Source organism: Streptomyces sp. NPDC006872 (genome assembly GCF_040635845.1).
GTDB lineage: Bacteria > Actinomycetota > Actinomycetes > Streptomycetales > Streptomycetaceae > Streptomyces.
This window is the reverse complement of sequence record NZ_JBEYIL010000012.1, coordinates 113669-170396: the sequence shown is the minus strand read 5'-3', so window position 1 is coordinate 170396 and position 56728 is coordinate 113669. Positions and strand designations below refer to the sequence as shown.

Below are 56728 nucleotides of genomic sequence, written 5' to 3'. Positions count from 1 at the left end.
GCCGAGGTCGACCTCGGCCACACCGACGGCGCCTACTACCAGCTGGTGAACCGCAAGACCGACCAGGTGATCGGCACCGGGAACAAGACCAACGACGCCAACATCGGCAACGCAGACGTTCCCGACGTCCGGCTGGAGGCCCCCGGGTCGGCGGCGAACGCGGACACCCAGTACTGGCACGTGACGACCGAGCCGAACGGCGGCGTGAGCCTGCTGAACAAGTCGGGCGGCCGCGCGGCGGCGATCTGGACGGGCAACGCCACGGCCGGCCAGAAGATCGGCCAGTGGGTCGACAACAGCGCCACCGGCAGCTGGAACCTCGTCAAGACCAGCGACGGTTTCTACAAACTGCAGTCGGTCAAGAACACCAGCCTGTACCTGACCGGCGCGACCGCCGGGGCACAGCTGACCCTGCAGACCGCGCTCACGGACGGCTCACAGGACTGGGAACTCGTCCAGTAGGCCCCACCTTCCGGGAACTCTTGACGTGTCGAGTGTGACTGCGTAGACATGACTGCGCAGTCACGCTTGCGGACCCACCGCCAAGGGACCGCTGGAATCAGCGGGAGCGACTGACGCTCACCCCGCCCACGCGTCGCCCAAATGCCTGGTACCACCGCATCCTCCCCATCCCTCATTCGTAGTACCGAACGTCGGCCGACATCACGGACCTGGACTTCGTGGTACGCCCGCCAGAACCATCTCTCAGCAGAAAGACGGCCCGTTGTGAACACACAGCACGATGACCGCGCGAGCCTCGAACCCTGCGTCGTCGGAGTCGACTTCGGAACCCTGTCCGGACGGGCCGTGGTGGTCCGCGTCCGCGACGGGGCGGAGTTGGGGACGGCGGAGCACGCGTACGCACACGCGGTCCTGGACCGCGCGCTGCCCGACGGGACAGGGCTGCCGCCGGACTGGGCCCTGCAAGTGCCCTCCGACTACATCGACGTCCTGCGCCACGCGGTGCCGGAAGCACTGAGCCGTTCCGGAGTACGGCCCGAGCAGGTGATCGGCGTCGGTACGGACTTCACCGCATGCACGGTCCTTCCGGTGCTCGCCGACGGCACCCCGCTGTGTGAACTACCGGAACTCGCCGGCCGCCCGCACGCCTACGCCAAGCTCTGGCGCCACCACGCCGCCCAGAGCCACGCGGACCGGATCAACGCGCTGGCCGCCGAACACAAGGAGGCCTGGCTGGAGCGGTACGGCGGACGGATCTCCTCGGAGTGGGAGTTCGCGAAGGCGCTTCAGATGCTTGAGGAGGACCCGGAGGTCTACCGCCGGACGGAGCGCTGGGTGGAGGCCGCCGACTGGATCGTGTGGCAGCTGTGCGGGACGTACGTCCGCAACGCCTGCACCGCCGGGTACAAGGGCCAGTACCAGGACGGCGCCTACCCGTCCACCGACTACCTCACGGCACTGAACCCGGACTTCGCCGACTTCGTGACCGCCAAACTGGACCAGCCGATCGGCGAACTGGGCACTCCGGCCGGGACACTCACGGCCGAGGCCGCCGCCTGGACGGGGCTGCCCGAGGGCATCACGGTGTGCGTCGGCAACGTCGACGCCCATGTGACGGCACCCGCGGCGGGGGCCGTGGAGCCGGGACAGATGGTCGCCATCATGGGCACCTCCACCTGCCATGTGATGAGCTCCGACCGACAAGCCTCGGTACCGGGCATGTGCGGCGTCGTCGACGGCGGCATCCTGCCGGGCCTATGGGGTTACGAGGCCGGGCAGAGCGGCGTCGGCGACATCTTCGGCTGGTTCGTCCGCACCGGGTTCCCCGCCTCGTACGCCGAGGACGCCGCCGCGCTCGGCCGCGACCCGCACGAACACCTCACCGCCCTCGCCGCCGAACAGCGGGTGGGCGAGCACGGGCTGATCGCCCTGGACTGGCAGAGCGGCAACCGTTCCGTCCTCGTCGACCACGACCTCAGCGGCGTCCTGGTGGGCCTGACACTGTCCACCCGCCCGGAGGACGTCTACCGGGCGCTGCTGGAAGCCACCGCCTTCGGTACCCGCACCATCATCGAGGCGTTCGAAACCGCCGGAGTGCCGGTGGAGGAGCTCGTCATCGCGGGCGGTCTGACCAAGAACGCCCTGCTCATGCAGATCTACGCCGACGTCACCCGCCGTCCGCTGAGCCTCATCGGCTCCGCCCAGGGCCCGGCACTCGGCGCCGCCATGCACGCCGCTGTCGCCGCCGGCGCGCACCCGGACATCCGGGCCGCGGCCCACGCCATGGGCAAGGTCCACCGCGGGGCCTACCTGCCCGACCCCGAGCGGGCCGCGGCCTACGACCGTCTGTACGCCGAATACCGGCTCCTGCACGACTACTTCGGCCGCGGGGTCAACAAGGTCATGCACCGACTGCGCCACCTCCGCGCCGAAGCATCCGCCGCCTCCTGAACAGGGAAACCCTCATGGAAACCGACACCATCTCCTACCCCGACCACGAGATCTGGTTTCTCACCGGAAGCCAGGGCCTGTACGGCGACGACATACTGCACCAGGTCGCCGAACAGTCCCGCAGCATCTCCGAGACCCTGGGCCGGCCCGGGAAGATCCCGGTCAAGATCGTGTGGAAGCCGGTCCTCACCGACGCCGACTCGATCCGGCGGCTGTGCCAGGAGGCGAGCTCCTCCGACGTCTGCGTGGGCGTGATCGTGTGGATGCACACCTTCTCCCCGGCCAAGATGTGGATCGCCGGACTCAGCGCCCTGGACCGCCCGCTGCTGCACCTGCACACCCAGTACAACCTGTCGCTGCCCTGGCCGAGCATCGACATGGACTTCATGAACCTCAACCAGGCGGCCCACGGCGACCGCGAGTTCGGGCACATCGAGTCCCGGGTCGGCGTGGACCGCAAGATCGTCGCCGGTCACGCCACCGATCCCAGGGTCGTCCGGCGCGTGGCGGCCTGGGCGCGGGCCGCCGTCGGCCGGCAGACCTCGCGCGGCCTGCGCCTCGCGCGCTTCGGCGACAACATGCGCGACGTGGCCGTCACCGAGGGCGACAAGGTGGAGGCCCAGCTGCGGTTCGGCTTCTCCGTGAACACCTACGCCGTCAACGACCTGGTCGCCGTCGTCGACGCGGTCGAGGGCAAAGCCGCCGCCGAACTCGCCGAAGAGTACGTCGAGTCGTACGACGTCGTGGCCGCCCTGCGTCCCGGCAACATCCGCCACGACTCCCTGCTGTACGCCGCCCGTCTCGAACTCGGTCTGCGCGCCTTCCTCACCGAGGGCGGATTCACCGCCTTCACCACCAACTTCGAGGATCTCGGCGGGCTGCGTCAGCTGCCCGGCATCGCCGTGCAGCGGCTGATGGCCGACGGCTACGGCTTCGGCGGCGAGGGCGACTGGAAGACCTCGGCCCTGCTGCGCACGATGAAGGTCATGGGCACCGGACTCCCCGGCGGCACCTCCTTCATGGAGGACTACACCTACCACCTCGGCCCCGGAACCCCGCGAGTGCTGGGCGCCCACATGCTGGAGGTCTGTCCCTCGGTCGCCGCCGCCCGCCCCCGCTGCGAGATCCATCCCCTGTCCATCGGCGGCCGCGAGGACCCCGTCCGCCTGGTCTTCGACGCGGCCCCCGGCCCCGCCGTGGTCGTCGGCCTCTCCGACCTCGGCGACCGTTTCCGGCTCACCGCCAACGCCGTCGACGTCATCGCGCCCAGCGAACCCCTGCGCCGTCTGCCCGTGGCCAGGGCCGTGTGGACACCACGCCCCTCACTCGCCGAATCCGCCGAGAGCTGGCTACTGGCCGGCGCCCCGCACCACACCGTCCTCAGCTCGGCCGTCGACCTGGAGACCCTGACCGACTACGCCGCCATGACCGGCGTCGAACTGCTCACCATCGACGAGAACACCGCCACCGAGCAGTTCGCCAAGGAAGTCCGCTGGAACGCCGCGTACCACCGCCTCGCCCAGGCCCTGTGACGTCCATGTCGACACCCAAGGAGAACCCCCGATGACCGCACGAGTCCGCGACGGCCTGCGGCAAGAGGTACTGGACGCCAACCTGGCCATCCCCCAGGTCGGACTGGCGACGCTGACCTGGGGCAACGTGAGCGGCGTCGACCGCGAGGCCGGGGTCTTCGTGATCAAGCCCTCCGGAGTCCCCTACGAGGACCTCACCCTCGACCACCTGGTGACCGTCCGTCTCTCCGACGGCGCTGTCGTCGACGGAAACCTCCGCCCTTCCACCGACACCGAGACCCACCGCTGCCTGTACCTGGCGTTCCCGTCCATCGGAGGGGTCACCCACACCCACTCCACCCACGCGGTGGCCTTCGCCCAGGCCCGACGCGACGTGCCCGTCCTGGGCACCACCCACGCCGATACCTTCAACGGCCCCATCCCCTGCACCCCCGACCTCACCGCCGAGCAGTGCGCGAAGGACTACGAGTACAACACCGGCCGCATCATCGTGGACACGCTGCACGAAGACGACCGGAAAGCGGTCGAGGTCCCCGCCGCACTGGTTGCCAACCATGGCCCGTTCACCTGGGGCTCCAACGCCCGCAAGTCCCTCGAACACGCCATCATCTGCGAGGCCGTCGCCGACATCGCCATCCACACGCTGGCCCTGTCTCCGTCGGCCCCGCCGCCCCCACATCTCCTGAACCGCCACTACACCCGTAAACACGGCCCCGACGCCTACTACGGGAACCCGGAGATGGCGGCCTCCACGTGACAAGCCCTGTCCGTCACAAACGGGCCGGCTCCAACCGACCAGCTACGGTCGGCTGGAGCCGCTTCGTTCAACCCGGTGAGAACCGGACCACACCAAGCAGGGCTTAATTCTCGACCCCACCCGCTATTCCCGCTTCACCGCATAACCAGATACAGACGGCCATCGAACCGTCAACAATACGGATTCCTCCTCCGCAAACCAAGAGTGGTCGACTCCACGACCCCAGACAACGTAATCTCCCTGCCGCTCCAGAAGAACGCTCCGCCCCGGGAAATCCACGCGAAATCGGCCGCTGATGAGGACCAGGAGCGCCGTTCGCTCTTCACCCCTCACCCACTGCAGCCGTTCGTCACCACGTGGATGAACACCCCATTTGACCTCCACTGCCCGGGTGTGACGAGGATCATCGACTTCCTTGAAATGCCCAAGCAGCCATCCCCGGTCCAACGGTGCATCCTTGCCCGCATTTCCCACATAAACGCCGTCATTCATAACCCGGACCATATCAGCCGAATTGGAAATCGAAGTACCGCGCTCCGATTCCGAAGCGGCGCCGCTCATGGTGAACTCGACAATTCGTACCGCGCCATGCGCAAGTGCAGCGGCTTGCCCTGGCCTGCCCGGCAGCCCGCCGCGTCCCCGGTGCCGCCGAGTAAGTTCTCCGCGGCCGGAGAGGACTCGATGATCGACACGAGGGCGGGCATACGTCAATTGTCCTCATCACGTGTGGCGTGAGCGGCGAGTCTCACGCGTCGTGTGCCCGATGCCCTTGCGTGGCGGCGCCTCTAGCGTGAAAAGAGCGGATGACTTTCCAGGTGCGCCGCTGTGATCCGACCGAGGCGACGGAGTCCGACGAGGTGAGGCGCCGTCCGATGCGGTCGACGAAAGGTGGTTCTCGTGTGTGCGATGACGATCCAGGCCGGCCGACCGGCCACGGCACACCTTCTGGACGGGAGGGGCACTGCTCGGTCGATCAGGGCGGAGCTCAAGGAACGCGTCTCACATTTGACCGAGCGCGGCGTCAGGCCAGGGCTGGCAACCGTGCTGGTCGGCAGCGACCCCGCAAGCGCGGCCTATGTGGCCGGCAAGCACCGTGACTGCGAGGAGATCGGCATCCGGTCCCTGCGGGTCGAACTGCCGGATTCCGCGACCGAAGATGACGTCGTTTCAGCGGTGACCGAACTGAACGCGGATCCCCATTGCACCGGCCTGATCGTGCAGTTGCCGCTCCCGGCGGCGATCGACCGAGGAGCCGTACTGGAGAGCGTGGCTCCTGAGAAGGACGTCGACGGTCTGCATCCGACGAATCTCGGGCGACTCCTCATCGGCACGCCGGCGCCGCTGCCCTGTACACCCCGCGGCATCGTCGAGCTGCTGCGCCGGTATTGCGTTCCGCTGACCGGCGCCGATGTCGTCATCATCGGCTGCGGAGTAACCGTAGGCCGGCCCTTGGCCCTGCTGTTGACCCGGCACACGGAGAGCGCGACGGTGACGATGTGCCACGCGGAGACACGTGATGTGTCGGCCCATACCCGGCGTGCCGACATCGTCGTCGCCGCCGCCGGTGCGGCGGCGCTGGTTCAGGCCGACGACATCAGGCCCGGTGCCGTCGTCCTCGACGTCGGCATCACCCGGACCGAGGCCGGGATCGTCGGTGACGTCTCCGCGGACGTGGGCAACACCGCGCACATGCTCGCACCGATGCCCGGCGGCGTGGGCCCCATGACCCGGGCCATGCTCATGACCAACGTGGTCGAGGCTGCGGAACGATCGCTGACCGTTCGCTGAGATGCCCACGCGAACATCTGCACCAGGACGTTCGAGGTCTGCCACTCGTGCGCCCCCCATCACCCACCACCGCACACTCGCCCGGCCTGCGGCAGCCGTACGTCATTTGTCGCGTCGTGCGTCGGGCAAACGCCAGGCCAAGTGGAGCCATAGGAGCGATTCGGAGTACCCGGCCATGGGCCTAGCGTCGGTCAGTGCCGACCGTCCTGGTCGGTTCGTGAGTCGATTCGTGAAATGAGGACGACATGAACTACACCGTCAGCGGTATGCGTCAGCCCCCGGAGGGATACGCCTGGAGCCGCTTCGGCCAGCCGGAATACACCGACTGGCTCGACGAGAGCCTCTCGTGGAAGGAAGCCTGCTACATCGGGGACTGGTCGTTCCTGTGGCAGCATCGCATCACGGGCCCGGACGCCCTCGCCCTCCTCGGTGACATCACCGTGAACAGCCTGGCCTCGTTCGCGATGGGGCAGTCGAAGCATGCCATCCACACCAACAAGGACGGCAAGGTCATACACGAGGGAATCCTGACCCGCTTCGGCGACGAGGAATTCGTGCTGCACGGACGTGGCGGTTTCTGGGTCGACCACTACCGGTCGCAGACCGACTACGACGTCAAGATCGAGCGCGAGGACTGGTTCATCCTCCAGGTCTCAGGCCCCAAGTCGATCAACGTCCTGGAGAAGGTGGCGGGGAACTCGAACCTGCGGGACACCGGCTTCATGCGGGTCAACACGATCACGGTCGCCGGACACGAGATCTGGGCCCTGCGCCAGGGCATGGCCGGAGAGATCGGTTTCGAACTTCAGGGGCCGATGGAATTCAAGCAGGACGTCTACGACCGCATCGTCGAGGCCGGTCAGGAGTTCGGGATCCGGAAGCTCGGGGCCCGGACCACCATGATCAACCATCTGGAGGCGTGTTTCCCGACGATCGCCACGGACTACATCCCGGCCATCTTCGACGAGGACATGGCGGACTACCGCAAGGTCTTCACAGCCTCCATGCCGGCGTTCGCCCAGCCCGCCTACATCGCCGGCTCCTACGACGGGACCGACATCAGCGACTACTACCGAAGCCCCGTCGAGCTGGGCTGGGGCCGCAACATCAAGTTCGACCACGACTTCCTCGGCCGTGAGGCGCTGGAGGCGGAGAAGGCCGATCCGCGCCGCGTCATACGGACCCTCGTGTGGAACAGTGACGACGTCGTGGACGTCTTCGCCTCGCTCTTCGGCAAGGGCGAGCACTACTCGTTCATGGACATGCCGCGCGACCAGCGCGGTTACATGTGGGCGGACAAAGTCACGCGTGGCGACGACCTCGTGGGCGTCGCCACATCCCGCGGGTACAGCTACTACTACCGGCAGATGCTGTCCCTGTGCACCATCGACGTCGCGCACAGCGAGCCGGGCACCGAGGTCGTCGTGCACTGGGGAACGCCTGACGGGCCGCAGAAGGCGGTTCGCGCAACTGTTGCTCCCGCCCCCTACAAGCCCGACAAGCGCCACGCGGACCTCCACCAGGCGTGATCATCCGAAAGACGAGAGCCGACACCATGCCCAACTCGTTCACTCTGACGTTCGCCTGCCAGGACCGCCCAGGAGTCGTCAGCCGCGTCACCACGGGTCTCCTGGCCATCGGCGGCAACATCCAGGACGCCCATCACTTCAATGACGGGATCTCCGACCGCTTCTTCTGCCGCATCGCGTTCGAGGTGCCGGCCGGAGTGCCCAAGACCTCTGTCGAGGAGAACGTCTCCGCGAGTCTCACCCCCCTGGACGCCATATGGTCGGTGCGGGGCAGGAACGAACGCATGCGGGTTCTGATCATGGCTTCGAAACTTGATCACTGCCTGACCGACCTGTTGTACCGGTGGCGCATCGGTGAACTGCCGATGGACATCGTCGGTGTGGTGTCCAACCACCCACAGGCTGTCTATCAGCACGTCGATTTCGGGGACATTCCCTTCCACCATCTGCCGGTGACGAAGGAGAGCAAGCCGGAGCAGGAGGCCAAGCTGCTCGCGCTGGTGGACGAGTACCGCGTCGAACTCGTGGTGCTGGCGCGGTACATGCAGATTCTGTCGGACGAGCTCGCGGGCCGTCTCGAGGGCAGGTGCATCAACATCCACCACTCGTTCCTGCCGGGGTTCAAGGGGGCCAAGCCCTACCACCAAGCCCACCAGCGTGGTGTGAAACTGATCGGCGCCACGGCCCACTACGTGACCGGCGACCTCGACGAGGGACCGATCATCGCCCAGGACGTGGAACCGGTCAGCCATCGGGACACCCCGGAGCAGCTGGTCCGCAAGGGCCGCGACATCGAACGGCGGGTACTGGCCCGGGCGGTGCTCCACCACGTCGAAGGGCGTGTGCTTCGCAACGGACGGACCAGCGTGGTGTTCTCGGACTGACCCGGTCCGGGTGATGTGACAGTCCGTCTCACGCGCCGCCCCTCCCGGTGCGCCGGCCTCCCGGATCTCTAGGGAGCCACCAGCCCTTCCCGGACAGCCACCAGCGCAGCTTGGGTGCGCGAGCTGAGACCCAGCTTGGCCAGCAGCTTGCTGACATGGGTACGTGCGGTTCGCTCGCTGATCGCCAACCGGTCGGCGATCGCACGGTTCGACAAGCCGCCGCCGACGAGGCGGAGGACCTCGCGTTCCCGGGCGCTGAGGGATCCCAGACCGGCGGACGGGGTGACAAGCCGCTGGGTGAGCCTGCGCGCGATGGCCGTGTCCAGGAAGACCTCGTCCCTCTGCGAGGCCCTGATCGCCGCCTCCACCTCGTCGGACGAGGCGTCTTTGAGTACGTACCCGGACACACCATGAGCCAGCGCGGCGTGGACGCGTTCCATCTCCGTGAAGCTGGTCAGGACGACCGTTCGGACCGCAGGATGGCGCTCGGCCAGCACAGCCGCCGTCTGGACCCCGTCCAGCCGCGGCATGTGCAGGTCGAGGAGTACGACATCGGGAAGTTCACCGTAAGCGCTCATCGCGTCAAGCTTCTCCAGCGCCTCCTGTCCGTCCGCTGCCTCACCGATCAAGGTGATGTCGTCAACGAACTCCAGGAAGCTCGCGATCCCCCGGCGGACCACCGCGTGGTCGTCGACGACGAAAACGGTGATGTCCTTCGTCCGCTCACTCATGCGCTGTCCTCCCGCTCCTTGTCCGTCCGGCCGGACGCCGTCGGCAACTCGACCCGTACTCGCGTACCCGATCCCGCGTGCGCCGCTGTCAGGAAGACTCCGCCGCCCCATCTGCTCGCTCTGTCGCGCATGGAGACCAGGCCGAATCCGTTGCTCCCGACGGCCCCGACGGCCGACACCCCTCGCCCGTCGTCGCTCACGTCGATCCGTACGACGCCCCGCTCGCGGTCGACCTCCGCGACCACTCGGACGATCGTGGGCGCCGCGTGTTTGACCGCATTGTGCAGGGCCTCGCTGACAATCCGGTACATGTCTTCGCGCAGGTCGGCGTCCCCCACGCCCTCGTCCAGCAAGGCCTCGATGTCCAGATCGACCGTCACGTCGTACCGGCGTTCGATGCCTTCGGCGAGGGCGTTGAGTGCCGGCAGCAGACCGAGCTTCGCCGACACCGGCGGCTGAAGGGCCAGAATGACGCCGCGAAGATCACGCTGCACGGAGTCGACGAGATCGGTCAGCTCCATGGCCACGGTCGCGAGGCGTTCTTCGTACGGACCGGAGAGGCGACGCGCGATGCCCTGGAGGGCCTTGGCCTGCATCCCGATGGAGAAGACGTGCTGCACGACCGAGTCATGGAGTTCCCGAGCCAGCCGTGCGCGCTCCTCACTGCGTGCGGACAGACGACCTTGATGAATGAGGGTGGCGTAGTCCACGGCCAGTGCCGCCTGTTCGGCCATGGAATGCAGGAAGTCCAGCATGACGGGAGTCGCCTGGAAGCCCGACGCAACGTAGACGTTGAGCGCTCCGAGTGCCTTTCCCCGTGACAGCAGCGGAGTGCTGACGAAGTCGTCCCAGTCCAGTTGGGACACGTACGCGTGCAGTGGCTCCCAGGCGGGGTCGGCGAGCATCTGGGCCCGGCGCCCCGGCACCACATATTGCTTGCGCTCGCTCATGCTCCGGTGGGTGGCCAGATCGGCGCCCCGGTCACGTGATGCCATGAGTAGATCGAAGAAACGTTCCACGTCGGCAAAGCCGGCAGCACCCATGAGGCGCAGCCCGTCCCCCTGCGGGGCGAAGGTCATGATCTGTGTACCCGCGACCCCGTGCGAGCGTTGGACCTCGACAGCCATGGCCTCGAGCACCTTCTCCAGCGAGCTGTCCGACGCCACGGTTGCGGCGGTGCGCGCGAGGGCCGATACCCGCCGATGCTGGTGCTGCTGTTCTGTGACGTCGCGGAAGCTGACGGCGGTGACGATGCCGTCGCGGCACATGTCGATGCGGACGCCCTCGGTGTAGGCCAGCCGGCGGGGGCCCCGGGCGCCGGCCGACCACACGCACACGGCTTCGGCTGGTTCCTCGCGCCGTTCGGAGCCCACACCGACCGGGTTCCGCAGCTGGAAGGGGGCGGGCAGCCCGGTCAGATCGTGTTGCGGCCGGTGCATGATGCAGGCTCCGCTCCGGTTGACCCATCGGATCGAACCGTCGGTGCCCACGAGCGCGATGCCGGTCGAGATCCCATCGAACAGGGACTCCCAGTCGTTCGGGCGCAAGTGTGACCGCGGAGAAACGGAGCCGACCATGAGCATGTTCCCTTCCGCTGCGCAGCGGGAAACCGTTGTCATTTCTGAGTGATCGGCAGGTGCAGAGCGCCGAAAGCTCCCTCGGGAACCGCTGGAGTGTTCGGCCGGACGGGGCGGATACGGCGATAACCGTTCCCCTGGGCAGGGCGAGGATCTGTGTCCCCGACGTTGGGCCAGAAGGACATGGCACGCTCGGCCTGGGCGGTAATGGTGAGGGACGGGTTCACACCGAGGTTCGCCGAGACGGCCGAGCCGTCGACGACGTGGATGCCCGGGTACCCGTAGAGGCGGTGGTAGGGATCGATGACTCCGTGGTCGGCGTCCTCACCGATCGCGCAGCCCCCGAGGAAGTGGGCTGTCATCGGCATTCCCGTCAGTTCTCCGATGTTGCTCGCGGCGAATCCGTTGATCTCCTCGGCCAGCAGCGCAGCGATCTCGGTCGCTTCGGCGATCTGCGTCGGATTGGGGGTCCCTTCGCCCTGTCGGGCTTTGAGAGTCCCTTTGCCGATGCCCGAGGGCTTCACGAAGGTGGTCAGTGAGTTGTCGAACGTCTGCATGACCAAACCCAGGATGCTGAGTTCGGACCAACGGCGGACGGACAGGGAGCGCACGGCATCCACGGGGTGCCGGGCGCAGTGCGCGGCCCAGGCCAGGGTGCGCGGTAGGCGCGGGTTGTAGGGGACTTGCAGGACGGACATCCCGGCCAGGGCATTCGAGCCGCGTCCGTATCGCACGACTTCGACATGGGTGGTTTCGTTCGGGTGCACCGAGGAGGTGATGGCGACACCGCGGGTGAAGTCCGGGGCGTGCCCATGGCGCCTGCGGTAGCGTCCGGGCGAGGTCTGCGCGCTGACCAGGGCTTCGGAGTTCGTCCGCGTAAGGACGCCCAGCCGGTCGGACATGCGCGGCAGTCGCCCGGTCGACCGCATGGTGTGCAGCAGTGTCTGCGTGCCGTATGTGCCGGCCGCGATGACAACCTGGCGGGCGCGGAACGTCCGGTCGTGGGACTTGCCTCGTCTGTTCGTGGGGCGTGTCAGAACCAGGTAGCCGCCGGTGCCGTCTTCGCCGAGTTCGGTGACCGTCGTCAGGGGATGGACGACAGCACCGGCCCGTTCGGCCAGGTAGAGGTAGTTCTCGTTCAAGGTGTTCTTGGCGCCGTAACGGCAGCCGGTCATGCATTCACCGCATTCGATGCAGGCCCGCCGGGCCGGGCCGGCCCCACCGAAGTAGGGATCGGCCACCTCGGCACCAGGGTCGGTCTTGACGGTCTCGTCGCCGTCCTGGCCGTCGCCGAAGAAGACACCCACCGGAGTCGGGTGGTAGGTGTCGGCGATGCCCATTCGCTCTGCAGCCGCCTTCAGATGCACGTCCGCCGGAGTGGTCGACGGGTTGAGCCGGGCGCCCAGCATCCTGCGCGCCTGCTGGTAGTACGGCGCCAACTCCGTCTTCCAGTCGGTGATGTGGCTCCACTGGCGGTCCTCGAAGAAGGCCGACGGAGGCTCATAGAGGGTGTTGCCATAGTTCAGAGAGCCTCCACCGACGCCTGCCCCCGCCATGACCATGACCTTGCCCAGCACATGAATGCGCTGAAGGCCGTAGAGCCCGAGCTTGGGGGCCCACAGATAGTCCCGCACATGCCAGGAGTTCTTCGGCAGGGTGTCCTTGGTGAACCGACGGCCCGCCTCCAGCACGGCGACCTTGTAACCCTTCTCGCTCAGGCGGAGTGCGGAGACTGATCCGCCGAATCCGGATCCGATGACAACGACGTCGTAGTCATACTGCATGGTACGAATCTCCTCGAAAATGAACGGCTCAGCGCAGCCGAAAAGTCTTCATCGCGCCCAGCACCCTGCTCATCAGCGCCGCATGGCTCGCGTCGTCCATGCCGCGCGAGGGGCCAAGCGGAATCAGACGCTGAGTCGCGACCGTCTGGGCCTCGGTGTACCTGAGGATGCCCTCGGCGCCGTTCCGGCGGCCGAGCCCCGAGTCGCCCATGCCTCCGTGCGGTGCCTGCACACTTCCGTACGCGGCGGCATAGGCTTCGTTGACATTGACGGAGCCGGTACGGAGACGGCCGGCGAGGATGCCCGCCCGCCGGGTATCCCGGCCCCAGACACTGGAGTTGAGGCCGTACGACGTGGCGTTGGCGAGCGCCAAGGCTTCGCCCTCGTCGGCGAATCGGTACACCGAGACGACGGGACCGAACGTCTCCTCGCCGTACACCGCCATCGACGGCTGCACGCCGTCCAGGACGGTCGGCTCGTAGAAGTACGGCCCGACGTCCGGACGATGGTGACCACCTGCCAGCACGGTCGCGCCCTTCGCGACCGCCTCGTCCACGTGGCGTGTTACGGCTTCCAACTGCCGGGGTCCGGCCAAAGAGCCGATATGGGCTCCGTAGCCGAGACCTGAGCCGAGGGAAAGCGCCTTGGTACGCGCCAGGAATCGGTCGAGGAAGGCATCGGCCACCGACTCGTGGACGTACAGCCGCTCCACGGACTCACACAACTGGCCGGCTGATGTGAAGCAGGCTCGCACGGCCCCTTCCGCTGCCCTGTCCAGGTCGGCGTCCTCCAGGACGAGCAGCGCGTTCTTCCCGCCGAGTTCCAGGGACACTCCGACGAGACGGTCGGCGGCCTGCTTCGCCACCAGTCGGCCTGTGGCGGTGGAGCCAGTGAAAGTGACGTGGTCTGCGTGGGCGATCACGGCGCCGCCGACGACGGGGCCGTCGCCGAGGACGATCTGCCACACGCCCTCGGGCAGCCCTGCCTCGACCAGGCGCTCCCGAGCCCACAGAACGGTCAGCGCCGTCTGTGTGTCGGGCTTCGTCACGACCGCGTTGCCGGCGGCGAAGGCGGGCAACGCGTCGCCGACGGCGAGAGCGAGCGGGTAGTTCCACGGCACGATCTGCCCGACCACCCCCTTGGCCCTGCGCAGCTCGACCACGCGGGTGAGCATCGGCACCACCCCACGATGGCGGCGAGGCTTCAGGTAGGCGGCGGCCCGACGACCGTAGTGGCGCGCGGTACCCAGAGCACCTTGGATCTCCTCGTGCGCGTGCAGGCGGGTTTTGCCCGTCTCCACCTGGATCAGGTCGAGGACCTCGTCCTGCGCGTCCAGTACGAGGTCGTGGAACCGGAGCAGCACCTCGGCCCGCCGCGCGACAGGAGTCGCAGCCCATGCCTCCTGGGCGTCTCGCGCCCGCCTGAATGCCGCGGTGACGTCTGCGGGGCTGGACTCGGGCAGTTCGGCGAGCGGCTCCCCGGTGAGTGGAGTGCGGGTCGACGCACGGCCAGTACCGATCACGTCCCGGGTGAGCCGGGCGATCAGGGCGGGTGTCACCACGTCTGCCGCGGTCCGCGGACCAGTGGGAGCCACTGGGTTCCCGTCGGTCGAAACAACCGCCATGGTCACTCTCTTTTCCATCGATGAATGGCCGCACAACGCACTTTCGCGACCGCACGCCGTGTGGAGACGATCGTGAGCACTGGGGCACGGCAAGTCATTGGTCGGGTCAGCCAAACCCGAGCCCGCAGATGTTTGTTTTGCACAACCGACAGCTGAGTCGGGCACGCTTTCACGGCAGCTCGCGGGTGCTGTTGCGGGTCAGCCGTGAGTTGCCTGGTGCACAGATGTGAACCGTGGCACTGCGCCCGGGGCCGACAGCCGCTTCACCGAAGAGCTGTCGTCCGCGTACGGCCAACAGGTCCATGTCGTCCGAGGCCGCGGTGAAGGGCTGTGTGTGCCGGAAAGGCAGGCAGCCTGCGCGTGGCCGTCAGGCACTCAGCCCGGCCGGCCGGGAGCAGGGCCGGCACCCGAGGCTGGGCACGAGGCGAACACCTTTGCGAGCCGCAGGGCTGTGTGGGTTTCCAGGGTGCGGTCGGTAGCGGAACGGCCGAGGAGGTCCTCCGCGCGCCGAAGCCGATACACCACGGTGTTTCGGTGGACGTACAGCGCTTCGGCGGCTCGGGCGATGCTGCCGCCGTGGTCCAGGTAGCTGAGGAGGGTTTGCCGAAGATCGGTGGTCGCGCGGTCCGGGGCGGCAAGAGGGCCCAGTTCCTCGTCGATGAACCACCGGCCGCGTTCGGGATCCTCGGTGAGCAGCGCGGCGAGCGCGACGTCGTCGTACACGGTGACCTGCTCAGGCCGCCCGGTGAGGCGGGCGACCCGGTAGGCGTCGAGTGCGGCGAGATGGGTGCGGCGGAATCCGTCCCTGCCGGGTGCCGGGCGGCCTACGGCGATCCCGACGTCGTTCGCGATGCCCCGCAGGGTCTGCGGAAGGCCGTCCGGGAGGCGCGGGCCGGAGCCGGGTGAAGTGGCCCAGGCCCACAGCGTGCTGCGGTCGGTGTCAAGGGTCAGCAGTGCGGGATTCCCCAGGGCGGCGGCGACCTCACGCAGGGCCTGCGCAAGGTCACCGTGAGGATCCGGCGAGCTGCCGGCGCTTTCCAGCCAGAGAATCAGGCCGAGATGATGGCCTGTGAGGTCGGTGCCGAGCGTGCGCCGGGCCGCGTCCACGTCGACCGGATCGCCATTGATGACAGAGGTGATCATGATGCGCTGGTCCGCAATGCGCTGGGCGAGGAGCCGCTGGCGCTGAGTGAAGTAGTCGGCGATGACCGCGTCCACAGAGGCATCGAAGAACTCGTTCACCACCTCCGTCACCTCACGTACGAGTTGCCCGCGCTCGGCGGCGGGCTGGTGCCCGTCGGCCAGGTCGAGGAGCGATCCCGACCAGTGCCGTCGGATCAGCCGCAGGCCCTGGACGATCCTTTGGAAGGGGACTCCCGCTTTGGCCAGATAGGTGTTGATCGCGACCTCGTCGGCATTGAGTGCGAACGGTCGGCTCTGCCCGTGCAGAGCCAGCAACAAGTCCAATCCTGTCTGCTCGATCGCGGGCGCCAGCCGCGGGAGCAGCGCGGCCTTGTGCTCCTCGGCGACCTCGGCCAGCACTTGGGTCAGCCCCTGGGCGGCCAGTGCCACGGCCCAGCGCACTGGTTGGTCACCGACCACCTCGACGACGGATGCGATCATGCCCGGTTCGCTCGCCGGGACGGTCGCCGTCCCGGTCGGAGCCGTGAGCCCCGCGACGAGTCGTGGGGTGAGTCGGACTCTGGCCGCTGCAGTCATACGGTCATTGTACAAAATCCACAATCGAGGCTGGACCTTTGGCTGACCAGCCCAATGACGTTCCGGGCCCTCGCGCCGACGATCAAAACGTACTGCCCGTCCTGCGCAGAAGGAATGATCATGACGTCCACGACGCCGCCGAAGTCGTCGGCTCGGCCCGAGCCCGAGGCCCCTTACAACCAGTTCCTGGATGGTCCGTTCGCCCCGGTTGACCAGGAAATCACCGTTCACGACCTCAAGGTCACGGGAACGATCCCGCCGGAGCTGAACGGCCGTCTCCTGCGTGTCGGCCCGAACCCGATCGACCCCGAAGACCCCATCACGTACAACTGGTTCTCCGGCAACGGCATGGTGCACGGCGTCCGGCTGCGCGAGGGGCGCGCCGAGTGGTACCGCAACCGTTTCGTGCGCGATGACCAAGTCGTCGTGAGTCGAGGCTGGCCCGAGACCCCCGGCCCCCGGGAGTCCGCCCCCGGCCCGCGTTATGCGCGCAACAACCACGGAAACACGCACACGTTCGCGCAGGGCGGCCACACGTTCGCCTTCGCTGAGGGGGGCACGCTGCCCTTCGAGCTGAGCTACGAGCTCGACACCATCGCCCGCTCCAACTTCGAGGGCACTCTGAATGGGGCGTGGACCGGTCACCCGCACCGTGACCCCGTCACCGGCGAACTGCACGGCATCGCGTACCGCTGGGACTGGAACTACGCCCAGTACCTGGTCCTCGACACCAACGGCAAGATCCGCAAGTCCGTGGACATTCCCCTTGAGGGCCGGCCGATCATCCACGACATGGCCCTCAGCGCGCGGTACGTCCTCTTCTTCAACGGTTCGGTCCAGGCTCACCCCGGCATGCTGGAGCGCGGATACGACTTCCCGTACGCATGGGACTTCGACCACCGTCCGGCCTGGGGGCTCCTGCCTCGGGAGGGTACGGCGGATCAGGTCGTATGGTGCGAGACCGAGCCGACCAGCGTCTTCCACATCCTCGGCGCGTTCGACCTGCCCGACGGCCGGGTCGCCGTGGACGGAATCAGCTACGAGAAGCTCTTCCAGACGGACACCACCGGGCCCACCGAGTCGCCCTCCCGGCTCGACCGCTACATCCTCGACCCGGCCACCGGCCGCTGCACGGTGGAGCGCCTGAGCGACACCCAACCGGAGATGCCACGTCTGGACGAACGTCTGATCGGCGTCGCGGAGCACCGCTACGGCTACTTCAGCAGCCGCAGCAAGGAAGCCGGCAGCATGCTGCTCAAGCAGGACCTGGACAAGCGCACCCATGAGTCGTACAGGTACGGCCCGGGCCGCTTCGGCATGGAGGCCGTCTTCGTCCCGCGCACGGCCGACGCCGCCGAGGACGACGGCTGGCTGATGACCTACGTCTCGGACCTGGCCGACAACAGCGCCGAGGTCGTCATCCTGCACGCGCAGGATCTGGCAGGCGGGCCGGTCGCCCGCGTTCACATCCCGCAGCGGGTGCCGCTGGGCTTCCACGGGAACTGGGTTCCCGACGAGGACATCGAGAAGAGCCAGGCATGACGTCCGCAGACCGATACAAATACGAATACGCCGAGGTAATTCGCAATACCCCGGCTGAGGTCACCCCAGAACTCATTCTGGGCATGTGGGAGCTGTTCGCCCTCGCTCACCAAGTCCGTGGCCACCAAGCTCCGGTCATCGAACGCGACCTCGCGTATGGCTCGGACCCACGGCACCGCCTGGACGTCCACACGAGCCGAGCTCTTCAGGACCCGGCCCCCGTGCTGGTGTTCGTACAGGGCGGCGGCTTCGTAGCGGGGGACAAGCACACGCCGGGCATGCCGTACTACGATCACATCGGCCGTTGGGCGGTCGACCGGGGCATCATCGGCGTCACCGTCAACTACCGGCTGGCCCCGGAGCACACCTTCCCGGCCGGCGCCGAGGATGTGGCGGCGGCCGTCGACTGGGTGCGCACGAACATCGCGGCGCATGGAGGCGATCCCCGGCGAATCGTGCTGGCCGGACACTCCGCCGGTGCCGCTCACGTCGCCGGATACCTGGCCGGACACGGGGGTGCGAAGCCCGACGTGGCCGCCGCCGCCCTGCTGTCCGGGATCTACGACCTGCGCGAGGCCGAGAAGAACGAGCTGCTGAGCGCGTACTTCGGCTCCGATCCCCTGGCGTACACCGCCCGGGAAGCGCTGCCTTCCCTGCGCACCTGCGGGATCCCGCTGCTGGCCGCCGTAGCGGAACTGGATCCGCCGCTCTTCCAGGCACAGGCCGAGGCCGTGCAGGACGCGGCCAGTGTCTTCGTACGGGTCGGCGGACACAACCACATCTCCGAGATCGTCTCGCTGGGTGTCGACGACGGCCCGCTCGGTCAGCCGCTTCTGCGGTTCGTCGAGCAACACACCGCAAGGAGCGCCGCATGACCGCCGAAAAACTGCTCAGGGCCCCGGTTCTGGTGGGCGGCGAGGAACTCCCCACCGCATACGCACCCGTGCTGAACCCGGCCCGTATCTCGGAGACCGTCGGCGAATACGCCCTGGGAGGCGCCCGGGAGGTCGACCTGGCCGTGTCCGCCGCTGTGTCCGCCTTCCCGGCCTGGGCGGCGCTGGCCGTCGGTGAGCGGGCCGCCTACCTGCTCAAGGCCGCCGACGCCATCGAGGCCGAACTCGGCGACCTGGCCGTGCTCATCACCCGCGAGACCGGCAAGGTGCTGCACGACTCGCGCGGTGACGCAGTGGGAGCGCCCAAGCTGCTGCGGCAGTTCGCCGCCCTGGCCGACGACCTGGCCACCGCCTCGGAACGCCCCGCGGCGCTGCCGCGGCCGGGCCGGGCGGTGACACGGTACGTACCGATGGGACCCGTCGGGGTCATCGCGCCTTGGAACACACCGGTCTACCTCGCTTTCAACTCCATCGCCCCGGCCCTCATCGCGGGCAACACTGTCGTCGTCAAGCCGCCGGAGGAGGCCCCGCTGGCGCTGAGCCGGGCCGTGGCACTGCTCGCGGACGCGTTGCCGCCCGGCGTCGTCAGCAGTGTCCCGGGACTGGGCACCGAAGCGGGCGCCGCGCTCTCCGCGCACCCGGCTGTCCGCAGGATGATCTTCACCGGCTCCGTCGCCACCGGCACAGCGGTGATGCGCGCCGCCGCCCCGACCCTCAAGAGCCTCACCATGGAGCTCGGCGGCAACGACGCGGCGCTCGTGCTGCACGATGCCGAGATCGACGACACCATGCTGCGCGAGATGGTGGCCGGCGTCTTCGGCGCGAGTGGGCAGATCTGCTACAACATCAAACGGATCTACGTCCATTCCAGCCGTTTCACCGAATTCGCGGACCGCTTCACGGAAATGGTGTCTCGCATCCGGGTGGGTGACGGCCTGGATCCCCGTTCGACTTTCGGTCCCGTCACCACCCGCGCCCAGTACGACCGCGTTCTCGCCTTGCGGGAGGAGACCGCCGCCTCTGGCGCCAAGGTGGCCACCGTCGGCGAAAGGCTGGACCCCGACAGCTGGGAGGACGGCTACTTCATCCTGCCCAGCGTCGTGACAGGGGCCGCCCCGGACGCCCGTGTCGTCGCCGAGGAACAGTTCGGGCCGATCATCCCGATCCTGCCTTTCGACGACGAGGAAGAGGCTGTTCGGCTGGCCAACGCCACCGAGTACGGCCTCGCCGCCTCCGTCTGGTCGGCCGACACCGACCGCGCCTGGGCCCTGGCCTGCCGTCTGGAGGCCGGCAGCGCCTTCGTCAATGTGCACCGGGTGGGCGCCTCCCCGGCGTCGGTGCCGTTCGGCGGCTTCAAGCACAGCGGCATCGGCCGCACCCACGGCCTGGAGTCGGTGTTCGACTGCATGGAACTGCAGGCCGTCGTGGAGTACGACGACCCGTCCTTCCTGCCGGGCACCGACCACTGGAACACACTGCTGGAGGCACGCGATGTCTGACAACACGCGGGGCCACCTGCGCATCGCCACCGAGGAGGCCTTCGCCCCACCCGAACTCATCGCCCTCTACCGGGACATGCTCGAGCGCGGTACGGCTTCGCACGGCGATCCCGGTTTCCAGAGCCTCATGGGCTTCTACACCGGTCACGGCAGCGAGCGCACGAAGTTCGTCTTCGACCGTCTCCAGGACCTGGGCGCGGCACGCATCGCCGATATGGACGCCACCGGAATCGACCGCCAGGTCATCTCCCTGACCTCGCCGGGCACCCAGATCCTGGGCACCGGGGACGCCGTCGCCATGGCCACGCTCGCCAACGACCAGCTGGCCGAGGCCGTACGACGTCATCCGGACCGCTTCAGCGGCCTGACCGCCATCGCTCCGCAGGACCCGGAACATGCGGCCAAGGAGATCGAACGAGGCCACCGGGAGCTCGGTCTGAAGGGTGTGATCATCAACTCCCACACCCAGGGCGAGTACCTGGACGATCCGAAGTTCTGGGCGATCTTCGAGGCGGCGGAAGCCCTAGAGACACCGGTCTACCTTCACCCCAACACCCCGTCTCCGCGCATGATCGGCCCGCTGCTGGACGCGGGCCTGGACGGCGCGATCTACGGCTTCGGCGTCGAAACCGGCATGCATCTCCTGCGGATCGTCACCGCCGGTGTCTTCGACCGCTTTCCGCGCCTGAAGATGGTCGTCGGTCACTTGGGCGAGGCACTGCCGTTCTGGCTCTACCGACTCGACTACATGCACGGCGCGACCGTCCGGGCGGGCCGCTACCCCTTCATGAAGCCGCTGAAGCGCAAGGTCAGCGACTACCTGCGGGAGAACGTCTGGGTGACCACCAGCGGCATGCCCTGGGCCCCGGCCATCATGTTCTGCCGTGAGGTGCTGGGTCCCGAGCGGGTGCTGTACGCGATGGACTACCCGTACCAATACGCCCCCGAAGAGGTCACAGCCCAGGACGACCTCCCCCTGTCACCGGCCGATCTCAAGGCCTTCTACCAGACGACCGCCGAAAACCTGTTCCACCTGTAGGAACCTCAGCTCGCCCTGGCGGCTCGCCGACCGGAAGAGCATCGGTGCGCCGCCTTTCGGCCAGGAAGGAAGCAACCGATGGAACGTGCTCGCTTCACGGAGGAACACGAACTCTTCCGGACCGGTGTACGGGAGTTCGTCAACCGTGAGATCACGCCCGCTCTGGCGAACTGGGAGCAGCAAGGGCGGATCGACCCGCAGCTGTGGCGGGCAGCCGGGAAACAGGGTCTGCTGGGACTGACAGTGCCTGAGGAATACGGTGGCGAGGGGTGCAGCGACTACCGGTTCCGCTGTGTGGTGATGGACGAACTCGCCGAGGCGGCCGCGGCTTCGGTGAACGTGGCGCTCGGCGGGTTCGACGACCTCGTGGCCCCCTATCTGGTCGACCTGGGCACCGAGGAGCAGAAGCGGCGCTGGCTGCCCGGGCTGTGCTCGGGAGAGCGGACCGCTGCCATCGCGATGACCGAACCCGACGCCGGCAGCGATCTCCGGGGGATCCGCACCACTGCCGTGCGCGACGGAGACCACTGGGTTCTCAATGGCGCCAAGACATTCATCACCGGCGGCGGACACGCGGGGCTGGTCATCGTGGTCGCCCGGACGCACCCCGAGGCCGGCAGCAGGGGATTCAGCCTGCTGGTCGTCGAGGAAGGAATGCCGGGCTTCACCCGGGGCCAGGCCCTGGACAAGCTCGGACAGCGCGCGGAGGACGTATCGGAACTGTTCTTCGACGACGTCCACGTGCCGGTGACCAACCTGTTGGGCAATGAGGGCGGCGGCTTCGGGCACCTGATGGAACGGCTGCCGAGGGAGCGGATGTCGATCGCCTACTACGCCCTCACCACCGCCGAAGCGGCTCTGCGCTGGACCGTTGACCATGTCAAGAGCCGCCGAGCCTTCGGTCAGCCGATCGCGGAGTTCCAGAACACCAAGTTCACCCTCGCCGAGATCGTCACCGAGCTGGAGGTCACCCGCGCCTACCTGGACCAATGTGTCGACGCGCTGACCGCCGGCACACTGTCCGCGACGGACGCCGCGAAGGCGAAGTGGTGGGCGACCGAGCTGCAGCAGCGGGTGATCAGCCGATGCCTCCAACTGCACGGCGGTTACGGCTACATGCGGGAGTACCCCATCGCCCGCGCGTTCGTCGATGCCCGCGTGAGCACCATCTACGGTGGCACCACCGAAATCATGAAGGAGATCATCGGCCGTCACGTCATCGCCTGACCTGACGCTCAGTCACAGAGAGCCGGCATCTCTTCGCCGGGCCACCCGACTCTCGGTCGAGTCGGGTGGCCCGGCGCGTGCAAGGTGGGTTCCGTCCGAACCTCACCCGTGCCGCCGCCGAGCCGGACGACCCCGACGCGCGCGGCGTTCCGCGGCTCGTCAGGGCGGCCGGCGTCGGCCGCAGTCTGTGGTCGAGCACGGTCAAGGCAGGCGGACCACCCGGCCGTCGCGGGCACTGGACCGCGCGGCGTCCAGGACTGTGGCAGTGGCCACCGCGTCCCAGGGATCGACGGGAACAGGTCCCTCACCGCGGACCGCCGCGGCGAAGGCGGTATAGAACAGGTCCCACCGGCCACGGGCCGAGGCAACGGGCTCGACAGTGTCTCCGCGCCGCACCCGGCCCCAGAGGTCTTCGGGCTCGATCCCCCAGCTGTCGCCCTCTGATTGCGGGGTCGCCCCGGCCATCAGCGGGCGGTCCTGGCTGTCCCTGTGTTCAATGACGAAGGTGCCCGTGGTCCCGGTGACGCGCAGGCTGGGTCCCGGGGCACCCTGCCGCCAGCTGCCCCACAGATGGGACTGCACCCCGTTGCGGTGGGTCAGGGCCACAAAGACGTCGTCGTCGAGTCCGTCCTCGTCCTCGCGGTGGTGCATCTCCGCGTAGACCCGCTCCACTGGGCCGGACAACACCAGAGCCTGATCGACGAGATGGCTGCCGAAGTCGACGAGAGTGCCACCGCCGGCGGCAGGAGCACCTGCCTCGGGCCGGAAGACCTCGAACCGGGACTCGTAGCGGAGCACAGTGCCGATCTCTCCGCTGTCCAGCAGCGTCCGCAGAGTGAGGAAGTTGGAGTCCCACCGGCGGTTCTGATACACCGTCAACGGACGGCCTTGTTTCTCCGCGAACTCGACGGTCGCACGCGCCGAGGCCGCGTCGAGTGCGAACGGCTTGTCGCAGACGACGGCCAGGCCCAGTTCCAGCGCCTGCCGCACCAAAGGGACGTGGGTGGCCGCAGGCGTAGAGACGACGACCGCCTCGGCGCCGGCGCGGGCCAGGTCCTCCAGCGAGTCGAAGGCCGGCCGACTCACGTCGTGGGCGACCTGTGCTCGGCGCTCGGGCGACGCGGTGACCACGCCCAGGAACTCATACTCCGGAGCGGTAGCGAGCAACGGGGCGTGAAAGACGCGACCGCCGAAACCGTATCCGACCAGCCCGATGCGCACGGGGGTGTCCAAGAGAACTCCTCTGTCTTCTTCTGTCTTCTTCTGTCTTCTTCGAAGGCAGGAACGTGGTCTGGTCCGCCGGGCCGGCGTGTCGGTGTGCCCGCCCCATGGGGGGCCGATGAGTGGCGAGGCCACCGCCAAGACGCGACAGCGGACATCTTCGGAAACGTAGGCTCGTCGTCCACAACCCGGGACACCCTCATTTGTGACTGCGTTGTCATGACTGCGCAGTCATATCTACGCACCAGGAGGAAGAGTGTCAAGACTTCGCGCAACATCCCTGTAATCCGGTCTTGGCGTAGGGGCTGCGCTTGCGTACGTGTCGTAGCGCGTGCGGGAGACAGACACCTGTCGGAGACACCGGAGTCCAAGATCGTGAAGGGCGTGCAGCGCACGATGGCGGGGCGCTCCTGCGGGGAGGAGCCGAGAGCTGCCGACCATGACATCGATTCGATGTTAATATCGATTCGATGTGCGCCGTGAGACGATGGCTCCATGCTCGAACTCGCCATCCTGGGGTTCCTCGCCGAAAGCCCCCTGCCGGGTCATGAACTGCGCCGCCGTGTCTCCCACCTGACCGGCTACACCCGTCCGGTCAGCGACGGCAGTCTCTACCCGGCCATCAACCGCCTGGCCAAGGCGGGCCTGCTGGAACGCCGGGCCGACCCGCGCGCGGGCGCCGCCCGCTATGTACTGAGCCTGACCGAGGCCGGCCGCGCCGACACGCTGGAGCGCCTGCGCAAGCCCGCCGAGCACGAGATCACCGACCACACCCGCTTCTACACGGTGCTGTCCTTCCTCTCACTGCTCCCCGACCTCGCCGAACAGCACGCGGTGCTGCGCCGGCGCCTCGCCTTCCTGGAGGAGCCGGCGAGCTTCTTCTACGACGGGGAGCGGCCGATGCGCGCCGAGGAGGTCACCGACCCCTACCGGCGCGGCATGCTCCTGACCGCCCGCGCGACCAGCCGCGCCGAACGCACCTGGCTCCGCGAAGTGCTGGGCGAACAGCCGCCCGCGTAATCCTGAAAGGCACCGGAGGTACTTCCATGCTCGCGTCCTGGTACGAAGAACAGGGCCCCGCCGCCGTCCTGCACGTCGGTGAGTTGCCCGACCCCCAGGCCGGCCCCGGCGAGGTCCGCGTCCGCGTGACCGTCTCCGGGATCAATCCCGGAGACACCAAGAAGCGGCGCGGCTGGCTGGGCTCCTCGATGCCCTACCCCCGCGTGATCCCGCACAGCGACGCCGCCGGCGTCATCGATGCGGTGGGCGAGGGAGTCGACGCCCGCCGCGTCGGGCAGCGGGTATGGGTCTACGGCGCCCAGTCCTACCGTGCCTTCGGTACCGCCGCCCAGTACACCGTCGTACCCGACCAGCAGGCCGTCCGGCTCCCCGGCCACCTCGGCGACGAGCTGGGCGCGAGCCTCGGGATCCCCGGGATCACCGCCCACCGCGCGGTGTTCGCCGACGGCCCGGTCGACGGCCGACTCGTGCTCGTGCACGGGGTACTCGGCGGCGTCGGCTCCCTGGCTGCCCAACTCGCCCGCTGGGGTGGCGCCACCGTGATCGGCACGGTCCGCCGCACCAGCGATCTGGACGGCGTCGCCCCCGCTGTCGTCTCCCACGCCGTCGCACTGGACTCCGGGGACCCGGCGGCGGCGATCCGCTCGTACGCGCCCGACGGCGTGCACCGCGTCGTCGAGGTGTCCCTGTCGGCCAACGCCGACCTGGACAACGCGGTCACCGCGCTCGACGCCGTCATCGCCGCCTACGGAACCCAAGCGGACCGCACCGAACTCCCCTTCTGGCCCCTGCTGTTCAACAACGTCACCCTGCGTCTGCTGGGCAGCGACGACTTCCCGGCCGCGGCGAAGCGACAGGCCGCCCGCGACCTCACCGCAGCGGCCGCGGCCGGTGCCCTCACCGTCGACATCGCCGACCGCTTCCCGCTGACGGACATCGCCGAGGCCCACGACCGCGTGGACGCGGGCGCACGCGGCCGGGTGCTGATCACCGTCAGCCCCTGACCAGCACATCGCCGGTCACCGGTCGCCGTGCCACAAGGACGAGAGGCATGGGTACCGGGGTACTAACCGCACCCCGACGGTTCGGTCCCACAGGAGGCAGGGAGCGCGAGAAACCGCCCCTAGCTTGAGATCAAGGGTCGATCGACCCCGCGCACTCACGTAACGATCTCTTCTCCTGTGGGAGTAATCCGTGGCCACCCTTCTGTACCGACTGGGACGGCTCGCCTTTCGGCGACGACGCATCGTCCTCATGTTGTGGATCGCCGTCCTGGCCGCCGTGGGCATGGGCGCCATGAGTTCCACCGGCAAGACCTCGGACAGCTTCACGCTGCCCGGCACCCAGTCCCAGAAAGCCATCGACCTGCTGGGCGAGGAGTTCCCGCAGGCATCCGCCGGCGGCGCCTCCGCCCGGGTCGTTTTCGAAGCACCCGACGGGCAGCAGCTGACCGCCACTGCCCACAAGGCGGCGGTGGAGTCGCTGGTGGCGAAGCTGGAGAAGTCGCCGCAGGTGGCGAGTGTCTCCGACCCCTTCACCAGCGGACAGGTCAGCAAGGACGGCACCATCGGCTACGCCGGGGTGACGTACAAGGTCGCCCAGGCCGACGTCAGTGACGCCGCGCACGACGTCCAGACCGCTGTCGTGGAGCAGGGCGAGAAGGCCGGCATCACGGTGAGCCTGGGCGGCGACGCCGTCGCCGACACAGCCGCCGGCAAGGCCGGCGAGCTGATCGGTCTCGGCGTCGCGGCCGTCGCCCTGATGATCACCTTCGGTTCGCTGATCGCCGCCGGGCTGCCCCTGCTCACCGCGATCCTCGGCGTGGGCGCGGCCATCCTGTCGATCACCGTCGCCACCCAGTTCTTCGACATCGCCTCCCAGACGTCCGCGCTGGCGCTGATGCTGGGCCTGGCCGTCGCCATCGACTACGCCCTGTTCATCGTGTCCCGCTACCGCAACGAGATCCGCGACGGGCACGACCCGGAAGAGGCCTGCGGACGGGCCCTGGGCACCGCCGGCTCCGCGGTCGTCTTCGCCGGCCTGACCGTGATCATCGCCCTGGCCGGACTGAGCGTCATCGGCATCCAGATGCTCACCTCCATGGGCCTGGGCTCCGCCTTCGCCGTCGCCGTCGCCGTGGTGATCGCGCTGACCCTGCTACCCGCGCTGCTCGGCTTCGCCGGCCTGCGGATCATGAAGGGCAAACTGCTGTCCCGCCGTATGAAGGCCCTGGAGCGCGGCGAGGGCGAGTCGATGGGCGTGCGCTGGGCGAAGCTCGTCACCCGCAACCCCGTCAAGGTCCTCGCCGTCTCGGTGATCGGCCTGGGACTGCTGGCCATCCCCGCCATGTCACTGCGCCTGACCCTGCCCGACGACTCCATGAAGCCTCCCGCCAGCACCCAGCGCCTCGCCTACGACACCCTCAGCAAGGGCTTCGGACCGGGCTTCAACGGCCCGCTGACCGTGGTCGTCGACGCCCGCAACAGTGACGACCCCAAGGCCGCCGCCGCGGACGCGACCGCGATGCTCGGCAAGCTGGACGACGTCGCCTCGGTCCGCGACGCCGCCTTCAACGAGGCAAGTGACGTCGCCATCATCGGCGTCGTCCCGGAGAGCTCCCCGACCAGTCAGGCCACCAAGGACCTGGTCGCCGACATCCGCGACCACAGCACCGCGCTGCAGAAGGACACCGGCGCCTTCCTGATGGTCACCGGCACCACCGCCGTCAACATCGACGTCTCGACCAAGCTCGCCCAGGCCCTCATCCCCTACCTCGCCATCGTCGTCGGCCTGGCCCTGATCCTGCTCCTGCTGGTCTTCCGCTCGATCCTGATCCCGCTCAAGGCCGCCCTCGGCTTCCTGCTCACCATCGCCTCCACCCTCGGCGTCCTGGTCGCCGTCTTCCAGTGGGGCTGGCTCGCGGATGTCTTCGGCGTCGACCAGACGGCGCCCATCGTCAGCGTGCTGCCCATCCTGCTGATCGGCGTCGTCTTCGGCCTCGCCATGGACTACGAGGTCTTCCTCGTCACCCGGATGCGGGAGGAGTACGTCCACGGCGCCACCCCCACACAGGCCGTCATCGGAGGCTTCCGGCACAGCGGCCGGGTGGTCACCGCCGCCGCGGTCATCATGATCGCCGTCTTCTCCGGGTTCCTCCTCGACGACGCCGCACTGATCAAGTCGGTCGGCCTGGGACTCGCCTCCGCCGTCCTCTTCGACGCCTTCGTGGTCCGCATGACCATCGTCCCGGCGGTGCTGACCCTGCTCGGCCACCGCGCCTGGGCCCTGCCCGCATGGCTCGACCGTGCCATGCCCAACGTGGACGTCGAGGGCGAGAAGCTGCGCCACACGCTGGACGCCGACAGCACGAGCACCGCACCCGAACCCGTACTCGTCGGCGTGGGCGCCGGGGTCCACCAGGGCTCGGGCAGCTACAGCGCCCCGCAGGCCTTCACGAGCGGCTCCGGCTCCGATGCCCCGGACACGGCCACGTTCACGTCGCCGCTGCCCCGGCACCACCGCGGCAGGCCCCGCGGACTGTCCGGGCTCCGGCAGCGCGGCGCGGACGACCGCGGCGCCGAGACCCTCGCGGACACGGACGCCGGGAGCAACGCGGCCTCGGACAGCGGCCTCACCGGCGTGGACAGCCCCGGCGACACGGAGACATCGAGCCGTCGTACAACGCTCCGCAACAAGAAGCTGGGACTGTCCAAGTTCAAGCAGCGGCTCGCACGATCCGGTGACGCCACCCGGCCCGCCGACACGACCGAGCCGAAGGCCGGCGCGATGAAGGGGATAGGGAAGAAGATGTTCCGCAGGCGCTGACAGAAGCGAGCCGCAGCGACAGCTGCCGACCACCGCCGACCCACAATCGGAACGGCCGCCTCCCATCGGCCGGCTCCCCGGCCCCGCCCGCCGGTCCAATCCCCCAGGACCGGCGGGCGGCCCCCGACCCGTGAAGGACCCCCGTGACCGTACCGAGCGCCCCCGCTTCCCGCCCGGACGACGACCGGACCCTGGAGACCCTGGCCGGCGATTCCGTGATCGCCTCGGTGGCCTACCGGCTGGCAGCGCTGCGGCGGGCCGACCGGGCCCACCCCAAGGTCCGGCACTGGGGTGTTCCGGTCTTCTGCGCCGCGCTCGGCGCCAACTCCTACCTCAACCCCTACAACACCGGCGACATCCCGGCGCAGGTGGCACTCATGGCCGCCTTCGCCGTCCCGCTCCTGTGGCGGGAGCGCCGGCCCATGCTCGTCTTCGCCCTCACCACCGCCGTCTCCGTGGTGGCCCTCCCGCTGGGGGTGATGACCGGCTCCGAGTCCGCGCGCGTCGTGGCGATCTTCAACGTCGGCCGCCATTGCTCGCCACGCCAACTGGCCCTCGCCGTCGGTGTCACCACCGCGCAGCTCGTCGCGTGGGCTGCCGTGTTCGCCGGGCGCCAGCTGGAGTACGCCACACGACCGGAGGTCGTGACCACACTGGCGATGACCGCGATGGCGGCGTTCGCCGCGCTCGGTCTGCTGAGCCGACTGGCCGGCGCCTACATCGACGCCCTGAAGAAGGAACGCGACCAACAGGCCCGCCTCGCCACCGCGCAGGAACGCGCCCGCGTCTCCCGCGAGATGCACGACATCCTCGGCCACACCCTCTCGGTCATCGTCGGCCTCGCCGACGGCGCCGCCGCCCTCGCCGAGACGAAACCGGAACGCGGCGCCCAGACACTCCGCATCATCAGCGCCAGCGGACGCGACGCCCTGGCCGAACTGCGCCGCCTGCTCGCCGTCATCGGCGAGGACAACGAGGGAGCGGGCGACGCGCCGCTCGCCCCACAGCCCGGTCTGACCGACCTCGACTCACTGCTGGAGCGCGTCCGTGCGGCGGGCCCCACCGTCACCCTGGACACCCACGGCGACCTCACACGCCTGCCACCGGGTCTGCAGTTGTCCGTCTACCGCATCGTCCAGGAGGCCCTGACCAACACCGTCAAGTACGCCGCCTCCGACACCTCGGTCCGCGTGTCCCTCACCTCCGGCCCGGAGGCCCTCCACGTCACCGTGGAGGACGACGGACCGCACCGTACTCCGGGAACCCGTCGTCGCCGATCCGGGGGCGGTCGTGGCCTGGTCGGCATGCGTGAACGCGTCGCCCTGTACAAGGGCACCGTCACCGCGGGCCCCAACTCCCGCGGGGGCTGGACCGTCCACGCGTTCCTCGTCCCCAACCCGCCCTCCCCCACCTTCTCGGCCTCGCACGAGCAGGGGGAACCCCCATCCTCCCCGGAGCACCGCTCATGACCACAGTTCTCATCGTCGACGACCAGGCCCTGCAGCGCATGGGCTTCAACATGCTCCTGGAGGCCCAGCCCCAGATGACCGTCGTCGGTGAGGCCACCAACGGTGCCGAAGCGGTCCGTATGACCGCCGAACTGCGTCCCGACGTCGTCCTGATGGACGTACGCATGCCCGGCATGGACGGCATCGAGGCCACCCGGCGCATCGTCGAGTCGGGCGGCCGCTCCCGCATCCTGGTGCTCACCACCTTCGACCTCGACGAATACGCCTACGACGCCCTCCGCGCCGGAGCCAGCGGTTTCCTGCTCAAGGACGCACTTCCCGAGGAACTCGTCGCCGGCGTCCGCGCGGTGGCCGCCGGCGACGCCGTCATCTCACCCGGTCTCACCCGCAAACTCATCGACACCTTCGGCGACCGCCTCCCCGGCCACTCACCGCAGCAGCAACGCCGACTCGACGAACTCACCCAGCGCGAACACGAAGTCCTCACCTGCATCGCCAGTGGCTGGACCAACACGGAGATCGCCGAACGCCTCCACCTCGCCGAATCCACCGTCAAGTCCCACATCGGCCGCATCCTCACCAAGATCGACGCCCGCGACCGCGTCCAAGCCGTGATCTTCGCCTACGACACCGGACTCGTCCGCCCGGCCTGACCCACCCCGCCCCGCTCACCCCGCTCACCCCGCTCGCCCGGCTCGTCCGATGCCCGGGCCATCTCCCCACGTCCTCACCCGTGTTCACCGCTACGTCCCCGAAGCCAGACCACCTCGGCAGCACCGCAGTCGAGCATCCGCAACGAAGGAACAGGACACAGCAATGGGATCACTGGCACGAACCGGCATGGGCGTGGCCCTGGCGTGCGGGGTACTGGTCACCGCCGTCAGTATCGGACAGCACTCCGACAGCGGCGACGGCGACAAAGCACGAGTGAAGAAGACATCGGCGTCGGCACCGCCCAAGGGGCCCTACGTCGCTCTTGGGGACTCGTACACCTCGGGCCCCGAGATCCCTCCCCAGACCGGCGATCCGGCCGGCTGCGACCGCTCCGGCCGCAACTATCTGTCCGTCGTCGCGAAGGAACTCGGTGTCAAGGCGGCCGACTTCCGCGACGTCAGCTGCAGCGGCGCCACCATCACCGACCTCACCACCCCCCAGTCCACCGACCACGGCACCAACCCCGCCGAGCTCTCGGCGCTTTCCGCCTCCACGAGGGTGGTCACCCTCGGCATCGGCGGCAACGACATCGGCTTCAGCTCGATGATGACCAAGTGCGTCGCCACCGGATCGCTCTTCAAGCTGGCCGACAGGCTCACGGACGTCACCGACAACGCGCCCTGCAAGAAGAAGTACACCTCCGGCGACACCGACGAAGTGGCCCAGAAGATACGCGCCACGGGCGACCGCGTCACCCGAGCTCTGGCCGAGATCGACCGCCGCGCGCCCGGGGCCAGGGTCTACGTCGTCGGCTACCCCGCGATCCTGCCCGCCGAAGGCACCGAGTGCGGCCGCGAACTGCCCCTCGCCCCCGGCGACGTGACGTTCCTGCGCCAGAAGCAACAGGAGCTCAACACCATGCTCGGCGACCGCGCCCAGGCCGCCGGGGCGACGTACGTCGACACGTACGCCCCGTCCGCCGGACACGACGCCTGTTCCCCTGCCGGCACCCGTTGGATCGAACCTCTCCGGCCCAGCAGCCCGGCAGCCGTCGTCCACCCAACGAACACGGTGAACGAGGCATGGCCACCGCCGTCCTGAGCGCCATGAGGAACTGACGACACCCCAGCAGGACATAAGCCGCGGGTCACCGGCAGGGAGCCAACTGTAAATCCTCGTCACAAGCAGGCTAACGCCGTACCCGCGGCATCCCCAGCCCTATCCACGAGATGATCTCCCGCTGGATCTCGTTGTTGCCGCCGCCGAAGGTGAAGATCACGGCGGAGCGGTAGCCCCGTTCGAGCTCGCCGTGCAGCACGGCGCCCGCGGAGCCCTCCTGGAGTGCGCCGGGGGCCGCGACGATCTCCAGCAGCCAGGCGTAGGCGTCCCGGCGGGCCTCGGAGCCGTAGACCTTGACGGCGGAGGCGTCCTGGGGGGTGAGGGTGCCGTTCTGGAGGGCGCCGACCATCTGCCAGTTCAGCAGCTTGAGCGCGTCGAGCTTCACATGGGTCTGGGCCAGCCGGCGGCGCACCCAGGGCAGGTCGACGACCCGGCGGCCGTCGGCGAGCTTGGTCTCCGTCGCCCAGCGCTGCACGTCGTGCAGGGCGCGGATGGCCATCGTGCCGTGCGCGGCGAGGGTCACGCGCTCGTGGTTGAGCTGGTTGGTGATCAGCCGCCAGCCCTGGTTCTCGGGGCCGACCCGCCGGGAGACCGGGACCCGGACGTTCTCGTAGTAGCTGGCGGTGGTGTCGTGCGAGGCGAGGGTGCGGATGACCGTGCAGGAGTAGCCGGGGTCGGCGGTCGGCACCAGGAGCATGGTGATGCCCTTGTGCGGCGGGGCCTCGGGGTCGGTGCGCACGGCGAGCCAGACCCAGTCCGCGGTGTCGCCGTTGGTCGTCCAGATCTTCTGCCCGTTGACCACGTACTCGTCGCCGTCGCGTACCGCACGGGTCTTGAGGGCGGCGAGGTCGGTGCCGGCGTCGGGCTCGCTGTAGCCGATGGCGAAGTCGATCTCACCGGCGAGGATCTTCGGCAGGAAGTCCGCCTTCTGCTCGTCCGTGCCGTACCGCATGATCGTCGGCCCCACGGTGTTGAGCGCCATCAGCGGCAGCGGCACGCCGGCCTGGGCGGCCTCGTCGAAGAAGACGAACTGCTCGATGGGCGTGAGGCCCCGGCCGCCGTACTCCTTCGGCCAGCCGACGCCGAGCCAGCCGTCCGCGCCGAGCCGGCGGATGGTCTTGCGGTAGAAGCGTTTCGCGGCGACCGGGTCGATGTGCCGGGCGTAGGCGTTGGCCGGCACCAACTCGGCGAAGTAGGCGCGCAGTTCGGTGCGCAGCCGCAGCTGCTCGGGCGTGTGGTCGAGGTGCACGGCGCCTCCTGGCTTCCCAAGGCCGGTGTCCGGACGGTGCTTCCCGAGGCCGGTGTCCGGACGGTCCTGACGGCGCACACGGTAGAACGTGTTCCAGAAATTGGGAATGGGGAGCGCGACGCCAGAAGGGCCCCGGAGCGGAAGCGCTCCGGGGCCCTTCGACCGTGCGGTGATCAGTGAGGTACCGGAGTCGGCTGGGCCGTCACCGCCGGCTTCCTGGCGGCCTCGGGGGCCAGCAGGCGCTCCGCGAGCACCCCGAAGACCAGCCCGAAGGCGGTCCACAGGGCTGCCTGCACGGCGAGGGCGGCAAGCCGGTACTGCCACAGCAGGGTGGCCGGGAAGTCCGCCGGAGCCTCGTTGAACGACGGCAGGAAGGCGTACGCCAGACCCACGACGAGGACGAAGAACCCGCCCGCCGCCAGCGTGGCGTTCCAGTTGCCCAGGCGCGGCGCGAGACGCCTGCCCAGGACGACGGCGCCGACCGCCAGCAGCACACTGAGCACGACCATCAGGAAGTACAGCGTGGTGCGCTGGTTGAGCGTGTCGGGATCCCCGACGGCCGGCGGGTTGGCGGGGTACTTCAGGAACGGGACGACGTACACCGAGACCAGCCCGGCGCCCGCCAGGAGCAGCGCGCTCGCGCGCGGCCCGAAGCGGCCGATCCGGCCGAGCGCGAAGCAGTACGCCAGGGCCGCGATGCCGCCGAAGGCGACTCCGTAGACGAGGACCCCGGTGGACAGGCCCGCGGTGGACTGCAGGGTGCGGCTGACGAGTTCCTCGCCGCCGTGCTCGTGGGCGTGCGCCTCCTCGAAGGCGATCGCCTCGTCGACGCGCGGTTCGCCCAGGAAGTAGGCGACGAAGAGGGCCACCAGGCCCGCGGCGAGTCCCGCGAGCATGCCACGGACCAGGAGGTTTCTGACAGTTGCGGAGTTCATGAGCGGATGCGCTTCCTCTTCGCTGTCAGTGGCAGGGGAAGCCGAGCAGGTGGCGGGCGTCGTGCACCCACTCGTGGACGCCCTCGCCGGACACCACGGACGTGGCGCCCTGTTCGGCGCCGACGAAGTACAGCAGGACCAGCATCAGGATGCCGAAGAAGACCGCCCACGGGACGATCGCCCCGATCGGCAGCTTCTCGGGGAGGGCGGTAGGGGTAGCGCTCGGCTGGACGGCGGACTGCGCCATGGCAGGACCTCCTGGGGGAACTCGCGTCCCGGCTCGGTGGTGCACAGGACGACGGTGCGGGTCTGACTCACCCGGCCCGCACCTGAGATGGGGGCCCGGCACACAGTGGCGCGACCGTGCCGGGCTTCCACCGGCTTCCGCTTGTCCGTCGTCGATGTCGATTTCGTCGAGGACCGTACCGCGAAAGTGCAGTTCCGGCCAAGGGCGCATGGACGGGGTACGGGAGCGGGACCGCCGGCCCGTCCGGCAGGATGACCTCCCATGACGGGTGAGGAACCGAGGGCGCCGCTCGGACGCACCGGGCTGGAGACCGCCGAGCACCCGCAGGTCGAGAACGTGCCGCCGACCCGCGCCGCCCGGCACCGGATCGCCTCGGCAGCGGCTTCCGCGACGGTCGCCGCACCGGCGGACCGACCCGTTGAGGTCGACGAGGCCGACGAGCAGTGGCACCGACTCGCCGTCCAGAGCGGCCTGTTCGACGAGGACGGCGTGCGCCTTCGCGAGGAGGTCGGGCACCGGGCCGCGACGGACCAGCGGCTGTCCACGGCCTCGACCTCGGGGCCTCGGCCTCGGCCGTACGACTGCTCGACGACCCGCACAGTCACATCCGTGACGCGGCCGACCGACGCCCGCGACTGCCCGCCCGGGTACCGAGCACGAGAGAAAGGCCTCGCATGACGAGCAGGCTGGTCCTGGTCTCCCCCGCACTCACGGCCGCCCTGCGCGAGGCGCGGTTCGACGACGGCGGTCCGCTCGACGACGTCGGGCTGCGGCAGGCCCGGGCGGCCGCCGGGACGCTGCCGACGGCCGAGCGCGTCTGGACGTCCCCCACCGTGCGCTGCCGCGAGACGGCCGCCGCACTGGGCCTCGACGCCGTGGACGCGCCCGGGCTGGCGGCGCTGGACGCGGGCCGCTGGCGGGGCGAGGCACTGGCGGACGTGGGGGCTCGGGAGCCGGACGCGCTGGCCGCGTGGCTCACGGACCCGGCGGCCGCGCCGCACGGCGGGGAGTCGGTGCGGGCGGTGTGCGAACGGGTGGCCGCCTGGCTGGACACGGCCGCACTGCAGCCGGGGCGGACCGTGGCCGTCGCCGAGCCCGAGGTCGTCCGGGCCGCGGTGGTGCGGGCGCTGGGAGCGCCGGAGTCGGCGTTCTGGCGCACCGACGTCCCGCCGCTGACGGCCGTGGAGCTCAGCGGCCGGTCGGGGCGCTGGAACGTACGGATGGGCCGCCCCCTGTGAGGCGCCCGCGGTGAGGGCGTTTGCGGTGAGGGCGTCTGCGCGCGGTCTCAGACCAGCGTGCCGATGAAGTCCGTGCAGGTCGCGGCGCAGGCGCGGCAGGCGGCCGCGCCCTCCTCGGCTCCCGGGTGCTTGTCGAAGGCGTGGGCGCACTCCAGGCAGACGGTCCGGCACCACTCCAGTTGGGCGCGGATGCCGGCCTCGTCCATCCGGCTGTCCTCGGACAGCACCCGGCAGGTCGCGTCGCACACCTCCGCGCACATGATGCCCTTGCGTCGCACGAGTTCGTCTCGTTCGGTCCCGTCCGGGTCCACGTGGCTCGCCCGCAGCGCACAGGCTCGCGCACATTCGGTGCACGCCTGGGCGCAGGCGAAGCGGTCCTCCAGGAATCGGAAGAGTTCCTGTTGGGATGTCGTCGAAGTCACCCCCGGCGGGTAGCCGGGAAGGGCGGCGCCAAACCCGCCCGGCGGCGACATCTGTGCCGGACGCCATGCGTGAGGTTCCGTCGACGGGGAGTCACGGCCCCGGAATGGTCCCGGAATGGCGGGTTCATGACCCGTTACGGGGGTATTCGGCTGATATGACTACCGCAAGCATGCAGCTGGCCGCCGCGAGCGGCCTGCTCAGCCTCGTGATGTTCGTCGTCGGCATGGCCGTGCTGGCCGTGCTGGCCGGCGGCTTCTGGCTGGGCGCGCGTGTCAAGTCGCGCGAGCCGGACCGGCCGCGTCCCGAGGAGCAACCGCAGCTGCCGCCGGGCGGCGCGGTGCGTGAGATCCGCGAGAACCGCGAGCCCGACGAGGTCCCTCGGACGCCGAAGGGGGGCCGTCCCCTCACCCCGTACGAACTGAGCAACATGCAGACCCGGGCGAGCACGGACCAGAAACGGCCGCGCTGGAGCCGCGGCAGCAGCGGCTCGTTCGGCGGCGGTGGCCTGGGAGCCCACTGATCACCGGGCTCCCCCTCGCCTGCGCCGGTCAGGCGCCGACGTAGGCCGCCAAGTGCTCCCCGGTGAGGGTGGGGCGGGCGGCGACGAGGTCGGCCGGAGTGCCCTCGAAGACGATCTTTCCGCCGTCGTGGCCGGCGCCGGGGCCGAGGTCGATGATCCAGTCGGCGTGCGCCATGACGGCCTGGTGGTGCTCGACGACGATGACGGACTTGCCGGAGTCGACGAGCCGGTCCAGCAGGCCGAGCAGGTGTTCGACGTCGGCGAGGTGAAGGCCGGCGGTCGGCTCGTCGAGGACGTAGACGCCGCCCTTGTCGCCCATGTGGACGGCCAGCTTGAGCCGCTGCCGCTCGCCGCCGGACAGGGTGGTGAGCGGCTGGCCGAGGGTCAGGTAGCCGAGCCCGACGTCGGCGAGCCGGTCGAGGATACGGTGCGCGGCCGGGGTGGCGGCCTCGCCGGCGGCGAAGAACTCCTCGGCCTCGCCCACCGACATCGCCAGCACCTCGCTGATGTCCCGGCCGCCGAGGCGGTACTCGAGGACGGCAGGCTGGAACCGCTTCCCCTCGCAGTCCTCGCACATCGTGGCGACCGTCTGCATGATCGCCAGGTCGGTGTAGATGACGCCGGCGCCGTTGCAGGTGGGGCAGGCGCCCTCGGAGTTGGCGCTGAACAGCGCCGGCTTCACCCCGTTGACCTTGGCGAACGCCTTGCGGATCGGGTCGAGCAGTCCGGTGTAGGTCGCCGGGTTGCTGCGCCTGGAGCCGCGGATCGGGCTCTGGTCGACCGACACCACGCCCTCCCCGGCCGGCACCGACCCGTGCACGAGTGAGCTCTTGCCCGATCCGGCGACGCCGGTGACCACGCAGAGCACGCCCAGCGGGAGGTCGACGTCGACGCTCTGGAGGTTGTGCGTCGACGCGCCGCGGATCTCCAGCGTGCCGCTCGGCTTGCGCACCTCGTCCTTCACCGCGGCCCGGTCGCCGAGATGGCGGCCGGTGACCGTGTCGGCGTCCCGCAGCCCCTCGACGGTGCCTTCGAAGCACACGGTTCCGCCGGCCGTGCCGGCGCCCGGGCCGAGGTCGACGACGTGGTCGGCGATCGCGATGACCTCCGGCTTGTGCTCCACGACGAGCACGGTGTTGCCCTTGTCCCGCAGCCGCAGCAGCAGGTCGTTCATCCGCTGGATGTCGTGCGGGTGCAGGCCGATGGTGGGCTCGTCGAAGACGTAGGTGACGTCGGTGAGCGAGGAGCCGAGGTGGCGGATCATCTTGACGCGCTGCGCCTCGCCGCCGGACAGCGTGCCCGAGGGCCGCTCGAGCGCGAGGTAGCCGAGGCCGATCTCCACGAACGAGTCGAGGGTCTGCTGGAGCGCGGTGAGCAGCGGCGCCACCGACGGCTCCTCGAGCGCGCGCACCCATTCGGCCAGGTCGCGGATCTCCATCGCGCAGGCGTCGGCGATGCTGATCCGCTCGATCTTCGACGACCTGGCGCCTTCGCTGAGCCGGGTGCCGTCGCACTCGGGGCAGGTGGTGAAGGTGACGGCCCGCTCCACGAACGCCCGGATGTGCGGCTGCATCGCCTCCTTGTCCTTGGACAGGAACGACTTCTGGATCTTCGGGATCAGGCCCTCGTAGGTGAGGTTGATGCCATTGACCTTGATCTTGACCGGTTCCCCGTAGAGGAAGGCGTGCAGCTCCTTCTTGGTGTACCTGCGGATCGGCTTGTCCGGGTCGACGAAGCCGGACTGGGCGTAGAGCTGCACCGTCCACTGGCTGTCCGACTTCCAGCCCGGGATGGTGAACGCGCCCTCGGACAGCGACTTGGAGTCGTCGTACAGCTGGGTGAGGTCGATGTCGGAGACCGCGCCCCGGCCCTCGCAGCGGTTGCACATGCCGCCGGTGCGCTCGTAGGTCGCCTTCTCGGCCTTGGTCCGGTCCCCGCGCTGGACGGTGATCGCACCGCTGGCCCGGACCGAGGCCGTGTTGAAGGAGTACGCGCTGGGCGGTCCGATGTGCGGCTTGCCGAGTCGGCTGAAGAGGATGCGCAGCATCGCGTTGGTGTCGGTGGCGGTGCCGACGGTGGAGCGGGGGTCGGCGCCCATCCGCTGCTGGTCGACGGTGATCGCGGTGGTCAGCCCGTCGAGGACGTCGACCTCGGGCCGCGCCAGCGTCGGCATGAAGCCCTGTACGAAGGCGCTGTAGGTCTCGTTGATCAGCCGCTGCGACTCCGCGGCGATGGTGTCGAACACCAGGGAGCTCTTGCCCGAGCCGGAGACCCCGGTGAACACCGTCAGCCGGCGCTTAGGGATCTCGATGCTGACGTCCTTGAGATTGTTCTCGCGCGCGCCGTGCACCCGGATCAGGTCGTGACTGTCGGCGAGGTGCAGCTCAGGCGACTGCGCGTCCGCTCTTCTGGCCATGATCGTCTTCTCTCCGTCCGTGCCGCCCGGCTTGCTCCGACCAACCTAGGCGCGAGGCGGGGGTGGGCGCTTCTCGAATACTGATCGGCTCCTGATCGGCTCCTGATCGGTTCGGTGACGTTCAGGTTCGGACAGGCGGCGGACAGTAAACGACAAAGCGGAGCGAGGGCGGGCCGGAGGCGCTGAGATGGCCTGATTCGTCGTGCAGGATGAGGTGGAAGATGGCCGACATGATGCGGGCGGAACCGGCGCGGCGCGCGGGTGCGGGGGCGGGCGTTGCGCAGCAGGGCGTTCAGCAGAGCGCTCAACCGCACATGAAGCAGAACGTCAAACGGAACGTCAAGCAAAGCGTCAAACAGAGTGTGAAGCGGACCGTGAAGCAGAGGGCCGAGCAGAAACGGTGCGGCTGTGGAGCGCCCGCGCCGGAGGCCGCGGTCGGCGGGGCCGAGGAGCGGTTCCGGGGGCTGCTGGAGGCGGCCCCGGACGCCATGGTCATCGTCGACGACACGGGCACGATCAAGCTCGTGAACGCCCAGACGGAGGCGCTGTTCGGGCACGGGCGGGAGGAACTGCTGGGCCGCCCGGTCGAGTTGCTGATCCCGCACCGCTTCCACGACCAGCACACCGCGCATCGCAGCGGGTACACCGCCAACCGCCAGGTGCGTCCGATGGGCGCCGGTCTCGAACTGCACGGGCTGCGCAAGGACGGCACGGAGTTCCCCGTCGAGATCAGCCTGAGTCCCCTGGAGACCACGGAGGGACTGCTGGTGTCGGCGGCCGTGCGCGACGTCAGCGACCGCAAGGCGGCCGAGGCGCGCATCAACGAGCTGGCCGCGCTCGTGGAGTCCTCCCAGGACGCGATCCTCGCCAAGACCCTGGACGGGTACATCACGTACTGGAACGCGGCCGCGCAGCGCCTGTACGGCTACACCGCCGAGGAGGCCATCGGCCGGCATGTCTCGATGCTGGCCCCGCCGGAACTGCGGGGCGAGGTCCGCGCGCTGCTCGAGCGGCTGCGGCACGCCGAGAAGGTCGAGCACTACGAGACGCTGCGGATGACCGACACCGGGGCGCTGCTGGACGTGGACGTCACCCTGTGGCCGACCCGGGACACGCACGGCACCGTCGTCGGGGCCTGCGCGATCGTGCGGGACATCAGCGACCGCAAGCGCGCCGAAGCCGAGCTGACGGCGCTGTACGAGCAGCAGCGGCACATCGCCCTGACGCTGCAGCGCAGCCTGATGGGGACGCCGCCCGCGCTGCCCGGTCTGGCCACCGCGAGCCGCTACCGGCCGGCCACCCAGGGCGCCGGCGTGGGCGGCGACTGGTTCGACCTGATTCCGCTGGGCGCCGACCGGGTGGGTGTGCTGATAGGCGATGTCATGGGCCGTGGGCTGGAAGCGGCCGCCGTGATGGGCCAGTTGAGGTCGGCCGCGCACGCGCTGGCGAAGACCGGTATGCAGCCCCGGCAGTTGATGCGGGCGCTGGACACCTGCGTCGCCGATCTCGACGTGCCCGACCAGCTCGTCACCTGCTGCTATCTGGTGATCGCCCCGGACACGGGCACGGTGACGGTCTGTTCGGCCGGGCATCTGCCGGTGCTGGTCGCCGGGGTCGGCGAGGGCATCAGCGCGCTGCCCTGCCCGGTCAACGCACCGCTCGGCGTGGGCGACGTCCTGTACGAGCAGTCCAGTTCGGAGATACCGCCGGGGGCCACGCTGGTCCTCTACACGGACGGTCTGATCGAGACGCCGGGCAGCGACATCGAGGTACGGATCGGTGAACTGACCGTGCTGCTGGAGGAGTTGTTCGTGGGCACACCGTGTCTGGAGGCCGCGGCGGACCATGTCCTGGCGGGCCTGCTGCCGGACGCCGACGGCCACAACGACGACGTCACCCTGCTGCTCGCACAGTTGCCGGCCGCGCCGCTGGCCGCCGTCACCACCCATCTCCCGGCCGCGCCGGCCTCCGTGCCGGAGGGGCGGTCCTTTCTCCACAAGGCGCTCACCTCGTGGAACTGCGCGGACAGCGCCGACGACGCCCTGCTGCTGCTGTCGGAGACGCTCACGAACGCCGTCCAGCACGCCCAGGGCCCGGTCGCCCTGCATCTGCACCGCACGGCCACCGCCCTCACGGTCGAGGTCAGCGACCGCAGCCCGCAGCTCCCCCAGCCGCGTCTGGCGGTCGAGGACGAGGAGTCGGGCCGCGGTCTGATCCTGGTCCGGGCCCTCGCCGCCAGCTGGGGGGTCCGGCCGACGGACGAGGGCAAGACGACCTGGTTCACGCTGAAGCTGTGAGCCCCCGGGGCGGGCCGCCGCCGGCCGGCGCGAAGGCGTCCAGGTGCGCCTGGACGTACGGCACGGCCACGGCGTGCAGTTCGCGTTCGCCGTCGACGAAGGCGGGCTGGACGTTGACCTCGAAGACGACCCCGCCGTTCTCCGCCGCCAGGTCGACGCCCGCGAAGGGCAGCCCGACCGACGCGGTGGCCGCGACGGCGAGTTCGGCGAGCCGGGGGTCCAGGTCCGGCGGGGCGATGTGGACGGCGGTGGCGCCCTGGCAGGTGTTGCAGGGCGTGTCGGTCGAGGGCTGGAGGTGCTCCCGGGCGTGGACGACCCGGTCGCCCAGGACGAAGACCCGGAACTGGTGGCGTTGGCCGTCGGGGGTGACGTTGCCCGCATCGCGCGAGAGCAGCCAGTCGGTGCCGCGTTCGGCGTAGTAGGCGGTGGCCTGCTCCAGTTGGGCGGTGTCGGTGACGTGGAAGGTGTCGTTGCCGCCGGTGCCGACGACGGGCCTGGCCCAGGTGTCGCGGCCGAGCCGGTCGAACGTGTCGGCCGCCTCCCGTGCGGAGGGGCGGTGCAGCACGGCGGTCTCCATCTGGGCGACGCCGTCCCGCACGAAGCGTTCCACGGTGAGGTTCTTCTCGGTCGCGGTCCGCCAGGCGTCGGGGCCGGCGGCGAGGGTCACCACGTCATGGCTCTCCAGGAGCTCCTGGAAGCCGGCGAGGGCCCGTCGGTGGTGCGGCGGGATCTCGTAGAGCAGGACGACATCGGGCACGAAGTCGAGCCGCTCCTCGGGAACTTGCAGCCGTAACCGGCCTCCGTCGCGGACGCCCCGGCCGGTTCCACCGGTCGCGAAGTGCCGGGAGTCGACCCGGACGGGCGGTGCGCCGGTGAGCAGTTCCACGGCGTCGGCGAGGTAGTCACGGCAGCCTTCGGGCGAGGTGGGGTCGGCGATCAGGGCGATGCACGGTCGGGACACAGCGGCCTCCAGTGGCTCTCGACGCGCGCTCGTACCGCGGGCGGCCCACGCGCGGCCCGAGCGGTGTCACGGATGGTGCCTGTCGCGCGGGTGGTCGTCGCACCCGCCGCCCGAGGAGCCGCGCCGGTGTGCGGAGCCGTGCGCCGGGTCCGGTCGGGTGCCGGTCGGGTACGGTCGGTGACCACGGGGGTGGTGGGGCTCGCCCCGCCGGATCCGCGGGCAGGGCTGGCCGACCACTGTAAGCACCGGGCGGGACGCCGTACCAGGGCGCATGACAGGCCCGCCCCTGCCCCTTCTTCTGCGCCGTCCGCCCCGGTTCGTGCGCCCTGCCCGGCCGGTGGGCAAGCATGCGCCCCAGCCGTCCCAGACCTGGTCGGCGGCCTCGGGGGGGGAACAGGGTCGGGGGGTGCGCTACGAGCCCGAGCGCGCCTTGCCGACACCGGGCCCGAGGCCAGGGCCGTCGAGGGCATCGACGTGGGCGATGTTGCGCCGGTCCTCGGCGTCCGCGCTGGTCTCGGCGGCGAACCAGGCGTCCAGGATCTCCTTGAGCAGCGGCTCGGAGGTCAGGCGGAGGCTGAGGGCCAGGACGTTGGCGTCGTTCCAGCGGCGGGCGCCGTCGGCGGTGTAGGCGTCGGTGCACAGGGCGGCCCGGATGCCGGACACCTTGTTCGCAGCGATCGACGCGCCGGTGCCGGTCCAGCAGCACACCACCGCCTGCTCCGAGGTGCCGTCGGCCACGTCCCGTGCCGCCGCCTCCGAGCACACCGCCCACTGCGGGTCGTCGCCGGTGCGCAGCGCGCCGTGCGGCACCACGTCGTGCCCGCGTCCGCGCAACTCCGCGACCAGGGCGCGGGCCACTGGTTCGTCCATGTCCGAGGAGACCGAGATCCGCATGCCCGCGAGCCTACAGCCGGCCTCCGGTGAGACCGACCGGATTCGCGGCGGGCAGGATCCCGGAGTCCAGGACGGTCCTGGCGAGCGGGTCGAGCAAATGCGCGAGGCGGGCGGTGGCCCGGTCGCCCAGGGCCGTCCACGGGGTGGCCGCGGCGGCGTCCGTCTCCGCCTCCACCTCCTCGTGGGCGACCGTTCCCGCCTTGGTGAGCCGCCCGTCCTCGTCGAGCCAGCCGCGCTCGAGCAACTCGGTCTGCCCCGACCGCCATTGCTCCAGGTCCCACTTGCGGGTCTGCCGCTGGAACTCCGCGTCGGACTCCCCCGCCGCGCACTTCAGCAGCATCGCCCCGACCGGCCCCAGCCGACGGCCGACCAGCACGGCGACATGGCCGTCACCGCGGTGTTCGCGCAGCGTGGTCAGGGCCTGCCAGAGCCTGACGTGGGGCTGTGCCGGGCGGGGCAGGGCCTGGTTGGCGGCGCCGAGCACCCGCCCCGCGGTGTCCGCGGCGAGCGCCGCCTCCCAGGCCAGGTCGGCGGCCTCGGCCAGCTCCGCGGAGTCGACGACGTCGGGGCCGTAGAGGCTGGTCATGGCGGCGTCCACGGCCCGTGCCCGTGCCGTCAGCACGTCCTGCGGAGCTGCCCGACCCCATGCGTCGGGCAGCGCACGCGCGACGCGGTCGGGATGGAAGACGTAGAAGCAGCTGGTGACGACGGAAGCGGGAGCCGGTCCGAGGGGCGCCGCCCGCAGGGCGAAGTACCCCATCCAGTAGCCGAGCATCCCGAGTCCGTCGGCGGCCGCGCGCACCTCGGGCGCGAAGTAGACCACCTGGTGGACGGGTTCGAACCGCTCCCACATCGCCCGTGCGACGGTGTCACTCACTCCACGGTCCTCCCGGCTCGGTCTGAGAGGCAGCATCCATCATGACGGCGGTCATAACAACCTGTCGGTCGGCACGGTTATGGACGTCACGGGCGGCGCTGACCTAAGGTGCCGGGGAAAGCGCTTTCTAGCATGGTCATGCCACTGCCAGCCACTGTCCAGTCCAGGAGCGTCGATGCCGCACACCGCACCTCAGGACCCGCAGAACCCGCAGGATCCCCGACCGCCGTGGACCCGGAAGGCGTTTCTGCGGGGTGTGACGGCCGTCGGGCTGGTCCCGTTGGCGCCTGCGGTGGGGGCGGCGGCCGCCCGTGCCGCCTCGGCTTCCGGTCGGCCGGGGTTCGATCTGGTGACGGACGGCGTCCCGGTCGAGGTGTTCGTGGACGCGGCCGACGACCCCGCCGTGCTCCGCGCGGCCGACGACCTCCGGGCGGATGTGGAGCGGGTCTGCGGAGTCCGCCCGGCAGTGCGGCACACCCTGCCGGAGCGGGCCGCCGGACTGGTCCTGGCGGGGACGCTCGGCGCGAGCCCGGTCATCGACCGGCTCGTCGCCCAGGGGCGGCTGGACGTCAGGCGGGTCAAGGGGCGCTGGGAGGCGTCGGTGACCCAGGTGGTGGAGCGTCCGATGCCCGGGGTGGACCGTGCGCTGGTGATCGCGGGCAGCGACCGGCGCGGCACGGTCTACGGGATCTACGACACCTCGGAGCGCGTCGGCGTCTCGCCCTGGTACTGGTGGGCCGACGCGCCCGTCGAACAGCGGGACACCGTCACCGTGCCCGCGGGCCCCTTCAAGCGGCTGGAACCGGCCGTCCGTTACCGCGGGGTCTTCATCAACGACGAGCAGAACCTGACCACTTGGTCGCACCGCACCCAGGAGACGGACAAGAACATCGGCCCGGAGACGTACAAGCGCCTCTTCGAGCTGCTGCTGCGGCTGAAGGCCAACTACCTGTGGCCGGCCATGCATCCGTACTCCGACTTCTTCAACAAGTACCGGGAGAACCCCGAACTCGCCGACCGCTACGGCATCGTCGTCGGCTCCAGCCACCCGGAGGCCCTGCTGCGCAACGGGGTTCACGAATGGGACCCGTGGGCGGAGGAGCACCGGGGCGCGGACGGCGGCCTGCCGGTCTACGACTACACCGTGAACCCGACCGTCATCTCCGACTACTGGAGAGCGCGGGCCCGGGAGAACGCGGCCTACGAGAGCAGTTGGACGATCGGCATGCGCGGCCTGCACGACACCGCGCTGGAGACGAAGCACGCGACCACGATCCCGGAGAAGGTCGTGGTGATGAACGACATCATCGCCGACCAGCGCCGGATCCTGGCCGAGGAGGTCGGGGCGGCGGCCGAGCCGCAGATCTTCATCCCGTACAAGGAGGTCCTGGACCTGTACAACGCGGGCGTCCAGGTCCCCGAGGACGTCACGCTGATCTGGCCGGACGACAACCACGGCAACATGCGCCAGCTGCCGAACGAGTCGGAGCGCGTCCGCCCGGGCGGCAACGGGATCTACTACCACCTCTCCTACTGGGGCCGTCCGCGCAGCTATCTGTGGCTGGACACCACCCAACTCGCCAAGGTCTGGCAGGAGTTGCGCCGGGTGTACGAGCACGGGGTCGACCGGATGTGGATCTTCAACGTCGGTGACCTCAAGTCGATCGAGACCGGCCTCTCCTTCTCGATGGACATGGCCTGGGACGTGGACCGGTGGGCTGCGGAGGAAGCCGACGGCGAAGGCGTCGAGGGCTTCCTCGCGCAGTGGTACGGGCGGCAGTTCGGGCTCCGCCACGCCCAGGAGATCGCCGCGCTGCGCACCGAGTACTACCGGCTCGCGGCGGAGCGGCGCCCGGAGTTCATCGACCGGAACATGTTCTCCGTGATCCACCACGGGGACGAGGCGGGACGCCGACTGGCCGCGTACGACCGGCTGCTGCAGCGCACTGTGGCGCTGGGGAGCGAACTCCCGGCGGCCTGTCAGGACGCGTTCTTCGAGCTGCTCCAATACCCCGTGCACGGCGCGTACTTGATGAACCTCAAGTACTACTGGGCGGATCGCAACGCCCTCGCCGTGCGTCAGGGCCGCGGCGCGGGGACCAATCGCTTCGCGGACCTCGCCGAGGCCGCACACGCCGAGGAGGCTGCGCTCACCAAGCGGTACAACACCGAGGTGGCGGGCGGTAAATGGGACGGCTACATCAACCCGTACCCCTCGCAGATCCCGAAGGCGCCGGGGCGTCCGGCCGTCACCAGGGTCGCCCGGCAGGAGACCTCGGGGCTGGGGGTCGTCGCGGAGGGGAACGAGACCGGCGCGCAGCGGCCGCTGTCCTTCTCGTCCGTCACCCGGGACCGGCGTTTCGTCGACGTCTTCAACACCGGTTTCCTCGCGGTCGTCTGGGCCGTGGAGGCCGACCGGCCATGGCTCCGGCTGAGTTCGGCGGGCGGCACGCTCACCGAGCAGATCCGGGTGTGGGTCGAGATCGACTGGGCGCAGGTTCCCGAGGGCGCGCACGAGGTCACGGTCGCCTTCACGAGCGGCGCGCAGCGTTTCGAGGTGCCGGTGAAGGTGGTCGCCGACGGGGAGCGGGCGCGTCGGCGGGCCCGTGGGTTCGTCGAGTCGAACGGCTGGGTCTCGATCGACGCCGTGCACACCGAGCGCCGGTTGGCGCGCGGCGGGGCCCGCTGGCGGACCGTGCGCGGGCTGGGCCGTCGCGGTGCCGCCGTCGAGGCGGTACCGTCGACGGCCGCTCCGGTCACCGCCGACTTCGCGGCCCGCGCACCGGAGTTGAGGTACCGGGTGCGCTTCAGCAGCACCGGGACGTTCCCCGTCACCGTCTTCCGGCTGCCCTCGCTCGACGAGCGCGGCGCGCGGCGGCTCGCCGTCGCCCTCGACGACCAGCCGCCCGCCGTTCTGTCGGGGCAGGCCGTCGCCACCGGCAACCGCGGCGACGCCTGGGCGCGCAATGTGGAGGAGGGCGTCGAGAAGCTCACCGCGACCGTGACTGTCACCGCATCCGGCGAGCACGTGCTGCGGGTCTTCATGGTCGACCCGGCGATCGCCGTGGACCAGATCGTGATCGACACCGGCGGGCTGCCGACCGGCGCCTATCTCGCACCGCCGGAGAGCTACCACCCGGTGTTCAACCCCGACCCGGACACCGCGGCGGGCTTGGACGCGCCTAGTCGGTAGGGCGCCGGTGGTGGGCTGCGGCCGAGCGGCTCAGGACCCGGGACTGGGCTGCGGCCCGGCCTCCCGAACCGGCCCGCGGGACCCGGGACGGGCCCGGTGCCGCCGTGCGCGGACCACGGGGGTGAGCCAGCGGTGGGCTGCGGCCGGGCGGCTCAGGACCCGGGACTGGGCTGCGGCCCGGCCTCACGAACCCGCCCGCAGAACCCGGGACAAGCCCAGCGCCGCCCTGCGGACCACGCGGGTGAGCCGGCGGTGGGTGCGGGCCCGGCCGATCACGAACCCGCCCGCAGGACCCGGGGCAGGCCCAGCGCCGCCGTGCGGGCCACGCGGGTGAGCCAGTAGTGGTGGGCTGCGGCCCGGCGGGTTCAGGAACCGGCCCGCAGAACCCGGGACAGGCCCAGTGCCGCTGTGCGGACTGCGGGGGCCAGTTGGGCCGGGCTGAAGCGTGAGCGGGGCACGGCCACCGAGAGCGCCGCCACCGTGGCGCCTCCGGCGAAGACGGGGGCCGCGATGCAGCTCACCCCGAGGGCGGCCTCCTGCTCCTCGTAGGCGAGGCCGGAGACCTGGATCTTCTCCAGGGCCATGCGCAGCCGCCCGGGTTCGGTGATCGAGTACGGCGTCAGGCTCGGCAGCGGCCGGGACAGCACCTCCTCGGTGAGCTCGGCGCCGGAGAAGGCGAGCAGGGCCTTGCCGACGCCGGTGCAGGTCAGTGGCAGGCTGCCGCCGATGCGTGAGGGCAGCTGGAGCGCCTCGTGGCCGTGGATGCGTTCGAGGTAGACCACGTCCATGCCCTCGCGGACCCCGAGGTGCACGGTCTCGCGTGTCGCCTCGAACAGGTCCTGGAGGAAGGGCAGGGCCGTCTCCCGCAGATCCAGCCGGTGCGGTACGAGCGAGCCGAGCTCGAACAGCTTCGCGCCGAGCCGGTACTGCGGGCCGGTGCGTTCCAGCCAGCCGAGCCGTACCAGGTCCGCGGCCAGCCGGTGCACGGTCGGCTTGGGCAGGCCGGTGCGCTCCGAAAGTTCCGACAGGCGGTACGGACTGCCGCTCGGACTGAAGGCTTCCAGGATCAGCGCAGCCTTTTCCAACATGCTGGCACCCTGATTGTTCCGTGTCACGGAACAAAGCTTGTCCCTTCGACGAGGCCCTGTCTATATCGAAGTCGACCCGCCGCTTCTCCCTCCCTGGAGGTATCCCGTGTCGACCGTGCTCGACGGCGTCCGTGCGGACACCGTTCCACCGGCCGTGCTCAAGGCCGCCGACCTGCTGGCGGAGGCCACCCGCACCGGAGCGGCCTGCCCGCCCGTGCGGACGCTGCTCGACGACGGCGACGTCGAAGCCGCCTACGCCGTGCAGCAGCTCAACGTGCGGCGCGGTCTGGACGCCGGACGCCGGATCGTCGGCCGCAAGATCGGCCTGACCTCACGTGCCGTACAGGCCCAACTCGGCGTGGACCGGCCCGACTTCGGCGCACTGTTCGCGGACATGGCCGTGCCCGACGGCGGCGAGGTGTCCGCCGGGCGGCTGCTCCAGCCCAAGGTGGAGGCCGAGGTCGCGCTCGTGCTGGGGCGTGACCTGCCGCATCGCGAGTGCACGGTCGTCGACGTGCTGCGGGCGGTCGACTTCGCGCTGCCCGCGCTGGAGATCGTCGACAGCCGGGTGCGGGGATGGGACATCTCGCTCGTCGACACCGTCGCCGACAACGCCTCCTGCGGTCTGTACGTCCTCGGCGGCACGCCCGTTCCGCTCACCGCCGTGGATCTGCGTGCCGTGACGATGACCATGACCCGGGCCGGCGAGACGGTCTCCGAGGGCACCGGCGCCGACTGCCTCGGCGGCCCGCTCAACGCCGCCGTCTGGCTGGCCGCGGCCCTCGCCGAGCGGGGCGACCCGCTGCGCGCGGGCGACCTCGTGCTGACCGGCGCCCTCGGCCCGATGGTCCCCGCCGCCCCCGGCGACGTCTTCGAGGCCCGTATCTCGGGCCTGGGATCCGTCCGCGTCGCATTCCCCACCGAGGAGGACGGACAGTGAGCACCAAAGTCGCCGTCATCGGCTCCGGCAACATCGGCACCGACCTGATGATCAAGATCCTGCGGCTGTCGGAGAGCCTGGAGATCGCCGCGATGGCCGGCATCGACCCGGACTCCGACGGCCTGGCCCGCGCCCGCCGCCTCAAGGTCGCCACGACCCACGAGGGCGTCGAAGGGCTCGTCGCGCTGGACGAGTTCGCGGACGTCGAGATCGTCTTCGACGCCACCTCGGCCGGCGCCCACCGCCACCACGAGGAGGTGCTGCGGCCTCTGGGCCGCACGCTCGTCGACCTCACCCCGGCGGCCCTCGGCCCCTACGTCGTCCCGCCGGTCAACGGGGACGCCCACCTGGACGCCCCGAACGTCAACATGGTCACCTGCGGCGGCCAGGCCACCATCCCGATCGTCGCCGCGGTCGACGCCGTCACGCCCGTGCACTACGGCGAGATCGTCGCCTCCATCGCCTCCCGCTCGGCCGGCCCGGGCACCCGGGCGAACATCGACGAGTTCACCGAGACCACCTCCTCGGCCGTCGAACGGGTCGGCGGCGCGGCCCGGGGCAAGGCGATCATCGTCCTCAACCCGGCCGAACCCCCGCTGATCATGCGGGACACCGTGCACTGCCTGGTCTCCGACTGTGCCACCGAGGCCGTCACGGCGTCGATCGAGGAGATGGTCGGACGCGTGCAGGCGTACGTGCCGGGCTACCGGCTCAAGCAGCAGGTGCAGTTCGAGCGCGTGCCGGCCGACGACCCGCTGCGCACCCTCGCTCCCGGCGCGGGCGACGCCCTCAAGGTGTCCGTCTTCCTGGAGGTCGAGGGGGCCGCCCACTATCTCCCGGCCTACGCCGGAAACCTCGACATCATGACCTCGGCCGCGCTGCGCACCGCGGAGCGCATGGCCGCCCACCGTGCCACGGAGGTGGCCTCGCGATGACTCGCCTCTACGTCCAGGACGTGACCCTGCGGGACGGCATGCACGCCGTCCGGCACCGCTACACCGTCGACCAGGCCCGTGCCATCGCCGCCGCTCTCGACGCCGCCGGAGTGGCCGCCGTCGAGATCGCGCACGGCGACGGACTCGCCGGCTCCAGCATCAACTACGGCGTGGGCGCCCACACCGACTGGGAGTGGATCGAGGCCGTCACCGACGTCGTACGGCAGGCGATCCCCACCACTCTGCTGCTGCCCGGCATCGGAACCGTCCACGACCTCAAGCGGGCGCACGCACTGGGCGTCCGCTCGGTGCGCGTCGCCACGCACTGCACCGAGGCCGACATCTCCGCCCAGCACATCGCCGCCGCCCGCGAGTTGGGCATGGACGTCGCGGGCTTCCTGATGATGTCGCACATGGCCGAGCCCGCCGAACTCGCCCGGCAGGCCAAGCTGATGGAGTCCTACGGCGCGGCCTGCGTCTACGTCACCGACTCGGGCGGCCGGCTCACCATGGACGGGGTCCGCGACCGCTTCCGCGCCTACCGGGACGTACTCGACCCGACCACCGAACTCGGCATCCACGCCCACCACAATCTCGCCCTGGGTGTGGCCAACACGGTCGTCGCCGTCGAGAACGGGGCGGTCCGGGTGGACGCGTCCCTCGCGGGCCAGGGCGCGGGGGCGGGCAACTGCCCGCTGGAGGCGTTCGTCGCGGTCGCCGACCTCATGGGCTGGGAGCACGCCTGCGATCTCTTCCCGCTCATGGACGCCGCCGACGACCTCGTACGACCGCTCCAGGACCGTGAGGTGCGGGTGGACCGCGAGACGCTCAGCCTCGGGTACGCGGGGGTGTACTCCAGCTTCCTGCGCCACGCGGAGACCGTCGCCGCCCGCTACGGCCTGGACACGCGCTCCATCCTGGTCGAGGCCGGGCGCCGGGGCATGGTCGGCGGCCAGGAGGACATGATCACCGACATCGCGCTGGACCTCGTCGCCGGAACCGCCTCGCCATAGCGTTCGCTACAATTGGAGCGGCCGCTACAGCGGGCTCGGGTGCGGGGGACGGCGAAGGGGCACACGCGATGACCAGTGCGCAGTCGACGCGCAAGAAGCGCGCGAACGGGGTGGAGTCGCGACAGCGCATCCTCGACGCCACCGTCGAGATCGCGGGCGAGCGCGGCTACGAGGGCACGTCCATCGCCGCCGTCAGCGCCAAGTGCGGGCTGCCCGCGAGCTCGATCTACTGGCACTTCAAGGACAAGGACGACCTGATCGCCGCGGTCATCGAGCGCAGCTTCGAGACCTGGCTCGTGGCGGTCGAACTGCCGGTAGAGGCGTCCGGCACCCCGCTGGAGCGGGTCACCGCCATGGCGGGGAACCTGGCGAAGTCCCTCGTCGATGCACCCGACTTCCTGCGGCTCGGGCTGATGCTCGCCCTGGAGCGACGGCCCACCGAGACCCGCGGCCGGACGGTGTACCTCCAGGTCCGCGCCGTCGCCGCCCAGCGGATCGGCGAGGTGATCCGCACCCTCCTCCCGACGCTGGACGAGACGGCCGTGCAGACCCTCACCACCTACACGGTCGCCGGCGCCGACGGACTCTTCGTACAGCGGGAGATCAACGGCGACGCGGTCGATCTCGTGGCGATGTTCGAACTGCACGCACGGCTGGTCTACGAGGCGGCGGTCCGCATGGCGGCGGGGATGGGAGAGACAGGAACGGGAGCGAAGACGTGACGCTCACGTCCGGACAGCGCGCGCAGGCCGCACGGCTGCTGCGCGAGGCCGAGCATCATGTGGCGCCGATCGAGCCGTTGTCGGTCCTGCTGCCCGGCCTGGACACGGCCGACGCGTACGCCGTCCAGCAGGAGAACATCGCCCGCCGGCTGGCCGACGGCGCGACGGTCGTCGGCCACAAGGTGGGGCTGACGGCCGTCGCGATGCAGGAGCTCCTCGGGGTCGACGAACCCGACTTCGGCCATCTGCTCGACGACATGGTCCATCCCGACGGCGCACCCGTCCTCGCCGCGCACTACTGCCGGCCCCGCATCGAACCGGAGATCTGTTTCCGCCTCGCCCGCCCGCTGCACGGCCCCGAGGTCACCGTCGAGGACGTCCTCGACGCCACCGAGGCGGTCGCGCCCGCTCTGGAGATCGTCGACAGCCGCATCCGCGACTGGCGGATCACCCTGGTCGACACGGTCGCCGACAACGCCAGTTCGGCCGGCCTGGTCTGCGGCCCCTGGACACCGCTGGGCGAGGCGCCCGACCTCGCCGCCGTGACCGCCGAGCTCCTGATCGACGACCGGAGCGTGGCGGTGGGCACCGGCAAGGAGGTGCTGGGGCACCCGGCCGCCGCGGTCGCGTGGCTGGCCAACACCCTCGCCGCCTTCGGCACTTCGTTGGAGCCCGGCCAACTGGTCCTGCCCGGCACCATGACGGGCGCCCCGTTCGTCGCCGCGGGCTCGCAGGTCGAGGCACGTTTCAGCGGCTTGGGCTCGGTGTCGGTGACGTTCGTCTGAGGAGCGGGGCTCAGGGGGTCGGAATGCCGGCCGGGCCGGTCGGACGGGCGGGGCGGTCGAAACGGGCCGGGACGCCCGGCGAGTACAGGACGCTCACCGGCTCCCCCACAGGCGCCGGCAGACCCGCCGCGGTGACCAGGTCCTCCTCGCACTCCACGAGTTCCGCCCGGTGCAGCGGCCAGCGCGGGTGCGCGTTGCGCAGGAACATCGACCGGCCGAAGAACGCGCTGTGCATCCCCCAGCGCGCGGTCAGGAAGTGCTCCAACTCCGTTGGTTCCACGATCCGTTCGCCCACCCGCACGGTCAGCCGGCTGCGCGCGCCGCGCGGGCCGGGCCAGCGGCGGCGACTGGTGTACGTGACGGTGTCGCCGTCGGCGTCGATCGCCATGCGGGACCACACGTAGGGCATCCGGAAGCCGATCCGCGCCACGGCCACCGGCAGCAGTCGGGAGGCGTCGAGCGAGCGGAAGACCACACCGCGGCGCCCGTGCGAGTCCACCGAGTAGAGCCGGACGTTCGTCTCCGGGAAAGACCCCAGATAGGGGACGCCCGGGAGGCGGAACCATCCGACGCGATGCATCCGGAACGCCACCAGACCGACGTAGGTCACGCCGTTCAGGGTGTCGGGGACGGTTCCGGGCGGCAGCAGACCGGCCACGTCGGCCGGATCGGCGGCCCAGTGGAGGAAGGCGAGGTCGAGCCAGGACTGGGTGAGCAGTGGGCGCGCTATCGCGTCCGGCGCGTCAGGCGTTATGGGGTGCGGGGGAACGAGGGCGGCCCGCGGCGGGGGTGTCGGCGGCACCGCGTCAGTATCACAGGGGTGCAGGGGGTTCCCTTGGAAGGGCCCGGGGGCGAGGCCGTCATCGCTCAGGTTGCGTAGGGCAGGCTTCAGCAGCGTGGGCCCTCAGTGGGCGGGGCCCTCAGTACGGCTTGCCGGGGCCTGTCATCGCGTCGCGCATGCGATCGACCAGCCCGACGCCCGGGGCGAGCGTCTTGTCGGCCGGGGGTTCGTCCGGAGCGGACGGATGCGGACGCGTCGGGGCGGTCTTCCTGGCCTTGCGGACCTTGTCGCCCAGCCCGTCCAGGATGACCGTCGGGCACTCCGCGCGCACCCTGGGGAACAGGTTCCGCTCCTCGTCGGCCAGGTGGGTGCGGACCTCGCGCATCAGCATGCCGACGAGCCGGTCGAACTCGGGGTCGTCCGCCTCGCGGCCCTCCAGGTCCTTCATGATCCGCTCGGCGCGTGCGTGACGGTCGAGCTCGTCGTCGGCCAGGACGTCACCACCGGGGACACGCTCACGTACGGACGGGTAGAGGTAATCCTCCTCGGCCATCGCATGCCGGACGAGTTCCATCGTGGCCCGGTCCGCGTACAGCCTGCGGTCCTCGGCGCCGGGCGGCAGCGCCTCGATCCGGCCGAAGAGCTCCTCGACCTCGCGGTGATCGGTCACCAGCTCTTCGATGACGTTCCCGCCATCACCCTGACCCATGCCCGCTCACCTCCGGCCTGGACACGACGGCTCCGGAGCGGACCCGCCACGCCCCCGAGTACCCCGGCACGCGATCGCTCACTCCAGGTCCGGGTCGCCGGAGGCGAGGACGGCGGGCTGACCGGCCAGGACGCCGCCGTCCAGGACGAACTCGACCCCCGTGGAGTAGGTGGCGTCGAGGACGATGAAGAGCACCATGCGGGCGACCTCCTCGGGCTCGCCGAACCGGGGCAGCGGCTGACCCGCGGTGTACGCGTCGCCGAAGCCGGCCGTCATGCCGGTGCGGATGGCGCCGGGGTGGACGGAGCAGACACGGACCCCGTCGGGGGCCAGTTCCAGCGCGGCGGTCTTCGTCAGCCCGCGCAGCCCCCACTTGCTCGCCGCGTACGATCCGATGCCGGCGTACGAGGTCAGTCCCGCGAGGGAGGAGATGTTCACGATCACCCCTCCCCCGGCCCGGCGCAGCGAGGGCGCCACGGCGCGCATGCCGAGCCACGGGCCCTGGAGGTTGACGTCGATCACCCGGCGGAACGAGGCGAGGGGCTCGTCCTCCATCGAGCCCCATGCGGCGATCCCCGCGTTGTTCACCAGCACGGAGACCGCGCCCAGCTCCCGCTCGGTCTCGGCGACCGTGCGCTGCCAGCCGTCCTCGCCGGTCACGTCCAGCGACCGGTAGCGGGACCGCCCGCCGAGCTCGGCCGCCAGGCTGCGCCCCTCGGGTTCGAGGATGTCGGCGACCACCACGGCGGCGCCTTCGGCCGCGAGCGCCCGCGCCACCGCCGCGCCGATCCCCCGGGCCCCTCCGGTGACGATCGCCACCCGTTCGTCGAGACGTCCCATGCCGACCTCCGCCGAAAGCTCGGTGCACTGCAGTCCTCACCCTCAGCATCGGACGCACGGGGCCGGGCTCGCAGTTCCTGATGACCCATTGGGCGTACCGTCCCACTCATCGCGGCCCAGCACGCTCAGCCGGGCGACGACCTGCTCAGCGCCCTGATCAAGGACCGTGCGGCAGCGGACGAGGGCCTCTCCAAAGCCCGACTGCTCGGCACCGGAATGGGACCGGACGCGTCGCGGGTATGGGAGGGGTATGCGATGGCCCTCCAGCGCCAGTACCCCCCTCAGAGGCTGTCGGTCCTCCTCGAACGAGCCGAACTCGTTGCAGGACTGTATGTGTTGACCCAAGAGTCCGACCGTCCGGCCAACGACCCGCTGGAGCCGGCGGACCGGCTGGACACGCGGGATGGCCGATGAGAGCCGTGTCCGTATGGAGGAACCGTGACTTCATGCTGCTGTGGCTGGGCAACGGCACCTCGTTGCTGGGCACCAACAGCGCCCGCATCGCGTACCCGTTGCTGACCTTGGCCTTGACCGGCTCGCCGGTGGCGGCAGGGTGGGTCACCTTCGCCGGAGCACTGCCCAACATCTTGGTGCAGTTGCCCGCCGGGCTGAACGCCGACACCCGCAACCGGCGCCGCACCATGGCCATATGCCAAGTCGGCGGACTTGCCACAGCAGCCGTGCTCGTCACGCTCGGCATGCTTGATGTGACATGGTTCCTGCCGGCAGTGGTCACTCTGGTCTTCGTCGAAGGCTGCTTCTTCGTCTTCTTCCAGTTGGCCGAGACGGCTGCGATCCGGGACGTCGTCCAAGAAGACCAGCGCCCTACGGCCCTGTCCCTGTATGAAGCACAGAGCCACGCCACCGGCCTGCTCGCCCGCGCCGTCGGAGTCGTCCTCTACGGCGTCATGCGCTGGCTGCCGTTCCTTGCCAACCTCGGGTCCTATGCCGTCGCCACGTTGACCCTGAGCATGGTCGACGGCCGCCGCATGAACCCGGTCGACGATCCTGACACCGAGGACAGCACGCCGCCCCGGGGGCTACGCCAAGGCGTCACGTGGCTCTGGCACGAGCCCTTCCTGCGCATCACGAACTTCCTGTTCGGCGCCACCAACGTGCTCTGGCAGTGCATCATCCTGCTCTTCATCGTCTCGTCCACGCAGGACGATCAGCCGGCCTGGGTCCTCGGTCTGCTGCTGTCCAGCTCAGGGATCGGCGGCCTGGTCGGCGCAACTGTCGCCTCACACGTCGCCAACTCGGTTTCACCCCGCCGCATCTTTGTCCTCGCGCTGTGGGGCTGGGCCCTGTGCGCCACAGCTGTCGCAGCCACGCACCACCCCGCCGTCCAGGGAATCGCCTGGTTCGGCGTCGGCGGCATCGGTGCTCTCAGCGGTGTCGCAGTTGGTCTGTACCGGGTCGACGCCACACCGCCCCAACTCCTGGGGCAGGTCACCGGGGCCAGCGGCATTCTCCCCAACGGCGCCGTCCCGTTGGGTGGTCTCCTGGCCGGCTATCTGCTCGCCGCGCTCGGCAGCACCACCACCGCCTGGGCACTGGCCGGCGTGATGCTTGCACTTGCCGTCACAGGGACTGCTCTGCTGGCATCGACGAGCCTCTCGAGCACAAGATCACCCAAGGAAGAGCCTTTGGACGGCAGCCGGTCGACGCCACTCGGGTGATCTCACTGAGCTCCGATGGACCGCACCGCGACGATCGGCTCGTTCTGATCCTTTCTCGGAGCAGTGCGAAAAACTCGTTCGACATCGCGTGGGCCGGCGGCGAGCGTTGACGGAATGCAGCAGGAGAAGATCTGGGACGCC

49 protein-coding genes, 1 pseudogene and 1 riboswitch (2 of these 51 cut by a window edge) are annotated in these 56728 nt (G+C 69.9%); of the genes and pseudogenes, 30 read left to right on the top strand and 20 right to left on the bottom strand.

Features of this window, described 5'->3' with window-relative positions:
* From ABZ725_RS32545 to araD, 4 genes are all read left to right on the top strand, one after another.
* A protein-coding gene (locus tag ABZ725_RS32545; protein ID WP_358806068.1) for an RICIN domain-containing protein crosses the window boundary here: on the top strand, positions 1 to 462 show its 3' end. 1344 nt of this gene lie to the left of the window's left edge; the window shows 462 of its 1806 coding nt (coding positions 1345-1806); its start codon lies beyond the left edge, outside the window; its stop codon occupies positions 460 to 462.
* A gap of 264 nt (positions 463 to 726) precedes the next feature.
* Positions 727 to 2412: a ribulokinase gene (gene araB / locus ABZ725_RS32540; RefSeq protein ID WP_358806067.1), complete on the top strand. Its 1686-nt coding sequence runs from the start codon at positions 727 to 729 to the stop codon at positions 2410 to 2412.
* Between the two features lie 14 nt (positions 2413 to 2426).
* Entirely contained in the window at positions 2427 to 3944 is a 1518-nt protein-coding gene (gene araA / locus ABZ725_RS32535; protein ID WP_358806066.1) for an L-arabinose isomerase, read from the top strand.
* Positions 3945 to 3975: 31 nt separating this feature from the next.
* Complete coding sequence (gene araD, locus ABZ725_RS32530; RefSeq protein ID WP_358806065.1) at positions 3976 to 4701, top strand: L-ribulose-5-phosphate 4-epimerase AraD; 726 nt, start codon at positions 3976 to 3978, stop codon at positions 4699 to 4701.
* Positions 4702 to 4824: 123 nt separating this feature from the next.
* On the opposite strand, the gene ABZ725_RS32525 is transcribed toward araD, so the two are convergent.
* A complete protein-coding gene (locus ABZ725_RS32525; protein WP_358806220.1) occupies positions 4825 to 5193 on the bottom strand; it encodes a signal peptidase I in 369 nt (122 codons plus the stop codon).
* A 65-nt stretch (positions 5194 to 5258) separates the two neighbouring features.
* Positions 5259 to 5405, bottom strand: coding sequence for a hypothetical protein (locus tag ABZ725_RS32520; protein WP_358806064.1), 147 nt, complete (start codon positions 5403 to 5405; stop codon positions 5259 to 5261).
* A 202-nt stretch (positions 5406 to 5607) separates the two neighbouring features.
* On the opposite strand from ABZ725_RS32520, the gene ABZ725_RS32515 reads away from it, so the two are divergent.
* From ABZ725_RS32515 to purU, 3 genes are all read left to right on the top strand, one after another.
* Positions 5608 to 6489 carry a bifunctional methylenetetrahydrofolate dehydrogenase/methenyltetrahydrofolate cyclohydrolase gene (locus tag ABZ725_RS32515; RefSeq protein ID WP_351915103.1) on the top strand — a complete coding sequence of 294 codons (882 nt, stop codon included), beginning with the start codon at positions 5608 to 5610 and terminating at the stop codon, positions 6487 to 6489.
* A 245-nt stretch (positions 6490 to 6734) separates the two neighbouring features.
* Positions 6735 to 8018 (top strand): hypothetical protein, encoded by a 1284-nt coding sequence (locus ABZ725_RS32510; protein ID WP_358806063.1) that lies wholly within the window; start codon positions 6735 to 6737, stop codon positions 8016 to 8018.
* A 26-nt stretch (positions 8019 to 8044) separates the two neighbouring features.
* Positions 8045 to 8902, top strand: a complete 858-nt coding sequence (gene purU, locus ABZ725_RS32505; RefSeq protein WP_358806062.1) for a formyltetrahydrofolate deformylase — start codon at positions 8045 to 8047, stop codon at positions 8900 to 8902.
* Between the two features lie 68 nt (positions 8903 to 8970).
* On the opposite strand, the gene ABZ725_RS32500 is transcribed toward purU, so the two are convergent.
* From ABZ725_RS32500 to ABZ725_RS32480, 5 genes are all read right to left on the bottom strand, one after another.
* Positions 8971 to 9633 carry a response regulator transcription factor gene (locus tag ABZ725_RS32500; protein ID WP_358806061.1) on the bottom strand — a complete coding sequence of 221 codons (663 nt, stop codon included), beginning with the start codon at positions 9631 to 9633 and terminating at the stop codon, positions 8971 to 8973.
* A complete protein-coding gene (locus ABZ725_RS32495) occupies positions 9630 to 11072 on the bottom strand; it encodes a GAF domain-containing sensor histidine kinase (protein WP_358806060.1) in 1443 nt (480 codons plus the stop codon). The genes ABZ725_RS32500 and ABZ725_RS32495 overlap by 4 nt, the downstream gene beginning before the upstream one ends.
* Before the next feature lie 176 nt (positions 11073 to 11248).
* A complete protein-coding gene (locus tag ABZ725_RS32490) occupies positions 11249 to 12994 on the bottom strand; it encodes a GMC family oxidoreductase (protein ID WP_358806059.1) in 1746 nt (581 codons plus the stop codon).
* Between the two features lie 28 nt (positions 12995 to 13022).
* On the bottom strand, positions 13023 to 14636 hold the full coding sequence (locus ABZ725_RS32485; RefSeq protein ID WP_358806058.1) for a succinic semialdehyde dehydrogenase: 1614 nt from the start codon (positions 14634 to 14636) through the stop codon (positions 13023 to 13025).
* A 357-nt stretch (positions 14637 to 14993) separates the two neighbouring features.
* Positions 14994 to 16190 (bottom strand): helix-turn-helix domain-containing protein, encoded by a 1197-nt coding sequence (locus ABZ725_RS32480; RefSeq protein WP_358806057.1) that lies wholly within the window; start codon positions 16188 to 16190, stop codon positions 14994 to 14996.
* A gap of 267 nt (positions 16191 to 16457) precedes the next feature.
* On the opposite strand from ABZ725_RS32480, the gene ABZ725_RS32475 reads away from it, so the two are divergent.
* The 5 genes from ABZ725_RS32475 (at position 16458) to ABZ725_RS32455 (ending at position 22537) form a co-directional block, all read left to right on the top strand.
* Positions 16458 to 17879: a carotenoid oxygenase family protein gene (locus ABZ725_RS32475; protein ID WP_358806056.1), complete on the top strand. Its 1422-nt coding sequence runs from the start codon at positions 16458 to 16460 to the stop codon at positions 17877 to 17879.
* The gene (locus tag ABZ725_RS32470; protein ID WP_358806055.1) at positions 17876 to 18754 is read left to right on the top strand and encodes an alpha/beta hydrolase; all 879 of its coding nucleotides are present in this window, start codon (positions 17876 to 17878) and stop codon (positions 18752 to 18754) included. The genes ABZ725_RS32475 and ABZ725_RS32470 overlap by 4 nt, the downstream gene beginning before the upstream one ends.
* Positions 18751 to 20271 carry an aldehyde dehydrogenase family protein gene (locus tag ABZ725_RS32465; RefSeq protein WP_358806054.1) on the top strand — a complete coding sequence of 507 codons (1521 nt, stop codon included), beginning with the start codon at positions 18751 to 18753 and terminating at the stop codon, positions 20269 to 20271. The genes ABZ725_RS32470 and ABZ725_RS32465 overlap by 4 nt, the downstream gene beginning before the upstream one ends.
* Positions 20264 to 21310: an amidohydrolase family protein gene (locus tag ABZ725_RS32460; protein WP_351915122.1), complete on the top strand. Its 1047-nt coding sequence runs from the start codon at positions 20264 to 20266 to the stop codon at positions 21308 to 21310. Before ABZ725_RS32465 ends, ABZ725_RS32460 begins: the two co-directional genes overlap by 8 nt.
* A 78-nt stretch (positions 21311 to 21388) precedes the next feature.
* Entirely contained in the window at positions 21389 to 22537 is a 1149-nt protein-coding gene (locus ABZ725_RS32455; RefSeq protein ID WP_358806053.1) for an acyl-CoA dehydrogenase family protein, read from the top strand.
* Positions 22538 to 22738: 201 nt separating this feature from the next.
* On the opposite strand, the gene ABZ725_RS32450 is transcribed toward ABZ725_RS32455, so the two are convergent.
* On the bottom strand, positions 22739 to 23770 hold the full coding sequence (locus tag ABZ725_RS32450) for a Gfo/Idh/MocA family oxidoreductase (RefSeq protein ID WP_358806052.1): 1032 nt from the start codon (positions 23768 to 23770) through the stop codon (positions 22739 to 22741).
* A 483-nt stretch (positions 23771 to 24253) separates the two neighbouring features.
* Here ABZ725_RS32450 and ABZ725_RS32445 point away from each other — a divergent pair, with 483 nt between their 5' ends.
* The 6 genes and pseudogenes from ABZ725_RS32445 to ABZ725_RS32420 all read left to right on the top strand — a co-directional run bounded on the left by ABZ725_RS32445 (position 24254) and on the right by ABZ725_RS32420 (position 31827).
* The gene (locus ABZ725_RS32445; protein WP_358806051.1) at positions 24254 to 24778 is read left to right on the top strand and encodes a PadR family transcriptional regulator; all 525 of its coding nucleotides are present in this window, start codon (positions 24254 to 24256) and stop codon (positions 24776 to 24778) included.
* A gap of 26 nt (positions 24779 to 24804) precedes the next feature.
* Positions 24805 to 25782 carry an NADPH:quinone reductase gene (locus ABZ725_RS32440; RefSeq protein WP_358806050.1) on the top strand — a complete coding sequence of 326 codons (978 nt, stop codon included), beginning with the start codon at positions 24805 to 24807 and terminating at the stop codon, positions 25780 to 25782.
* A 190-nt stretch (positions 25783 to 25972) separates the two neighbouring features.
* Positions 25973 to 28126 (top strand): annotated as a pseudogene (locus ABZ725_RS32435) (MMPL family transporter); the annotation flags it as partial.
* Positions 28127 to 28746: 620 nt separating this feature from the next.
* The gene (locus ABZ725_RS32430; RefSeq protein ID WP_358806049.1) at positions 28747 to 30072 is read left to right on the top strand and encodes a histidine kinase; all 1326 of its coding nucleotides are present in this window, start codon (positions 28747 to 28749) and stop codon (positions 30070 to 30072) included.
* On the top strand, positions 30069 to 30725 hold the full coding sequence (locus ABZ725_RS32425) for a response regulator transcription factor (protein ID WP_358806048.1): 657 nt from the start codon (positions 30069 to 30071) through the stop codon (positions 30723 to 30725). The genes ABZ725_RS32430 and ABZ725_RS32425 overlap by 4 nt, the downstream gene beginning before the upstream one ends.
* Before the next feature lie 163 nt (positions 30726 to 30888).
* Complete coding sequence (locus ABZ725_RS32420; RefSeq protein WP_358806047.1) at positions 30889 to 31827, top strand: SGNH/GDSL hydrolase family protein; 939 nt, start codon at positions 30889 to 30891, stop codon at positions 31825 to 31827.
* 88 nt (positions 31828 to 31915) lie between these two features.
* Here ABZ725_RS32420 and ABZ725_RS32415 read toward each other — a convergent pair whose 3' ends face one another.
* The 3 genes from ABZ725_RS32415 to ABZ725_RS32405 all read right to left on the bottom strand — a co-directional run bounded on the left by ABZ725_RS32415 (position 31916) and on the right by ABZ725_RS32405 (position 34276).
* Positions 31916 to 33094 carry an acyl-CoA dehydrogenase family protein gene (locus ABZ725_RS32415; RefSeq protein WP_358806046.1) on the bottom strand — a complete coding sequence of 393 codons (1179 nt, stop codon included), beginning with the start codon at positions 33092 to 33094 and terminating at the stop codon, positions 31916 to 31918.
* A 173-nt stretch (positions 33095 to 33267) separates the two neighbouring features.
* Positions 33268 to 34029 carry a CbtA family protein gene (locus ABZ725_RS32410; protein WP_351915153.1) on the bottom strand — a complete coding sequence of 254 codons (762 nt, stop codon included), beginning with the start codon at positions 34027 to 34029 and terminating at the stop codon, positions 33268 to 33270.
* A gap of 25 nt (positions 34030 to 34054) precedes the next feature.
* Entirely contained in the window at positions 34055 to 34276 is a 222-nt protein-coding gene (locus tag ABZ725_RS32405; protein ID WP_351915155.1) for a CbtB-domain containing protein, read from the bottom strand.
* Positions 34277 to 34311: 35 nt separating this feature from the next.
* Positions 34312 to 34469: riboswitch (cobalamin riboswitch) on the bottom strand.
* A 68-nt stretch (positions 34470 to 34537) separates the two neighbouring features.
* Between ABZ725_RS32405 and ABZ725_RS32400 the strand changes: the two genes are divergently transcribed.
* A complete protein-coding gene (locus tag ABZ725_RS32400; RefSeq protein WP_358806045.1) occupies positions 34538 to 34954 on the top strand; it encodes a hypothetical protein in 417 nt (138 codons plus the stop codon).
* Entirely contained in the window at positions 34951 to 35514 is a 564-nt protein-coding gene (locus ABZ725_RS32395) for a histidine phosphatase family protein (RefSeq protein ID WP_351915157.1), read from the top strand. The genes ABZ725_RS32400 and ABZ725_RS32395 overlap by 4 nt, the downstream gene beginning before the upstream one ends.
* Positions 35515 to 35561: 47 nt before the next feature.
* Here ABZ725_RS32395 and ABZ725_RS32390 read toward each other — a convergent pair whose 3' ends face one another.
* Positions 35562 to 35936 carry a ferredoxin gene (locus ABZ725_RS32390; protein WP_358806044.1) on the bottom strand — a complete coding sequence of 125 codons (375 nt, stop codon included), beginning with the start codon at positions 35934 to 35936 and terminating at the stop codon, positions 35562 to 35564.
* 155 nt (positions 35937 to 36091) lie between these two features.
* Here ABZ725_RS32390 and ABZ725_RS32385 point away from each other — a divergent pair, with 155 nt between their 5' ends.
* Complete coding sequence (locus ABZ725_RS32385; protein ID WP_351915161.1) at positions 36092 to 36457, top strand: DUF6479 family protein; 366 nt, start codon at positions 36092 to 36094, stop codon at positions 36455 to 36457.
* 28 nt (positions 36458 to 36485) lie between these two features.
* Here ABZ725_RS32385 and ABZ725_RS32380 read toward each other — a convergent pair whose 3' ends face one another.
* Positions 36486 to 38873, bottom strand: a complete 2388-nt coding sequence (locus tag ABZ725_RS32380) for an excinuclease ABC subunit UvrA (protein WP_358806043.1) — start codon at positions 38871 to 38873, stop codon at positions 36486 to 36488.
* A 374-nt stretch (positions 38874 to 39247) separates the two neighbouring features.
* On the opposite strand from ABZ725_RS32380, the gene ABZ725_RS32375 reads away from it, so the two are divergent.
* Positions 39248 to 41170, top strand: a complete 1923-nt coding sequence (locus tag ABZ725_RS32375; protein WP_358806042.1) for a PAS domain S-box protein — start codon at positions 39248 to 39250, stop codon at positions 41168 to 41170.
* On the opposite strand, the gene ABZ725_RS32370 is transcribed toward ABZ725_RS32375, so the two are convergent.
* The 3 genes from ABZ725_RS32370 to ABZ725_RS32360 all read right to left on the bottom strand — a co-directional run bounded on the left by ABZ725_RS32370 (position 41154) and on the right by ABZ725_RS32360 (position 43902).
* Positions 41154 to 42131 (bottom strand): alpha-L-glutamate ligase, encoded by a 978-nt coding sequence (locus ABZ725_RS32370; RefSeq protein WP_358806041.1) that lies wholly within the window; start codon positions 42129 to 42131, stop codon positions 41154 to 41156. The genes ABZ725_RS32375 and ABZ725_RS32370 overlap by 17 nt on opposite strands.
* Positions 42132 to 42542: 411 nt before the next feature.
* Positions 42543 to 43025 (bottom strand): RpiB/LacA/LacB family sugar-phosphate isomerase, encoded by a 483-nt coding sequence (locus ABZ725_RS32365; protein WP_358806040.1) that lies wholly within the window; start codon positions 43023 to 43025, stop codon positions 42543 to 42545.
* Between the two features lie 10 nt (positions 43026 to 43035).
* Complete coding sequence (locus tag ABZ725_RS32360) at positions 43036 to 43902, bottom strand: hypothetical protein (RefSeq protein ID WP_358806039.1); 867 nt, start codon at positions 43900 to 43902, stop codon at positions 43036 to 43038.
* 175 nt (positions 43903 to 44077) lie between these two features.
* On the opposite strand from ABZ725_RS32360, the gene ABZ725_RS32355 reads away from it, so the two are divergent.
* Positions 44078 to 47095 carry a glycosyl hydrolase 115 family protein gene (locus ABZ725_RS32355; RefSeq protein WP_358806038.1) on the top strand — a complete coding sequence of 1006 codons (3018 nt, stop codon included), beginning with the start codon at positions 44078 to 44080 and terminating at the stop codon, positions 47093 to 47095.
* A gap of 365 nt (positions 47096 to 47460) precedes the next feature.
* On the opposite strand, the gene ABZ725_RS32350 is transcribed toward ABZ725_RS32355, so the two are convergent.
* Positions 47461 to 48183: an IclR family transcriptional regulator gene (locus ABZ725_RS32350; protein WP_358806037.1), complete on the bottom strand. Its 723-nt coding sequence runs from the start codon at positions 48181 to 48183 to the stop codon at positions 47461 to 47463.
* A gap of 106 nt (positions 48184 to 48289) precedes the next feature.
* Between ABZ725_RS32350 and mhpD the strand changes: the two genes are divergently transcribed.
* The 5 genes from mhpD (at position 48290) to ABZ725_RS32325 (ending at position 52578) form a co-directional block, all read left to right on the top strand.
* Entirely contained in the window at positions 48290 to 49123 is an 834-nt protein-coding gene (gene mhpD / locus ABZ725_RS32345) for a 2-keto-4-pentenoate hydratase (protein WP_358806036.1), read from the top strand.
* The gene (locus ABZ725_RS32340; protein ID WP_358806035.1) at positions 49120 to 50058 is read left to right on the top strand and encodes an acetaldehyde dehydrogenase (acetylating); all 939 of its coding nucleotides are present in this window, start codon (positions 49120 to 49122) and stop codon (positions 50056 to 50058) included. The genes mhpD and ABZ725_RS32340 overlap by 4 nt, the downstream gene beginning before the upstream one ends.
* Positions 50055 to 51071, top strand: a complete 1017-nt coding sequence (gene dmpG / locus ABZ725_RS32335; RefSeq protein ID WP_358806034.1) for a 4-hydroxy-2-oxovalerate aldolase — start codon at positions 50055 to 50057, stop codon at positions 51069 to 51071. Before ABZ725_RS32340 ends, dmpG begins: the two co-directional genes overlap by 4 nt.
* 68 nt (positions 51072 to 51139) lie before the next feature.
* The gene (locus tag ABZ725_RS32330; RefSeq protein ID WP_358806033.1) at positions 51140 to 51793 is read left to right on the top strand and encodes a TetR/AcrR family transcriptional regulator; all 654 of its coding nucleotides are present in this window, start codon (positions 51140 to 51142) and stop codon (positions 51791 to 51793) included.
* Positions 51790 to 52578 (top strand): fumarylacetoacetate hydrolase family protein, encoded by a 789-nt coding sequence (locus tag ABZ725_RS32325; RefSeq protein WP_358806032.1) that lies wholly within the window; start codon positions 51790 to 51792, stop codon positions 52576 to 52578. The genes ABZ725_RS32330 and ABZ725_RS32325 overlap by 4 nt, the downstream gene beginning before the upstream one ends.
* Before the next feature lie 10 nt (positions 52579 to 52588).
* Here ABZ725_RS32325 and ABZ725_RS32320 read toward each other — a convergent pair whose 3' ends face one another.
* The 3 genes from ABZ725_RS32320 to ABZ725_RS32310 all read right to left on the bottom strand — a co-directional run bounded on the left by ABZ725_RS32320 (position 52589) and on the right by ABZ725_RS32310 (position 54908).
* On the bottom strand, positions 52589 to 53380 hold the full coding sequence (locus ABZ725_RS32320; protein ID WP_358806031.1) for a DUF2071 domain-containing protein: 792 nt from the start codon (positions 53378 to 53380) through the stop codon (positions 52589 to 52591).
* 118 nt (positions 53381 to 53498) lie between these two features.
* On the bottom strand, positions 53499 to 54068 hold the full coding sequence (locus ABZ725_RS32315) for a hemerythrin domain-containing protein (protein ID WP_358806030.1): 570 nt from the start codon (positions 54066 to 54068) through the stop codon (positions 53499 to 53501).
* Between the two features lie 78 nt (positions 54069 to 54146).
* On the bottom strand, positions 54147 to 54908 hold the full coding sequence (locus ABZ725_RS32310; RefSeq protein WP_351915188.1) for an SDR family oxidoreductase: 762 nt from the start codon (positions 54906 to 54908) through the stop codon (positions 54147 to 54149).
* 80 nt (positions 54909 to 54988) lie between these two features.
* Here ABZ725_RS32310 and ABZ725_RS32305 point away from each other — a divergent pair, with 80 nt between their 5' ends.
* Both ABZ725_RS32305 and ABZ725_RS32300 read left to right on the top strand, forming a co-directional pair.
* On the top strand, positions 54989 to 56587 hold the full coding sequence (locus ABZ725_RS32305) for an MFS transporter (RefSeq protein WP_358806029.1): 1599 nt from the start codon (positions 54989 to 54991) through the stop codon (positions 56585 to 56587).
* Between the two features lie 114 nt (positions 56588 to 56701).
* On the top strand, positions 56702 to 56728 hold the 5' portion of the coding sequence (locus ABZ725_RS32300; RefSeq protein WP_358806028.1) for a class I SAM-dependent methyltransferase. Its footprint extends 717 nt past the window's final position; only the first 27 of its 744 coding nucleotides appear in the window; its start codon is at positions 56702 to 56704; the stop codon falls past the right edge of the window.

Excerpts from the sequence above, each read along its gene's own strand:
- ABZ725_RS32355 (WP_358806038.1), top strand. The coding sequence starts at position 44,078 with ATGCCGCACACCGCACCTCAGGACCCGCAGAACCCGCAGGATCCCCGA.
- ABZ725_RS32460 (WP_351915122.1), top strand. The coding sequence starts at position 20,264 with ATGTCTGACAACACGCGGGGCCACCTGCGCATCGCCACCGAGGAGGCC.
- ABZ725_RS32465 (WP_358806054.1), top strand. The coding sequence starts at position 18,751 with ATGACCGCCGAAAAACTGCTCAGGGCCCCGGTTCTGGTGGGCGGCGAG.
- ABZ725_RS32405 (WP_351915155.1), bottom strand. The coding sequence starts at position 34,276 with ATGGCGCAGTCCGCCGTCCAGCCGAGCGCTACCCCTACCGCCCTCCCC.
- ABZ725_RS32445 (WP_358806051.1), top strand. The coding sequence starts at position 24,254 with ATGCTCGAACTCGCCATCCTGGGGTTCCTCGCCGAAAGCCCCCTGCCG.
- purU (WP_358806062.1), top strand. The coding sequence starts at position 8,045 with ATGCCCAACTCGTTCACTCTGACGTTCGCCTGCCAGGACCGCCCAGGA.
- ABZ725_RS32525 (WP_358806220.1), bottom strand. The coding sequence starts at position 5,193 with ATGAATGACGGCGTTTATGTGGGAAATGCGGGCAAGGATGCACCGTTG.
- ABZ725_RS32455 (WP_358806053.1), top strand. The coding sequence starts at position 21,389 with ATGGAACGTGCTCGCTTCACGGAGGAACACGAACTCTTCCGGACCGGT.
- ABZ725_RS32310 (WP_351915188.1), bottom strand. The coding sequence starts at position 54,908 with ATGGGACGTCTCGACGAACGGGTGGCGATCGTCACCGGAGGGGCCCGG.
- ABZ725_RS32380 (WP_358806043.1), bottom strand. The coding sequence starts at position 38,873 with ATGGCCAGAAGAGCGGACGCGCAGTCGCCTGAGCTGCACCTCGCCGAC.
- ABZ725_RS32305 (WP_358806029.1), top strand. The coding sequence starts at position 54,989 with ATGACCCATTGGGCGTACCGTCCCACTCATCGCGGCCCAGCACGCTCA.
- ABZ725_RS32475 (WP_358806056.1), top strand. The coding sequence starts at position 16,458 with ATGACGTCCACGACGCCGCCGAAGTCGTCGGCTCGGCCCGAGCCCGAG.
- dmpG (WP_358806034.1), top strand. The coding sequence starts at position 50,055 with ATGACTCGCCTCTACGTCCAGGACGTGACCCTGCGGGACGGCATGCAC.
- ABZ725_RS32520 (WP_358806064.1), bottom strand. The coding sequence starts at position 5,405 with ATGCCCGCCCTCGTGTCGATCATCGAGTCCTCTCCGGCCGCGGAGAAC.
- ABZ725_RS32500 (WP_358806061.1), bottom strand. The coding sequence starts at position 9,633 with ATGAGTGAGCGGACGAAGGACATCACCGTTTTCGTCGTCGACGACCAC.
- ABZ725_RS32395 (WP_351915157.1), top strand. The coding sequence starts at position 34,951 with ATGACGAGCAGGCTGGTCCTGGTCTCCCCCGCACTCACGGCCGCCCTG.
- ABZ725_RS32485 (WP_358806058.1), bottom strand. The coding sequence starts at position 14,636 with ATGGAAAAGAGAGTGACCATGGCGGTTGTTTCGACCGACGGGAACCCA.
- ABZ725_RS32425 (WP_358806048.1), top strand. The coding sequence starts at position 30,069 with ATGACCACAGTTCTCATCGTCGACGACCAGGCCCTGCAGCGCATGGGC.
- ABZ725_RS32510 (WP_358806063.1), top strand. The coding sequence starts at position 6,735 with ATGAACTACACCGTCAGCGGTATGCGTCAGCCCCCGGAGGGATACGCC.
- ABZ725_RS32470 (WP_358806055.1), top strand. The coding sequence starts at position 17,876 with ATGACGTCCGCAGACCGATACAAATACGAATACGCCGAGGTAATTCGC.
- ABZ725_RS32515 (WP_351915103.1), top strand. The coding sequence starts at position 5,608 with ATGACGATCCAGGCCGGCCGACCGGCCACGGCACACCTTCTGGACGGG.
- ABZ725_RS32440 (WP_358806050.1), top strand. The coding sequence starts at position 24,805 with ATGCTCGCGTCCTGGTACGAAGAACAGGGCCCCGCCGCCGTCCTGCAC.
- araD (WP_358806065.1), top strand. The coding sequence starts at position 3,976 with ATGACCGCACGAGTCCGCGACGGCCTGCGGCAAGAGGTACTGGACGCC.
- ABZ725_RS32400 (WP_358806045.1), top strand. The coding sequence starts at position 34,538 with ATGACGGGTGAGGAACCGAGGGCGCCGCTCGGACGCACCGGGCTGGAG.
- ABZ725_RS32420 (WP_358806047.1), top strand. The coding sequence starts at position 30,889 with ATGGGATCACTGGCACGAACCGGCATGGGCGTGGCCCTGGCGTGCGGG.
- ABZ725_RS32330 (WP_358806033.1), top strand. The coding sequence starts at position 51,140 with ATGACCAGTGCGCAGTCGACGCGCAAGAAGCGCGCGAACGGGGTGGAG.
- ABZ725_RS32365 (WP_358806040.1), bottom strand. The coding sequence starts at position 43,025 with ATGCGGATCTCGGTCTCCTCGGACATGGACGAACCAGTGGCCCGCGCC.
- ABZ725_RS32350 (WP_358806037.1), bottom strand. The coding sequence starts at position 48,183 with ATGTTGGAAAAGGCTGCGCTGATCCTGGAAGCCTTCAGTCCGAGCGGC.
- ABZ725_RS32410 (WP_351915153.1), bottom strand. The coding sequence starts at position 34,029 with ATGAACTCCGCAACTGTCAGAAACCTCCTGGTCCGTGGCATGCTCGCG.
- ABZ725_RS32490 (WP_358806059.1), bottom strand. The coding sequence starts at position 12,994 with ATGCAGTATGACTACGACGTCGTTGTCATCGGATCCGGATTCGGCGGA.
- ABZ725_RS32495 (WP_358806060.1), bottom strand. The coding sequence starts at position 11,072 with ATGCACCGGCCGCAACACGATCTGACCGGGCTGCCCGCCCCCTTCCAG.
- ABZ725_RS32315 (WP_358806030.1), bottom strand. The coding sequence starts at position 54,068 with ATGGGTCAGGGTGATGGCGGGAACGTCATCGAAGAGCTGGTGACCGAT.
- araA (WP_358806066.1), top strand. The coding sequence starts at position 2,427 with ATGGAAACCGACACCATCTCCTACCCCGACCACGAGATCTGGTTTCTC.
- ABZ725_RS32385 (WP_351915161.1), top strand. The coding sequence starts at position 36,092 with ATGACTACCGCAAGCATGCAGCTGGCCGCCGCGAGCGGCCTGCTCAGC.